Origin of the sequence: Streptomyces sp. ML-6, from assembly GCF_030116705.1 — a bacterium.
Lineage (GTDB): Bacteria > Actinomycetota > Actinomycetes > Streptomycetales > Streptomycetaceae > Streptomyces.
This window is the reverse complement of record NZ_JAOTIK010000001.1, coordinates 4795230-4852900: the sequence shown is the minus strand read 5'-3', so window position 1 is coordinate 4852900 and position 57671 is coordinate 4795230. Positions and strand designations below refer to the sequence as shown.

The window sequence follows — 57671 nt, the reverse complement described above, 5'->3', positions numbered from 1 at the left end:
TTCCCCGAACCGGCCGGGCGCCAGCGCCTCGTGCAGCCGCACGGGCACCCAGGACGGCAGCGGTCCGGCCGGGCGTCCGGCCACCGTCCGGACCCCCGCCGCCGCGGCGCCCATCACTACGACGGCCGACGGGAGGAGCAGTGACATCGGGCGCACGGACAGCTCGCCGCCGCCCCGCGCGTAGACCGCGACGGCCGCCCCCACCAGCAGGTACCCGCCGACGGTCATGAGGAAGGTGACCCTCGTCGAGGACGCCGGGCGCTCCTCGTCGGCCAGCGCGTCCCGGACCGCCCGGTGCACGAGCCGCACCGGCACCACGGTGAGCAGCAGCGGAACGAGGCCGATCGGAGCGGGAACCCCGCTGAGCGTGTCGGTCCTGATCAGCTCGGCGCCGTGGGCGAGCAGCCAGAGTCCGGCCGCCGTGTGGAGGGCGCCGCCGGAGCTGCTCTCCGGGTCCGGGGAGCAGATCCACAGCACCAGGACGAGCACGGTCAACGAGCCCAGCCCCAGCCCGGCCGCGACCGCCCCGCGCAGGAGGGCGAAGAGCGGCGCGGTGGACCGGTGGGACTCCGCCGGCGGCGACGGACTGCGTTCGGTCATTCGGGTCACACCGCAATGTTCCCAACGACACGCGCTTATTCCGCGTAACAGGCGAACAGCCGTTGTGTCGCTCAATATACGTTTATGTTCTTTTTCACCCGGTGCCGCTCCAACGGGGGTTCTACATGACGCGGAGTCCGGCCGATCCGGCCGCTGTCCACCCACTCCCCTCCCCCAAGGAGCGCCGCAGACTGCGCGAGGCGAAGTCACTGAGTGAGGAGCAGGTGGCGACGGCCGTGGGCGTCACCCGGGCCACGGTCCGGGCCTGGGAGACGGGACGCAGTTCTCCCCGGGGGCGGAAGCGCGAGGCATACGCCAGGCTGATCGGCGGAGGCAGGACGGGCCCGCAGGCCCCGCCTCCGAACACACGGACCAAGACGGCCCCCGCGAAAACCCGGCCGAAGGCCGCCGCCAAGCGGGCCGCCCGACCGACGTCGCCGACGACGGTCGGGCGGCTGCCCAAACCGGTGGTGTCCACGAAACCGGGACCGTCCGCGCAGCCGTCGTCCGGTCCGCCGAACCCCGTCGAAGCCACCGGGAGCACCGCCATGGCCCCGACCGAACCCGGCACCACCCCGGATCTGCCCGGCACGCCCACCACCCGCCGCGCACCGGCGATCAAACGCGTGTCGGTCACCAAACGCACGTCCACCACCGGGCGCGCGTCACTCACCAAGCGCGCGTCAGGCACCAAAGGCGCGTCCGCAGCACCACCTGCGGCGCCCAGGACACCCGCGGCGCCCCCCTCGGCACCCGTGATGCCCGTCGCGTCCCCCGCGCCCGCAGCGGCCCCGGAGGACGGGACCGACAGGGACGGGACCGTCGGACACCGAACCGACGGGGACCGGCCCGACGGGCTCTCCCCCACCGAGGCGTTCGACGCCCTGTACCGGCACTGCGCCGAGGCCCTCTTCCGGCAGGCCTTCCTGCTGACCGGGCGCCGGGCCCTCGCCCGGGAGTCCGTGGCGCAGGCCTTCGCCCTGGCCTGGGACCGCTGGCCCGAGGTCGCGGTGGACCGGGACCCGGTGGGCTGGGTACGGGCCGCGACGTACGAGTACGCCGTGTCGCCGTGGCACCGGCTGCGCCGCGCCCACCGCCGCCCCGACCCGCCGCAGGCCGAGCCCGGTGCGCGGGCCCTGCTCGACGCGCTGCTCGCGCTGCCGCCCTCGTACCGGCGCACCCTGCTGCTCCATGACGGTGTCGGCCTGGACCTGCCGGACACGGCGGCGGAGACGGAGGCGAGCACCCCGGCGGCGGCGAGCCGGCTGATGAACGCCCGTGCCGCGATCGCCGAGCGGCTCTCCGCGCCGACGGAGGACCCCACCACCGATGCCGCGTCCGACGCCGGTTCCGGGCAGTTCGGGGCCGAGGCGTTCGCCGACCGGCCGGCGCTCCTGCACGAACAGCTCGGCGCGCTCGCCCTGGCCCAGCCCTGCGGCTCGCTCCTTCCGCCCGCCGTGGTCCGCGAGGGCAGCGAGCGCAAGGCCCAGCTGTGGACCAGGGCGGCCGTCTCCTTCACGGTGCTGATCATCGGCCTGACGCTGTTCACCCTGGCGACGGCCACGGCACGGTACGAGGCCCCGGCGTCACCCGCCCGGCAGGTCGACGGAGTGCCGCCGCGCAGCGGTCCGGAGAAGCTGACGCCGCAGGACCTGAAGCTGCGGAAGAAGCTGCACGGCGAACTCGTGCGGGGCCCGGCCCGGCTGGTCCCCGGCGCCGGCTGAACCACCGGCCCGGACAAGGACAGGAGGGCCGACAGGACAGGAGAGAACCGACAGGAACGACGGACCGAGACGGACGGCGGACCGACACGGACGGCGCGGGCCCGTACCCCTTGACCGGGGTACGGGCCCGCGCCGTCCGTGCGGTGCCGCGATGCGATCGGGCGATCAGGCGCCGAGGATCTCGCGCGCCAGCTTGGCCGTCTCGGTCGGCGTCTTGCCGACCTTGACGCCGGCGGCCTCGAGGGCCTCCTTCTTCGCCTGGGCGGTGCCGGAGGAGCCGGAGACGATGGCGCCCGCGTGGCCCATGGTCTTGCCCTCGGGGGCGGTGAAGCCCGCGACGTAACCGACGACCGGCTTGGTGACGTTGGCCTTGATGAAGTCGGCCGCACGCTCCTCGGCGTCGCCGCCGATCTCACCGATCATCACGATCAGGTCGGTCTCCGGGTCGGCCTCGAACGCCGCGAGGGCGTCGATGTGCGTCGTGCCGATGACCGGGTCGCCACCGATGCCGACGGCGGAGGAGAAGCCGATGTCGCGCAGCTCGTACATCATCTGGTAGGTCAGCGTGCCGGACTTGGACACGAGACCGATGCGGCCGGGCTTGGTGATGTCGCCCGGGATGATGCCGGCGTTGGACTGGCCGGGGGTGATCAGACCGGGGCAGTTCGGGCCGATGATCCGGGTCTTGTTGCCCTTCGACGTCGCGTACGCCCAGAAGGCGGCCGAGTCGTGGACGGCGATGCCCTCGGTGATCACGACGGCGAGCGGGATCTCGGCGTCGATCGCCTCGACGACGGCGGCCTTGGCGAAGGCCGGCGGCACGAAGAGGACGGACACGTTCGCGCCGGTCTTCTCCATCGCCTCCGCGACCGAGCCGAAGACGGGTACCTCGGTGCCGTCGAAGTCGACGGACGTACCGGCCTTGCGCGGGTTCACGCCGCCGACGATGTTGGTGCCGTCACCGAGCATGAGCTTGGTGTGCTTCATGCCGGTGGCGCCGGTCATCCCCTGGACGATGACCTTGCTGTCCTTGGTGAGGAAGATAGCCATGGTGTTGGAGTCCCTCGTCCCTTACTTCGCAGCCGCGGCGAGCTCGGCGGCCTTGTCGGCCGCGCCGTCCATGGTGTCCACGCGCTGAACGAGCGGGTGGTTCGCGTCGGAGAGGATCTTGCGACCCAGCTCCGCGTTGTTGCCGTCGAGGCGCACGACCAGCGGCTTGGTGACGTCCTCGCCCTTGGACTTGAGCAGCTCGAGGGCCTGGACGATGCCGTTGGCGACCTCGTCGCACGCGGTGATGCCGCCGAAGACGTTGACGAAGACGGACTTGACGTCCGGGTCGCCGAGGATGATCTCCAGGCCGTTCGCCATGACCTCGGCGGACGCGCCGCCACCGATGTCGAGGAAGTTGGCGGGCTTCACGTTGCCGTGGTTCTCACCGGCGTACGCGACGACGTCCAGCGTCGACATGACCAGACCGGCGCCGTTGCCGATGATGCCGACCTGGCCGTCGAGCTTGACGTAGTTGAGGTTCTTGGCCTTGGCGGCGGCCTCCAGCGGGTTGGCCGCGGCCTTGTCCTCCAGCGCCTCGTGCTCGGGCTGACGGAAGTCGGCGTTCTCGTCGAGGGAGACCTTGCCGTCCAGCGCGAGGATGTCGCCGGAGGCGACCTTCGCGAGCGGGTTGACCTCGACGAGGAGCGCGTCCTCGGCGACGAAGGTGTCCCACAGCGTCACCAGGACCTCGGCGACCTTCTCGGCGACCTCGGCCGGGAACTTCGCCTGGGCGACGATCTCGCGGGCCTTCTCGATCGTGACGCCGGTGTTGGAGTCGACCGGGACCTTCGCAAGGGCCTCGGGGGTCTTCTCCGCGACCTCCTCGATGTCCATGCCGCCCTGCACCGAGGCCATGGCCAGGAAGGTGCGGTTGGTGCGGTCGAGGAGGTACGAGACGTAGTACTCCTCGACGATCTCCGGCGCGGTCTCGGCGATCATCACCTTGTGGACCGTGTGGCCCTTGATGTCCATGCCGAGGATGTCGGTCGCGCGGGCGACCGCCTCGTCGGGGGTGGCGGCCAGCTTGACGCCGCCGGCCTTGCCGCGACCGCCGACCTTCACCTGCGCCTTGACGACCGACTTGCCGCCCAGCCGCTCGGTCGCCTCGCGGGCCGCCTCAGGCGTGTCGATGACTTCACCGGCCAGCACCGGTACACCGTGCTTGGCGAAGAGGTCCCTCGCCTGGTACTCGAACAGGTCCACGCGCGTCCGTCCCTTAATCAATGGTCTCGCGGTTCGTTTTCTGCGTGGGCGTGCCGCGAGGGGCAACGTGACTGCTGTGTCACCAGGAGGGCGCACACGGTGACCCCGGTACGCGGCATGTCCATCTCGCAGGTTATCCCCGCGTCCCGCAGGACCCTAAATCACAGATACCGACGGAGCGGTGATTACGGTCACAGATCACGCCGGTGGCCGGGTCGCGGTGGACGGAACACGGAACAAGGCACGCTCCGAACCGTTCCTAATCAGTGAGCAGGAGTGAGTCTTGGACCCATACCTGGTCACTGCGGACACCCCGAACGGTTTTGGATGTCCTGGTTGCCCGCGTACTCGCCGCGTCCGGCGGCACGGATCGTGTCCGTGGTCCGGGGATGCGGGGGCGGGGTCCCTCACGCCCAGGGGCACACCGGTCGGCCTGGATGGTCCGATGCCCGTGCACATCGCTCTGGTGTGCACGGGGCGGTGTCGTCCGTCGCCGGATCGGGTGTCCCTGGGCGCGTCGTCCGATCGCGATGCTCGCTGCATCGTGCCGGGTGGTCTTACGGGTGGGGCCGGCCATCGGCTTTTGCCAGTGCTGGGCGCCCCACTTGCTGGTGTAGGCCGGGTCCACGGCGATGATCGCGATGCCTGTGGCGTCGGCCATGGAGGTCAGCCGGGCGCGGAGCTTGCCCGTCGGCATGCCGGAGATGAGTTGCCGGAATCGGCGCTTGCGCCCGTGCTTCTCTCTGGTCTTCCCGGTCTGGAAGTCGAGGTCTTCGACCGCGATGGCCTTGACGCCGCAGGCTTTGGCCCAGTTCAGCAGCCGTGTGAGGGCGTGCCGTACCTGGGCGTCGCGGTGCTGGGCGCCTTGAGACAGGTCGTAGAAGAACCGGCGCGGCCGGCCGATCGGGTTGCCGTGGGTGTCCAGGCGCCATGCGGCGAGGTGGTCGGCGTTGGTGTCCACGCCGATCACGCCGCCCGCGAGGGCGGCTTGGAGTGGGATGGTCGCGGTGGGTGGGATCTGCCAGGAGGCGTCCACGTACCAGCGGCCGCGCCCGGTGTCGTAGTGGATGCGGTAGGCCACGGCCCGGTTGGCCTCCACGCGGTCGGCCCACTCCTGCTCCCGGTAAGGGAACCGCAGCTTGGCAGCGAGTACGTACCGGCCGTGCCGGGCGTTCGCCAGGTCGGCGAGCGGGGCCGGGAGCTTGATCGACACTTCGCCCTCGGGCGTGATGCGGATCGTCTCGTTGCCGAACCTTTTCCCCGACTCGCCGTCCGCCTTGAGGAACCAGCGCCCCGCTTCCCACCGCTCACGCCACTGGGACGCGGTGAGCTGCGCCCTGTCGAGGTTGTGACGGGTGCCCAGCAGACGGTTACCGCCACGCACGACGTGCACCCGACCCGCTTCCCGGTCGGCCCGAACCTTCTCGAGCCGGTCCTCCAGCACGTGCAGGCGGCGCGCTTTGTTAAACCACTCGTGCGTGGAGCGGTAGCCGCCCGGAGTCTGCTTGGTGCCCTTCCGGCCGACCGGCAGCGACAGCCGGTGCCGGATCGTCGCGATACCGGCTTCGAGGCCCTGCACGTGCGCGGCCTGGCCGCGCCGGGCGAGCGCCCACTGGTCATGCGTGGCCTTCGTGATCGCCCCGGCCCACCTGGACGACGACTGGGCCGTCAGGTCCCGCTTACGGACCGCCCATGACTCGGCGGAGTGCTCCAAGCCGTCGGTGCAACGCGCTTTGAGGTCCTTCGAGGCGAGCGAGCCCAGGTGCGCCCCCACCAGGCGCAGAACCTTCTCATCCGCGGGCGTGAGGTCCCCCAGCCGGGTACGCACCGCCACACCGGACGGGCCGAGAGCGACGAACGGCGCGGCGATCGGGCGGAGGTCAGCCATGTTCGGCCGCTTCCAGTGCCTTGCGGGCACGGTTCCTCGCCGACCTGCGCCCGTACAGACGGGCGCAGAACGACGTCAGTACCTCCACCATGTCCCGCACCAGGTCGTCTGCGACCTCGCCGTCGTCCACCACCAGCAGGCGACGGCCCGTCGCCGACAAGGCGGCCTCGACAAGCTCGACGTTCATCCGGCCGAGCCGGTCCTTATGCTCCACCACCACGGTGGTCACGTTCGGGTCGGCCAGCAGACGCCGGGCCTTCGAACGGCAGCCGTTCATCCCCGAAGCGATCTCCGCCTCGACACGAACGACCCGGTGACCGGCGTTCACCGCCCACGCCGACAGCCGCGCGACCTGGCGTTCCAGATCGGTCTTCTGATCGTGCGAGGACACACGGGCATACAGGCCCAGACCACCGATGGCCTCAGGCGTAGTGTTCGCGTCGATGTTCACCAGGATCGTGCGCGGTCCGACCCGCTGAGCCGGTACCGGCAACACCCCCTCACGGAACCAGCGATACGCGGTCTGCGGATGCACACCCTGCGTCTTCGCCCATTCCGTCAGATTCACACCCCGACAACGACACTCACTCACACATGGTTACGCTCACTTACCCGACTTCGCGGACCAGCAGGTGCAGACCCCTGGGCCGCCACCCCTGCTGCCGGCCTCCCGCCGGTCTCCCGCCTGTCCCCGGCCCGTCTCCCGCGCCGGTCTCCCATCCGTCCCCGGTCCGCCTCCCGTCCGCCGCTGTCCGCCCCGTCACCGCCCCGCCGCTGCCCCGCCACCGGTTCGGCTACCGGTCCGGCTCCCTGTCCGGCACGGGGAGCGGCTGCTTCCCGATGGCCGCCGCCATCACTTCGGGGAACAGGTCCGGGGTGCACGCGAAGGCCGGTGCGCCCAGGGCACCGAGTGCCGCCGCGTGCTCGCGGTCGTAGGCGGGCGCACCCTCGTCGGACAGCGCGAGCAGGGTCACGAACTGCACACCGGACGCCTTCATCGCGGCGACCCGTTTCAGCATCTCGTCGCGTATGCCGCCCTCGTAGAGGTCGCTGATGAGAACGACGACGGTGTCCGCCGGACGGGTGATCTGCGACTGGCAGTACGCGAGCGCCCGGTTGATGTCGGTGCCGCCGCCGAGCTGGGTGCCGAAGAGGACGTCGACGGGGTCGTCGAGCTGGTCGGTGAGGTCGACCACCGCCGTGTCGAAGACGACGAGCCTGGTCCGCAGGGTTCGCATGGAGGCGAGCACCGCACCGAAGACGGAGGCATAGACCACGGAGGCGGCCATCGACCCCGACTGGTCGATGCAGAGGATCACGTCCTTCTTCACGGACCGGTCGGCCCGTCCGTAACCGATGAGCCGTTCGGGGACGACGGTGCCGTACTCGGGGAGGTAGTTCTTGAGGTTGGCCCGGATGGTGCGGTCCCAGTCGATGTCGTGGTGACGGGGCCGGCTGATCCGCGCCGAACGGTCCAGCGCGCCGGTGAGGGTCGCCCGGGTGCGGGTGGCGAGCCGCTTCTCCAGGTCCTCGACGACCTTGCGCACGACCGCTCTCGCGGTCTCCTTCGTCGTCTCGGGCATGGCCTTGTTGAGCGAGAGGAGCGTCCCGACGAGGTGGACGTCCGCCTCGACGGCCTCCAGCATCTCCGGTTCGAGGAGCAGCGCGGAGAGGCCGAGCCGGTCGATCGCGTCGCGCTGCATGACCTGGACGACGGAGCTGGGGAAGTACGTGCGGATGTCGCCGAGCCAGCGGGCCACGGAGGGCGCGGAGGCCCCGAGCCCGGCCGAGCGGCCGCTCCTGCCCCGGTCGCCGGACCTGCCCCCGCCGTACAGCGCGGTCAGCGCGCCGTCCATCGCGGCGTCGCGCCCGGTGAGGGCGTGGCCGGTGCTCTCGGCGCCGTCCCCGCCCAGCACCAGCCGCCACCGCCGCAGCCGTTCCCCGTCCACCGGCCCGGCCGTGCCTGCCGCCCCGGCCACCGTGCCCGTGGTGCGGGCCGTGTGCGTGGTCATCCCGTTGCCCCCAGCGGTTCCTCGGCGTTTTCGGTGCTTTCGGTGTTCTCCGCCGTTCTTGCGTCCCCCGTGCTCCCGGGCGGGGCGGCGCCCCCGGCAGCCGGGGCGGTGGGCAGGTCGAGCAGGAGGCGCAGCACCGGCTCCACCGCGTCGGCCCTGGCCCCGTCCAGCGCGGGGCCGAAACCGGGTGCCGTCGCACCGGCCCCGGAGACGGCCGCCGGGCCGCCCACGGCCGGGCCGCGCCGCACCAGCTCGCCCAGCGTGCGCCGTACGCCCGCCTCGTACGCCGAGAACGTCCGGCGCAGCAGGGGCAGCACGTCGACGAAGGTGTCGGCGGGGACTCCGGTGAGCCATGCGTCGACCAGGCCCAGCAGCCGCTCGTCGTGGACGAGCAGCATCCCTCCCCCGGCGGCTCCCCCGACGAACCCCTCGATCCACGCGGCGGCGTCGGGCGGGGGCGTGCCGGGCGAGAGGGCCAGGCCCATCAGCCGGGCCGCCTCGTCCTCCCCGAGCCGCCCCTCGTCGAGCAGCAGCCGGGCGGCGCGGCCCCGGATGACCCCCGCGACCGTGTCCCGGGCGGCGAGTCCGTGCAGCACGGCCGCCCATCGCTCGCGCAGCCCGTCCGTGTCCGCCTCCGCCCGCGCGGTCCCGGAGAGCAGCCCGATCGCGGTGTGCACGCCGTCCACCCGGCGGCGCATCTCCTCGGCACCGTCGGCGTCGAGCCCGGTGCAGGCGGGCGGCAACCCCACCCGGATCCGTTCGGCGAGCCCGGCCGCGACCTCGCCGAGCGCCGTCGTGTCCGTGGACCGCACGTCGCCGTAGCGCAGGGTGCGGGCCAGGGCGGGCAGGGCGTCGGCGAGGTGGCCGACGTCGGAGTCGAGCGCGGCCCGGTCGGCGAGGGCCCGCATCACGACGGGCAGGGCCTCGGGCAGCTCCGCGAGGAGGCACTGCTCGGCGAGCGTGGTGACCTCGGCAAGCGTGGTGGCGGCCTCGGCCAGCGCCCCGGCCCTGGCCGTCGCGGCGGAGAGCACGGTGGTGCCCCAGGTCCCGGCCTCGGCGACCTGTACGTACAGCTCGGGTTCCCAGCGCAACAGCCAGCTCTCCCGGAAGGTGCCGGTGCTCGCCCGGCCGGCCACGGGCTCGCCCCAGCCGACGGCGAGGAGGCGCAGCCGGTGGAGCAGCCGGCTGCGGGCCGCGTCGTTGTCCTTGCGCAGGTCGAGCTCCAGTTCCCGCTCCTGCGCCTCCGGTTTGAGCCGGAGCGTGCGCTGTTGGCGGGCGAGGTCACGCTGCAGGGGGACGGCGGGGGCGGTGTCCGGGACCTCGCCGAGGGTCTCGCCGACGACGAGCCGGTCCCGGACGAGGGCCAGCGGCACGTCGGAGCCCTCGCACATCACGGCCCTGATCGCGTCGGTCGTCTCGCTCAGGCCGGCGAGCGGACGGCCGCGCAGGGCGGCGAGGCTCCCGGCGAGCCGGACGGCCTCGATGACGTGGGCGGACGACACGAACCGGTCCTCGTCGCGCAGCAGTCCGGCGACCTTGGTCATCCACCGCTCGACCGGGCGGTCGGCGGCCTCGAAGAGGTGCCCGTACCAGCCGGGCGAGTCGATGCCCGCCCCGTATCCGCTGTGCCGGGCGAGCCTGCGGTGCGACCAGGGCACCCAGGTCATCCCGGTCCTGACCTTGGGCAGCCCCTTGAGCAGGGCGCGGTCGGCGGTGAGCGTGGTCCTCGCGCCGAGGGCGGGGACGTGCCAGGCGCCGCAGACGACCGCGACGCCGTCGCTGAACTCCTTGACCGCCTTGCGCAGTTGGATGCGCATGTACGCCTCGCGGACGGCGTCGCGCGGGTGGCCGCCGTCCCCGTACACCTCGCGCAGGGCGGTCATCGCCTCGGCGAGCGCGGCGAAGGGGGCCAGCGGGTCGGCGGGTCCGCCGTCCTGGGCGCGGTGTTCGACGACGTCCTCCCACCAGCGCTCCGGGTCGTCGTAGCCCGCCGCCCCGGCGAGCACGGCGACGGGATCGACCGGCGCCTGCGCGGCCGGGTCGGACGTCGGGTCGGTGGACGGATCGGCGGACGGGTCGGCCGCACCGGACGGCCCGCCCGCGCAGTCGGCCGCCGCGGTCCCGTGCCCCGCCCTGCCGCCGCCGTCACCGTCCCCACCCGCCGCTTGTTCCGCTTGTTCCTCGGCGCGGGTCATGGCCAGGGAGTGCGCCGCGGGCAGGTCGATGAAGCGGACCGGGACGTCGTGTGCGAGGGCCCAGCGGATCGCGACCCATTCGGGCGAGAACGCGGCCAGCGGCCAGAACGCCGCCTGCCCCGGGTCGTCCACGGCGTGCGCGAGGAGCGCGACCGGTGGCCGCATCCCCTCGTCGGCGGCCAGGGGCAGCAGCGCGTCGCCCTCCGGCGGCCCCTCGACGAGCACGGCCCCCGGACTTGCGGCGTCCAGAGCGGCGCGGACGGCGCGGGCCGAGCCGGGGCCGTGGTGCCGCACCCCCAGCAGCAGCGGCCCCGCGGGGCGCTCGGCCGAGGTCATGCGGACACCTCGCGGCAGGCGCGGTAGAAGTCCTTCCACCCGTCCCGCTCCCGGACCACCGTCTCCAGGTACTCCTGCCAGACCACCCGGTCGGCCGCGGGGTCGCGGACGACCGCGCCGAGGATGCCGGCCGCCACGTCGCCGGGGCGCAGCACTCCGTCGCCGAAGTGCGCGGCCAGGGCCAGGCCGTTGGTGACGACGGAGATCGCCTCGGCCGTCGACAGCGTGCCCGAGGGGGACTTGAGCTTGGTGCGGCCGTCGGTGGTGACGCCGTCGCGCAGCTCGCGGAAGACCGTGACGACGCGTCGGATCTCGGCCATTCCGTCGGGAGCGGCCGGGAGGTCGAGGGAACGCCCTATCTGGTCGACGCGCCGGGACACGATGTCCACCTCGGCCTCGGGGGTGGCCGGCAGCGGGAGCACGACGGTGTTGAACCGGCGGCGCAGCGCGCTGGACAGTTCGTTGACCCCGCGGTCGCGGTCGTTGGCGGTGGCGATGACGTTGAACCCGCGGACCGCCTGGACCTCCTGGCCCAGCTCGGGGACGGGGAGCGTCTTCTCCGACAGGATCGTGATGAGCGAGTCCTGGACGTCGGCGGGAATCCGGGTCAGTTCCTCGATGCGGGCGGTCATGCCGCCGGACATGGCGCGCATGAGCGGGCTGGGCACCAGGGCGTCGCGGCTGGGGCCGTGCGCGAGCAGCTGCGCGTAGTTCCAGCCGTAGCGGACGGCTTCCTCGGGGGTGCCCGCCGTGCCCTGGACGAGCAGGGTCGAATCGCCGCTGACGGCGGCCGCGAGGTGCTCCGAGACCCAGGTCTTGGCGGTGCCGGGAACCCCGAGGAGCAGGAGGGCCCGGTCGGTGGCGAGCGTGGTCACCGCGACCTCGACGAGGCGGCGCGGGCCCACGTACTTGGGTGTGATCACCGTGCCGTCGGGCAGGGTGCCGCCGAGCAGGTAGGTGGCGACGGCCCAGGGCGAGAGCTGCCAACGGGCGGGCCGCGGGCGGTCGTCGGCCGCGGCGAGGGCCTTCAGCTCGTGGGCGAAGGCGTCCTCGGCGTGCGGGCGCAGTGCCTGCACGCCGGTGGCGGCGGTGGTTTCGGGCACGGTCATGGATCCCCCTCCAGATCGGTCGACCTGATGTGGTTCCACCGTGCACCACGGCACTGACAATCGGCCCCGGCCGCGAACCGGGGGCCGATCCACCCGTCGCGGAGCGGACGGTGCGAACGGCGTGGCCGCTCATCGGTTGATCCCCGGATCCATGGGCCCGCCGCTCGCGGCAGAATCGCCCGGGGCGAGCGGGGCCAAGAGGTGCGGCAACCGCTGAAACAGCAGGTCAGGGCGATTGTCAGTGGTGCGCTTTACCGTCGTTCCCATGCTGCTATCTCACGGGGGAGAACCTTCGCGCACCGCCGTTCCGGTGGCGCGCTGGACGGTGGAGCAGGTGCTGGCCCTCGCTCCTGACGACGCGTCGCGCAAGGCGGGGAGCAAGCTCGGTTCGGCGGGTCCGTGGTCGGACGGCGGGTGCGACGGCTCGGGTGCGGTGTGGGGGCTGTGCAAGGGCAGCGGGAGCAAGCCGTACAGCACGGTCGTGGACATCACGGGCCCCGCGTACAAGTGCAGTTGTCCGAGCCGGAAGTTCCCGTGCAAGCACGCCCTGGGGCTGTTGCTGGTCTGGGCGTCGGACGAGTCGGCGCTGCCGGGCGGCGAGACGCCGGACTGGGCCGGGGAGTGGCTGGCGGGCCGGCGCGCGCGGGCGGCCGGGAAGGCGGGGAGCGCGGAGCGTGACGCACCGGCGGGTGGGGCGGCGTCCGGTCCGGCCGATCCGGAGGCCGCCCGGCGGCGGGCGGAGCGCCGGGCCGAGCGGATCACCGGCGGTGCGCAGGAGCTGGAGGAGCGGCTCGCGGACCTGCTGCGCGGGGGGCTCGCGGCGGCCGGTCAGGCGGGGTACGGGCTCTGGGAGGAGACGGCGGCCCGCATGGTCGATGCTCAGGCGCCCGGACTGGCGTCCAGGGTGCGGGAGTTGGGGTCCGTCCCGGGGTCCGGGCAGGGGTGGCCGGTGCGGCTGCTGGAGGAGTGCGCGCTGCTCCATCTGCTGAACAGCGCCTGGCTGGGCATCGACCGGCTGCCGGAGCCGCTGGCGGCCACGGTCCGCACCCGGGTGGGGCTGACGTCCCACGCCGAGGGCCCGCCGGTCCGCGACCACTGGCTGGTCCTCGCCCAGTACGACATCCCGGACGGCCGGATCGTCGCCCGCCGCATCTGGCTGCACGGCAGGAGGACGGGCCGCACGGCGCTGCTGCTGTCCTTCGGGGCGGCCGGGCGCTCCCCCGCCCTGGCGCTGCCGGTGGGCGTCACGATCGACGCCGAGATCACGCCCCATCCGGGCGCCGGTCAGCTGCGGGCGGAGCTGGGAGAGCTGTTCGGGACGCCGTCACCGCTCGGCACCCCGCCGCCCGGCGGCACCGCGGCCGACGCGATCGGGGCGTACGGGCGGGCCCTGCGGGACGACCCCTGGCTGGACTCCTGGCCGGTGACGCTGGACGAGGTCATACCCGTGCCGTCCGGGGACGGCTGGCAGTTGGTGGACGCGGCGGGCGGGGCGGCCCTGCCCGTCGCCCCGGCCGCGCTGTCCCGGCCCGGCCTGTGGAAGCTCGTCGCGCTCTCCGGTGGCGCCCCGGTCACCGTCTTCGGCGAATGCGGCCACCGCGGCTTCGACCCGCTCGCGGCCTGGTCCACCGAAGCCGAAGCCGGACCCGGAGCCGAACCCGGGACGGGCACAGGGGCAGGAACGGGCACGGGGACAGGAGCGGAGACGGGGAACGGGGCGGGGACCGGTACCGGTACGGATACGGGTCCGGGCACGGCCTGGGCGGACGGCGCCGAGGGCCTCGTGGCCGGTCCCGCCGACGCGACGTCCGGGACCGTACCGCTCATCTGACGTCGGATTCGAAGTTCGAAGGGGGAGCAATGCCTCGCACGACCACACCCGCGGCCTGGGAAGAGCTCGTCACCACGGCGCTCCTGGGCACCGACCGACGCCCGGCGGGGGCCGACGGACCGACCGGCCTGCTGGACACGGCGGCGCTGCACACCGTGCGCCGCCGAGCGGGACTGCTGCCCGCTGCCCCGGCGGCCCGGCCCGCCCCGGCGCCCTCCGACCCCGGCCGCCGCTGCCGCCGGTCGCGCGGCGCAGACTCGCCCAGCTGCTCGCGGACCGGTCGGCGTCGGGCGGCTCCGGCGGCCGGCGCGGCACGGCCCCCGACCTCACCGAGCTGATCCCGCAGTGGCTGGCCGTCGCCAACCGCTACGGCTACCGGGCCCCGGCCCCGCTGCTCCCGCCCCTGCTGGACGCGGCCAGGGCCCGCACCGACCTGCGCCCGCAGGCCCTGGCCTTCGCCGGGCCGCGCGGGCTGTGGCTGGCCGGGCTGAACCCCGAGTGGAAGTTCGCCCTGCGCGGCTCGTCGGGCAGTTCGTCGCTGCCCGACGTGACGGACCCGGAGGCGGTCACGCAGCTGTGGGAGGAGGGGCTGTTCGCGGAACGGGTCGCCCTGCTCGGGGCCGTCCGGGAGCACGACCCCGCCGAGGCGCTCGCGCTGCTCGCGTCCACGTGGTCCACCGAGCGCGCCGAGGACCGGCTGATGTTCCTCGACTCGCTGCGCTCCGGACTCTCCGTCGCCGACGAGCCCTTCCTGGAGCAGGCCCTCTCCGACCGCAGCCGCAACGTCCGCTCCACGGCCGCCGAACTCCTCTCCGCGCTGCCGGAGTCGGCGCTCGCCGGACGGATGGCGGCCCGCGCGCTGTCGTGCGTGGGCCCGGACCTCACCGGGGACGACGCCTCGGTCGCCGTGGAGGCACCGCACGAGTGCGACGCCTCGATGGAGCGCGACGGCGTGGTGGCGGTGCCGCCGTCCGGCCGGGGCGAACGGTCCTGGTGGCTCGGCCAGTTGGTGGAGGCGACCCCGCTCGCGACCTGGGCGGCGCGGTTCGGCGGCCGCGACGCGCGGGAGATCGTCGGCCTTCCGGTGTCCGACGGCTGGGGCGAGGAACTGCACGCGGCGTGGTGCCGGGCGGCGGTGCGGCAGCGGGACCCGGAGTGGGCCCGCGCGCTGCTCGGTGCCCCTTCCGTCCCGCCGTCGAACGGCCCCGGCACGGCCTCGCTCGCCGAGCGTTCGAAGCTCCTCTCGGTGCTCCCCGCCCCCGAACGGGCCGTGTGGGTGGCCGACTTCATCGCCGCGCACGGCCTGTCCGAGGCGTTCCAGCTGCTGGGCGTCTGCCCGACCCCCTGGGCCGAACCCCTCGGCCGCGCGGTCGTGGACGCCCTGGACATCGCCCGGGACGCGGGCAGTTACCCCTGGAGCTTCAGCGGTGTGATGGGCCTCGCCGAACGCTGCCTGAACCCGGCCGAGGCCGACCGCCTGGAGGTCCTCACCACCACCCCGGACGAACCGGAGGACGCCTCGCCGGGCGCGAACGGCTACTGGTCGGAAGCGTTCCAGCGGCTGGTCTCCACGCTCCGGCTGCGCGCGGCGATGGAACGGGAACTGATACCGGCGTCAGCACCGGCACCGGCATCGACACCGGACTGACGGGGCCGGGAAGCGACGCGGGGAGCCCTGGGGGCGGGGCCGGGCGGGCGGGCCGGGGAGCGGCCCGCCGCCACGTGGGCGCCCGTGGATGCCCGAAGGCGCCGGAAGGGCCCGGGAGGGCGAGGAAGGGCGGGGGCGGTCAGGCTTCGGCGGGGTGGCGCACGTTCGCGTGGACCCATTCGACGATCGAGACCGTCGTGGCGCCCGGGGTGAAGATCTCCGCGACGCCCTGCTCCTTCAGCGGGGCGATGTCCGCCTCCGGGATGATGCCGCCGCCGAAGACCTTGATGTCCTCCGCCTCGCGCTCCTTCAGCAGCTCGATCACCTTGGCGAAGAGCGTGTTGTGCGCACCCGAGAGGATCGAGAGGCCGATCGCGTCGGCGTCCTCCTGGATCGCGGTGTCCACGATCTGCTCGGGCGTCTGGTGGAGCCCGGTGTAGATGACCTCCATCCCTGCGTCGCGCAGGGCCCGCGCGATCACCTTGGCGCCGCGATCATGGCCGTCCAGGCCCGGCTTCGCCACCACCACACGGATCGGACCGGTCACACCCATCACTGCCTCCACATGCGTCTCCCGTGCCTGAAGGGCCGGGGATGTGAACGAACGTTATCTACAGCATCCCGCAAGCCGTCGTTTCGCGGTGGACGGGGAGGGGGAAATCACACCTGGGACATGTTCACCGGGCGGCGATCCCTCGGGGCACGGCAGGTCTGTCGTGCGGGACCGGCCGCCGGGGGAGCCGCTACGAGGTCGCCGTCCCACCGCGCCACCAGCCGCGCGGCACGGTGGGACGGCCGTCGGCCCCGCCCGTCCGGCCCGTCGGCCGTTCCTCGGTCACCGCCGGTGAGCAGGGGTGCGCGCGCCGGGGCCGGTCCCCGGGCGGCCGGACCGGCCGTCCGCGGCCTCGCCGGACACCCCACGGGGGCATCCGGGTCACGACGCCCTCCCCGGATGCCGGAGCAAGGAGGTCGGCCATGAAGGTCCCGCCTTTCCTTCCCGCGCTGCTGTTCCGGCCGTACCCGATCGGCACCCGGCCGTCGCCCGCCCTGCTGAAGGCCGAAGCGCTGGAACTGATGGTCCTCGCCGGACACGTACTGCTCTACCCCACCGGCATCACCGGAGAGCGCCACCCCGCGCCGGACCCCCCGGACCCCCCGGACCCCCCGGACCACTCAGACCCCACAGACCCCCTGGGCCCCCCGAGCCCCACAGACCACCCGAACCACCCGGACCCCGCAGACCGCCCCGGCCCCACGGACCGCTCAGGCCGGACGGGCTCCGCGGGCCGGAAGGGCTCCGCCGGGTCGTGCGCCGTCCCCGGCTCGGCCGCCCCCGCCGCGCCCCCGCCCGCCGTTCACGTCGAGCCCAGCGCTCCGGCCGGGACCTCCGCCCTCCCCGCCGAGGGCGACGAACGGCCGCCCGTGGTTCTCCTGCACGGTTTCGTCGACAACCGCTCGGTCTTCGTCCTGCTGCGCCGCTCCCTCGCCCGGCACGGCTGGCATCATCTGGAGTCGCTCAACTACTCGCCGCTGACCTGCGACATCCGCACGGCGGCCGAGCTGCTCGGGCGGCACGTCGAGGAGATCTGCGCCCGCACCGGGCACCACGAGGTCGACATCGTCGGGCACAGCCTCGGCGGCCTGATCGCCCGCTACTACGTGCAGCGACTGGGCGGTGACCAGCGGGTCCGCACCCTGGTCACCCTCGGCACCCCGCACCAGGGCACCGCCGTCGCCCCGTTGGCGAGCGCTCACCCCATCGTGCGGCAGATGCGGACGGGCTCCGCCCCGATCAAGGAGCTGCGCAGGCCCGCGCCCGGCTGCCGCACCCGGTTCGTGAGCTTCTGGAGCGAGCTGGACCGGGTGGTCGTCCCGGCCGAGGCGGGCCGCATCGACCATCCGGACCTCGATGCCTTGAACGTACGGGTCACCGGAATCGGTCATCTCGCACTGCCGGTGCACCCCTCGGTCGTCGCCGCGGTTCGGCAGGCGCTGGAATCCGGTGGGCCGACGACCGGAACAGAAAGGCCCGAAGAATCCGAAGAATCCGACGGCTCGGACGGCTCGGACGGACCCGAGGAGGCCGGTGGGACCGGCGGAACCGTCTCGGCGGCCTGACCCGAGCACCCCGAGGACCCCAGCACCCCGAGGCCCCCGAGCACCCCGAGCACCCCGAGCACCCTGCAAATAGAACAAACTTCGAACATAGAGCCAAGGCTGTGTGCTCAGACCGTCGAAAGGCGGCCGATTGCCCGTTTCCTGAGCCGTCCGGGCCCGCCGAAGATTGTCGGCGTCGCATACCGCCGGGTACAGTCGCGGCCACTGCTCCCCTGGGATCCCCCCACCGGAACCCGGGCCCACAGGTCCTGCTGCCGAGGCGAGAGAGAAGTTGGTGAACGACCAGCACCCCCACGCCGGGTACGCCGGGTACGACAGCGATGCCACCGGCAGCTTCCACAGCGACCCCCTCTTCGGTTCGCTCCCCGGCGGCCACGACGGCGCCTACGGCAACGGTTACGGCGCCGGACAGATGGGGCACAGCGGCCAGTACGACTCCACGCAGTGGGACACGGGCGCGCACCCGACCGCCTCGTACGAGGGGTACGACGCGTACGCGGCACAGTCCCCGCAGCAGTACGAGCCGGCGCCGACGTACTCGACCACGGCCACCTGGACGCCCGTCGCCGACTACGGCACGACCGCGACGGTGCTCACCGACACCTCCGGCTTCATGGGCATCCCGGCCCAGGCCGACTCCCCGGACGCCACGGGCCAGTGGGACACCGGCGGCTGGCAGCCGGGCAACCAGTGGACGGCGACCGGCACGGCCGCGTACGACTCCGGCGCGTACGACGCCACGGCCTGGAACACCGGCGCCACGCCCGAGCACGAACAGCGGACGGCGCGGACCGGGCAGAACGAACAGGTGGTGCACGAGGCGCCGACGGCACACGACGCGTACGGGGTCCAGGAGGCCCACGCGACGCACGAGTCGTACGAGCTCTACACCGGTGAGGGTTCCTACGACCCGTACGAGCCCTACCGCACCGACGGGCACGACGCCGAGCACACAGCCGGTACGGACCACGGCGCCGACGTCGACGCCGACCGGGGCCCCTCGATCCACGACGCCCTGACCCGCGACTTCCCGGTCCTCGACGTGGACCTGCCCGCCCAGGCGAACGACCCGCACCGCCCGCTCGGCCGCACCTCCGCCCGTGGCAACGGCGGCAACAGCCGCAGGCGGCGCTCCCCCGCGAAGCGTTCCGCGCTCCTCACCGTCGCCATTCCCTCCGCCTGCGTGATGAGCGTGGCCGGTATCGCGGCCGCCTCCGTCGGCGGACTGGGCGGCGAGGACAAGAAGGACGACGGCAAGACCACGATGGCGGCTCCCGACGCCGGAACCGTCAAACCGGGCGTGGCCAACAACGCGTTGGACACCCAGCTCGCCAACCTCAGCGCCGACGCCGAGAACTTCGCCGACCGCGCCAGCCGCACCCAGGAACGCATCGACCTGCGGGAACGACAGGCCGCCGAGAAGAAGAAGCGCGAGGAGGAGGCCGCCCGCAAGGAGGCGCTGCGGCCCAAGTTCGTCATGCCGGTCGCCCAGCACACCCTCAGCGCGTACTTCGGCCAGTCGGGCGTCAACTGGATGTCCCGGCACACCGGCATCGACTTCCCCGTCCTTCAGGGCACGCCGGTGATGGCCGCGACGGACGGCACCGTGCGCACCCAGCTGAACAGCGCCTACGGGAACATGGCCATCGTCACCGCGGCCGACGGCACCGAGACCTGGTACTGCCACCTCAGCAGCACCAAGATCCGCTCGGGCCCGGTCAAGGCCGGCGACGTCATCGCGTACTCCGGCGACTCCGGCAACTCGACCGGCCCGCACCTGCACTTCGAGGTGCGTCCCGGCGGTGGCGCGGCGATCGACCCACTGCCCTGGCTCCGCAGCCACGGCGTCGACCCGACCTGAGCCCACGGCTCCGAGCCCCCGCCCCGAAACAGCACGGACCCGCATGGTTCTGCCCGCCACACCGTCGGTGTGGCGGGCAGAACCATGCGGGCGGGGCCGGGGCTACAGCTTCTCGACCGGCGCGTACCGCAGCAGCAGCTTCTTCGGGCGGTCGTCCCCGAAGTCGACCGTGGCCTTCGCCTGGTCGCCGAAGCCCTCGACCGCCGTCACCGTGCCGAGGCCGAACTGGTCGTGCGTGACCCGGTCCCCGACGGCCAGCGTGACCGTCGGTTTGCTGTCCGAGGCCCGCCGCGTGGCGAAGCCCGAGGGGCCGGAGCGCGCGCGGGAGGCGGACAGCGAGGAGGCGATCCCCGTCGTCGGCCCGGCCGGAGCCGCCATCGATCCGGTCCGCTTCCACTCCAGGTGCTGGTCCGGGATCTCCTCCAGGAACCGCGACGGCGGGTTGTACGAGGGCTGCCCCCACGCACTGCGCATCGCCGCCCGGGTCAGGTAGAGCCGCTCGCGGGCCCGGGTGATGCCGACGTAGGCGAGCCGCCGCTCCTCCTCCAGCTCCTTCGTCTGGCCCAGCGCCCGCATGTGCGGGAACACGCCGTCCTCCAGGCCGGTCAGGAAGACCACCGGGAATTCGAGGCCCTTCGCGGTGTGCAGCGTCATGAGCGTGATGACGCCGGAGCCGTCCTCGTCCTCGTCGGGGATCTGGTCGGAGTCGGCGACGAGGGCCACCTTCTCCAGGAACTCGGCGAGCGTGCCCGTCCCGGTGGTGGCCGCGGGCGTGCCCTCCGCCGCGGGCGCCGCGCCCTCCCCGGCCGCCGCCGCGCGCTCCTGCTCGAATTCGAGGGCCACCGAGGCGAGTTCCTGGAGGTTCTCGATCCGGGTCTCATCCTGCGGGTCGGTGGACGCCTGGAGCTCGGCCAGATAGCCCGTGCGTTCCAGGACGGCCTCCAGGACCACCGCGGGGCCCGCGCCGGACTCCACGATCGTGCGCAGTTCCTCCATCAGCGTGTTGAACCGCTTGACCGCGTTGACCGACCGGGCCGCCATGCCGTACGCCTCGTCGACCCGGCGCAGCGCCTGCGGGAAGGTGATCCGCTCCCGCAGGGACAGGGCGTCGATCATTGCCTCGGCGCGTTCGCCGATGCCGCGCTTGGGCACGTTGAGGATGCGGCGCAGCGGGACGGTGTCCTCCGGATTGGCGAGGACACGCAGGTAGGCCAGGATGTCCCGGACCTCCTTGCGCTCGTAGAAGCGCACGCCGCCGACGACCTTGTAGGGCAGGCCGACCCGGATGAAGATCTCCTCGAAGACGCGGGACTGGGCGTTCGTTCGGTAGAAGATCGCGACGTCACCGGCCCTGGCGTCGCCCGCGTCGGTGAGCCGGTCGATCTCGTCCGCGACGAACTGCGCCTCGTCGTGCTCGGTGTCGGCGACGTAGCCGGTGATCCGGGCGCCCGTGCCGGCGTTCGTCCACAGGTTCTTGGGGCGGCGGCTCTCGTTGCGTTCGATGACCGCGTTGGCGGCGGACAGGATCGTCTGCGTGGAACGGTAGTTCTGCTCCAGGAGGATCGTGGTCGCGTCCGGGTAGTCCTCCTCGAACTGGAGGATGTTGCGGATGGTCGCGCCGCGGAAGGCGTAGATCGACTGGTCCGCGTCACCCACGACGCACAGCTCGGCCGGGGCGTCGCCCTCGCCCGCCGGTCCGACCAGCTCCCGCACGAGGGTGTACTGGGCGTGGTTGGTGTCCTGGTACTCGTCGACCAGGACGTGCCGGAAGCGGCGGCGGTAGTGCTCGGCGACGTCCGGGAACGCCTGGAGCAGGTGGACCGTCGTCATGATGATGTCGTCGAAGTCCAGCGCGTTGGCCTCGCGCAGCCGGGACTGGTACATCGTGTACGCCTGGGCGAGCGTCTTCTCGAAGCCGTCGGCGGCCTGGCCGGCGAAGGTCTCCTCGTCGATCAGCTCGTTCTTCAGGTTGGAGACCTTGGCCGTGAACGACTTCGGCGGGAAGCGCTTCGGGTCCAGGTCGAGGTCGCGGCAGACCAGGGCCATCAGCCGCTTGGAGTCGGCCGCGTCGTAGATCGAGAACGACGAGGTGAAGCCGAGCTTCTTCGACTCGCGGCGCAGGATGCGCACGCAGGCGCTGTGGAAGGTCATGACCCACATGGCGTGGGCGCGCGGTCCGACGAGCTGCTCGACGCGCTCCTTCATCTCGCCGGCGGCCTTGTTGGTGAAGGTGATCGCCAGGATCTGACCGGGGTGCACCCCGCGCTCGGCCAGGAGGTGGGCGATCCGGTGGGTCAGCACCCGGGTCTTCCCGGACCCGGCCCCGGCGACGATGAGCAGCGGGGATCCCGCGTGCACGACGGCGGCGCGCTGCTCGGTGTTCAGCCCGTCGAGGAGCGCCGCGGGGTCGATGACGGGGCGGGGGGCGCCGTCGCGGTAGTACGCGTCCCTGGGCGGCGGCGGCCCGTCGAACACGTCCCCGAAGAGCCCCTCCGGCACCTCTTCGGGTGCGGCGTCCTCGGGGGGCGGCGGGGGCTCTTCCTCCGAGTGCTGGAGGCCGGCCAGGAAACTGTCGTCAAAGAGGCTGCTCATCGCTTGTCGAGTCTAAGCCGCCGCGCGGACACCCGGCCCGCCCTTGCCGAACCGCCCCCGGCTCCCCCGCGCCGAACACCTGCGGGGAGCGGACGCGCACACCCCGTGAGGGGTTCCGGTCCCTCGGCCGCCCCCGCCCCCGGGGCACGAAAGGCAGCGGGCCCCTCGCACGTCACCGGCCTTCCCGGCGGCCCACCGGTGGGCCGGCGCCGGCCCGGGCAGGGCCGGGCGGGCTCAGGTCCAGAGCGTGGCGATGAAGATGTTGGCGAGCGTCAGGCCGCCGACCGCCGCGAAGGCGCCCTTGTCGACCGTCTCCTCGTCCCGCTTGACGTAGACGAGCGCGAGGATGACGACCAGGATCAGCGTCTTGACCCCGATCTTGATGTTGTTCACGTGGCCGCCGTCGGCCTCGTTCAGCCCGACCAGCGCGACACCGGTGACCAGCATGGTCAGCGCACCGTGCAGCATCGCCGGTACGAACCGGGCCGTGCCCGCGCCCATCGCCTTCATCTGGGTCAGGAAACCACCCAGCAGCGAGGCGATGCCGATGATGTGCAGGGCGACGAAGACATGAATGAGTACGTCCATGAGGCCGCAGCCTAGCCCCGCCCATATCACCGCCCCGCAGGCAGGTGCGACTTCCCGGCCACTTCACTCGTGTCTGCACCCAATGCCTCACTTTGGTGCAATTTCCTCGATCATTCGACGACAGCGCCGCGCCAAATTCAGGCAATAAGCGTCATTACGACTCCTGCCCGTGCCCCGGGTCTAGCGTCCCTGACCAGGTGGCCGGCTCCCTCGCCGCTCCGTCCCCGGACGGCGCACCGGTCGCCCCGCCGGGCGGTCCGGCGGCGGGCCGCTCCCCCGTGGCGCCCCGTCGCCGGTCCGTCGGTGGGCCCGTCGGTAGTCCCCGCCGGGCAGTCACCAGGAAGGACGCACGCCCTCGTGGCAGCGCATCGAAAACCCAAGCAGCGCCCGTTCTCCGGCTCTGCTGCCCGCACCGCGGCCGGTCTCGCCCTCACCGGGGCCGCCACCGCCGTCGTGCTGCCGGGATCGGCCCACGCCGACCCCGGCCTCACCCCCGCCCAGGTCAAGGCCGAGGTGGACCGGCTGTACCACGACGCGGAGGTCGCCACCGAGAAGTACAACGGCGCGAAGGAGAAGGCGACCGCCGCGACCGAGGAGCTGAACGCCCTGCGCGACGAGGCCGCCCGCCGGACCGAGCGCCTCAACACCGCGCGCGACGAGCTGGGCTCGTACGCCGCCGCGCAGTACCGGGCCGGCGGCATCAGCCCGTCCGTGCAGCTGGCGCTCTCCTCCGACCCCGACCAGTACCTGGAACGCGCGGCGTTCGTGGACCGGGTCGGCGACCGCCGGGCCGCCGCGCTCGACCGGGTCCGCAAGCAGGTTGCCCGGATCGCCGAGGTGCGCTCGCGGGCCGACGAGAAGCTGACCGTGCTGGCCGCCCGCCAGGCCGAGCTGAAGAAGCAGAGGGCCACGATCAGGGCCAAGCTGGCCGACGCGCAGCGGCTCCTCGCCCGGCTGAGCCCGCCCGAACGCGCCGCGTACGAGGAGTCCGGCCACGGCGGGTCCGGCGGTACGGACGCCGCGGCCCGGGCCGGCCGCGCCGCCGCGCGCGGCCCCGTCCGGGCCCCGAACGCCCGCGCCGCCGCGGCCGTCGCGTTCGCCTACGGGGCGATCGGCAAGCCGTACGTCTGGGGCTCGACCGGCCCCTCCTCGTTCGACTGCTCCGGGCTCACCCAGGCCGCCTGGCGCTCCGCCGGAGTCTCCCTCCCCCGGACCACGTACACCCAGATCAACGCCGGACAACGCATCCCGCGCTCCCAACTCGCCCCGGGCGACCTGGTGTTCTTCTACTCCGGGATCAGCCACGTCGGGCTGTACATCGGCAACGGGCAGATGATCCACGCGCCGCGCACGGGCTCGACGGTCCGGATCGCGCCGATCGACCAGATGCCCTTCGCCGGGGCGACACGCGTGGCATAGGCTCCCGATTCCGATCCGGAGCGGGGGCCGCCGCCGGGCGACCGTGCCCGGGTCGGACCGCCACCGGGTCGGCCCCGTCGGGAGCGACCCGCCACCGACCAACCGGCCCGAGGACACCCACACATGCCCATGGACGTCGATGTCCAGACCCATGCCCGTACCCTCGCCCTGCGCTCCCCCGACCATCTCCGGGTCGGGCCGTTCACCGTGCGGTACAACCCCGACTGGTCCATCAAGTACGCCAATTACGCCATACCCGACCAGGACGCCGAACCGACGCCCGGGGAACTCGACGCCCTGGTCGCGGCGTTCCGCGCGCACGACCGGCTGCCGCGGCTGGAGTTCCTGACCGGCTGGGCGCCCGCGGTCGAACCCGCGCTGCTCGCCGCCGGGTTCACCGTCGAGAACCGGGCTCCGGTCCTGGCCTGCGCCCCCGGCGACCTGCGTGCCCCGAAGCCGGTGGAGGCCCTCACGATCACCGAACCGGCCACCGACGCGGAGCTCGCCGCCGCCGCGCTCGTCCAGCACCACGGGTACGGCGGGACGGGCGAGCCCGAGGACGGCACGGAACGGTGGCTGCGCACGGCGGTCGAGGACGGCGGGGTCGCGGCCCTCGCCACCGTCGACGGCACACCGGCGGGCGCGGGCGGCTGCTCGGTCCCCGTCGACGGCCTCACCGAACTGGCCGGACTCGCCGTCGCCGACGCGTTCCGGCGCCGGGGCATCGGCGCCGCGCTCTCCGCCCACCTCACCGCGACCGCCTTCGAGCGCGGCTGCCGGGTGGTCTGGCTGGAGCCGGGCGACGCCGACGTCGAGCGGATCTACGCGGGCATCGGCTACCGCCGGATCGGCGAGAAGCTGAACATCTCGCTCGACCCGGCAGCCTGACCGACGACCGCCCGGCGGCCACCCGACGGCCACCCACGGCCGGTGCCCCGGACGGCCGCCCGGCAGGTTCCGCGATCCGGCGGTCCGGTGGGGTCTGCGGTCCGGTGGGGTCTGCGGTCCGGTGGGGTCTGCGGTCCGGGGGCTCAGACCAGCCGTCGGGCCGTGGCCCACCGGGTCAGCTCGTGCCGGTTCGACAGCTGGAGCTTGCGCAGCACCGCCGAGACGTGCGACTCGACCGTCTTCACCGAGATGAACAGCTGCTTGGCGATCTCCTTGTACGCGTAGCCGCGGGCGATCAGCCGCAGCACCTCGCGCTCGCGCTGGGTCAGCCGGTCCAGGTCCTCGTCGACCGGCGGCGCGTCCGTGGAGGCGAAGGCGTCGAGGACGAAGCCGGCCAGCCGGGGCGAGAACACCGCGTCGCCCTCCTGGACCCGGAAGACCGAGTCGATCAGGTCGGTGCCGGTGATGGTCTTGGTGACATAGCCGCGGGCGCCGCCCCGGATGACGCCGATGACGTCCTCGGCGGCGTCCGAGACGGACAGCGCCAGGAACCGCACCGGGTTCTCCGCCGCGCCCATCAACGGGGCGCAGCGGCGCAGCACCTCGACGCCGCCGCCCCCGGGCAGGTGCACGTCGAGGAGGACGACCTCGGGGCGCGTCGCCGTGATGACGGTGACCGCCTGGTCGACGTCCGCGGCCTCGCCGACGACCTCGACGCCGGTCTCCTCGGTGCGGCCGATCTCGGCCTGGACTCCGGTGCGGAACATCCGGTGGTCGTCGACGAGCACGACCCGTACCCGGCGCTCCGGGCCCCCGCCCGGTTCAGTGGTCCTGGTCATCGCTCGCCCTCTCCATCTCCAGCTCGACCTCCGTGCCCCCGTCGGGCACCGAACGCAGCCGTGCCGTGCCGCCGTTGCGCTGCATCCGGCCGATGATCGATTCTCGTACGCCCATTCTGTCCCCCGGTACGGAGTCCAGGTCGAACCCCGGGCCCCGGTCGCGCACCGACACGAAGACCGTACGGCCCTCGACCTCCGCGTACACCTGCACGGCGCCGCCCTCGCCACCGTACTTGGCGGCGTTGACCATCGCCTCGCGCGCGGCCTGCATCTGTGCGACCAGCTTCTCGTCCAGCGGGCAGTCGCCGACGACGACCACCTCCAGCGGGACGCCGTGCTTGTCCTCGACCTCGGCGGCGGCGCGCTTGACGGCCTCGGCGAGGGTCTCGGGTTCGTCGTCCTCGTCCTTGCCGGTGCCCTCGGGGTTGTACAGCCAGTTGCGCAGTTCGCGTTCCTGGGCGCGGGCCAGCCTGCGGACCTCTCCGGCGTCCTCCGCGTTGCGCTGGATCAGGGTGAGGGTGTGCAGCACCGAGTCGTGCACGTGGGCGGCCACCTCGGCGCGTTCCTGGGCCCTGATGCGCATGGTGCGCTCCTCGGACAGGTCCTGGGTCATGCGCACGAGGTAGGGGCCGGCCAGCAGCGCGATGCCGGTGAGCACGGCTATCGCCGCCGTCAGGACGTTGCCGAGCTGGGCCGCGGAGCCGCGCACCACCATGAAGACGGCCAGTCCGAGGCCGACCAGGGCGACCCCGGCGAAACCTCGGGCCAGGTGCAGCACCCGGCGGCGGCTGCCGACCTCCATCCAGCGGGCGCGCCGGGCGTTGTCGGCCTGCCGCCACACCAGTACGGAACCGGCGCCGATCAGCAGCGTCGGCCAGATGTAGCGGTTGGCCTTGCTGCCCATGTCGACGTTGCCGACGAAGATCATGGCGCCGATGAGCAGCGCGATCAGGGCGAAGACCTGGCCCTTGTCGGGTTTGCGGAGCCGGCGGGTGCCGTCCGGGGCGGTCTCGAAGAGCGGGCGCGGCGGTTCGACGCCGCCGACGCCGAGCGGGACGACGATCCAGAACACGGCGTAGAGCAGGGCGCCGAGGCCGTCCGCGAAGAACAGGCCGAGGAAGACGAACCGCACCCAGGCGACCGGCAGCCCTATGTGCCCGGCGAGGCCGCGCGCGACACCGCCGAGCATCCGTCCGTCCGCGCTGCGGTACAGCCGCCGCTGCGGCGGCTCGTCCGGGTCGGCGGTGCGGGAGCCCGGGGCTCGGGTCGTGGCGGCTGGCATGCATCGATCGTCACATGCCCGCGCGGGTGGTGGCATCAGGGTCGGTCCCCCACTCGACCCTGAGAGCCCCGCACCGGGCACGACGGGGAGCGGCGGGAAGCAGCGGGCAGCGGCAGGAATCCGTGGGCTCCGGTTCCGGTTCCGGGCGGGTCCGGGGCGCCGGGTTGCCGGGGCCGGGCGCCGGGTCCTCGAAGATCCCGGGCCCCGAGTGCCTCGGGGCCAATATCAGGGATCGGCCAGGGTCGGGGCGGGTCCCGGACCGGCGTCCGGCCCGTCACCATGGAGCCATGACCGTTCCCCAGGACGCCGCCCCCGGTGTCGCCCAGCCCCCCGAACCGGCTCCGCAGCTGCGGCGCAGCCCTCGGCACAAGGTCGTGGCCGGGGTGTGCGGCGGACTCGGCCGCTACTGCGACGTCGATCCGGTCATCTTCCGGATCGTGCTCGGCGTGCTGTCGGTGACCGGCGGCATCGGGCTGATCTTCTACGGCTTCGCCTGGCTGCTGATCCCCGCGGACGGCGAGGAGGAGAACGAGGCGCGCCGGCTGCTGTCCGGCCGGGTGGAGGGCGCGTCGCTGATCGCGGTGCTCCTCGCGCTGATCGGCTGCGGGCTGTTCCTCTCCATGCTGAACAACGGCGGGACGCTGGCGTTCTCCGCGATGCTGTCGCTCGCGGTCGTGGGCTTCGCCGTGTGGACGCAGCAGCGCAGGACGGTGGCGCCCGCGGACCCGCTGCACCCGACGGCCGCGCAGGCGGTGGCCGACGCGCCCCCCGAGGTGAAGGCGCCGCCGTCGCCGGGCAGCCCGTCGTGGTGGCGCGACCCGATCGTCAAGGACGGCACGACGGGGCCGGTGAGCCTCGGCTATCTGTGGGGCCCGGCCGACGCGCTGCCCCCGGACGGGCCGGGCGGACCCGGTGGACCGGAGGCGCCGGGCGGACCGGGCAGGCCGTACCGGTCGCCCCAGCCCGCGTGGGGGAGCCCGGACAATCCGTTCCGGGTGCCCCGGCGGGAGCCCGGCACCCGGGGGCCGGTCCCGATCGGCGGTCTCGTGTTCCTGTTCGCGCTGATCGCGGGCGGTCTGGGCACGGGGCTGAGCTGGGACTCGCACCCGCTCGGCACGAGCCTGCAGTTCGGTCTGGCCGCCGCGCTCGCGGTGTTCGGGCTGGGCATCCTGGTCAGCTCGTTCCTCGGCCGGACCGGGTTCGGCACGGTCATGCTGGCGATGATCACGGCCGTTCTGCTGGCGGGCGCCTCCGCGCTGCCCAAGGAGATCTCCACGCAGTGGATGCGCGAGAGCTGGCGCCCGACCTCGGCGTCCGCCGTCCGGCCCGACTACCACCTGGGCACCGGGGTGGCCCGGCTGGACCTCACCGGGGTCACGGTCCCCCGGGGCGACACCGTCACGACGAAGGTGGACGTCGGGGCCGGCCGCGTGGTCGTCGTCGTACCGGAGGAGGTGACGGTGGAGGTGGCCGCGCGGGCGAACCTCGGGGACATCTCGCTGCCGGACAGCCGCCCCGCCGACGCCCCGGCCGAACAGCAGATCGACGTGAACATCAGGCCGTCGCAGAACGAGCACCGGACGCTGCCCCCGGCCCCGGGCAGCAAGCCGGCCGGCACGGTCGAGCTCACTCTCGAAGTCGGCATCGGACAGGTGGAGGTCACCCGTGCTGCGTCATGAGTTCCGTCCGGGACGTGCGGTGACGGGCGTGGTCGTGCTCGCCCTGGCCGCGGGGTACGCGGCGGACGCCGCGGGCTCCTGGAACGCCTCCTGGACCTTCTTCTTCCCGCTGTTCTTCGGCGGCCTCTGGCTGGCCGCCACCGTGACCTGGGTGAACTACATGATCCGCCGTCGCCGCGACGCGAGGAGGGCGTCCGCCGAGAACGTGGGTGCCCCGGCCAGGAGCAGCGGCAGCCAGGCCGCGAGATAGGCCAGGTCGTTGCCCAGGTAGTACGGATCGGCCTGCCAGCTGACGGTCAGCCACAGGCTCAGCGAGATCAGCGCCCCGCCGAGCGCGGCGATCCGGGCCCACAGCCCGAGGAGGGTGCCGAGGCCGACGAGGAGTTCCCCGACGGCGATGGCGTACCCGAAGCCGCCGGGGCTCTTCAGCGCGAGGTCGACCAGGGCCGGGATCGCGGACGAGTCGCGCACCGCGTGCAGGGTCTCGCCGAGGGAGCCCGGCCCGCTCGCGTGGAAGAACGAACTGTCCGTCAGCTTGTCGAGCCCGGCGTAGACGAAGGTGACGCCGAGGAAGATCCGCAACGGCAGCAGGGCGTGCCGCCGCGCCAGTTCCCCGATCCCGTTCGCCCTGCCCGCTCCGTTCAGCCCGTTCCATCCGTTCGGGCCGCCCGTACCGCGTACGTACAAGCCGTGATCCCGCATGTGGTCACCTCACCTCTCGTCGTCCCCGTCACCAGACGATACGTACGCGACGCGCGCGGCGATCACCCGGTGGGGTGGCGAGGAGCAGGGCCGGGGGTGAGGAGCGGGGCCGGGGGTGAGGGGCGGCGGTCAGTCCGTCACGTCGATCTCGACCCGGTTCGTCTCCACCCCGGCGGCGGTCACGACCTGCACCTCCACCACCCCCGGTTCGACCTCGACGGGCACCGGCACGGTGAGGACGCCGTCCGTCGGGTTGGCGAAGCCGCCGGTGACCGGGATCAGCGGTACGTGCACGTGGACCCGCCCTATCCGGACGACCAGCCGGGCCAGCCGGTCCGGCGTCCCGGCCCCGGGCGGCACGAAACCCGCGCCGCGGATCTCGATGTCGTCGCCGGTGCGCACCGACGCGTCCAGGTCCCCGGCCTCGCGGGCCCGCACCACCGAGAGGATCACCGGACGGCCGCCCTCCGTGTACTTCCCGGCGAAGTACGCGAGCGCCGAGACGGTGACCAGCAGCGCCAGCCCCCAGGGCAGGTCGGGCAGTTGCTCGGGCCTGCGGGCCAGCCGGACCGCGGCGAACAGCACGGCGACGGTGCTGACCAGCACGTACTGCACGTCCGTGAAGCTGCCCCGGCCGGAGTCGTCGGTGAGCAGGTCGGCGGCGCGCGGCCGGACGGCCCGCAGCTTCTGGAGCCGGCCGGCCAGGGTCCGTACGGTCACCACCCGGCGCACCACCACGGCGACGGCGCACACCAGCGCCAGCACCGTCACCACCCCGGCGCCCCTCGCCAGGTCGAGTCCCTCGATCAGTTCGTCCCGCTCGGCGGGGTCGGAGGCGCCCGCCAGCTGGAGCGCCAGCACGAGCACGGAGAAGACCGCGAGCAGCACCCAGGAGGCGGCGACCGCGCGGGAGGTGGAGAGCCGGTTGTCCTCGCCGATCACGGGGGCGAGGAGGCCGCCGCGGGCGCGGTGGACGTGGGCGGCGCCGGTGAGCAGCCCGGCGGTGACGAGTCCGGCGATCAGCCCCGCGGTACGGGCGTTGGTCCAGCCCCCGCCGAGGGCGGTGACGGTCTCGCCGAGGACCAGCAGGACGACGCCGCCCCACACCGCGATCAGGGTGCGCCGCCACACCCGGTACAACCAGGCCTCGCCCGCCTCCCGGCCCCGTTCGGCGACGGTCCTGGCGGACTGGGTCAGTTCGTCGGAGACCCACTGGCGGGTCGCGGACGCGGAGTGGGCCACCCCGGACGGCAGCCCCTGGCCCGCGGCGAACTCGTCCCGTTTGGCCAGGAAGGCGGCCACCGCACGCCGATGTCCCTCGCGCGCCCCGTGCGGGCAGCCACCGCACGTGCAGCCGCCCGTGTGCGTGCTGCCCGCACTCGCCTCGTCCAACGCCACGGAGAACGCCGCCCTTTCCCAACTCCGGTCGAACCAACTCGACTGTTATTGCTGCGAATTGTGCCGCACGGAAAGGCTTCGGGCCGCATCGGGGCGGGCCGACGGCGCGTATCGTCAGAATGTGCGACTGATCCGGCGCCACAGGGGCTGGTAGTTGATCCACGCCACCAGGTCGCTGCCCAGCTGTTCCCGGGTGGCGACGGCGTCCCGGTGCCCGATCACCACCGGCTTCCCGGCCGCCCGTGCGGCGAGTTGCACCTGGCACGAGCGGTCCAGCGCGATGAACCACCACGCGGCCGCGTCCACCGAGTCGCCCACGGTCAGCAGCCCGTGGTTGCGCAGCACGATCGCCTTGTGCCCGCCGAGCGCGGCGGCGATCCGGCGTCCCTCGTCCTCGTCGACGACGACGCCGGTGTAGGCGTCGTACAGGACGTGGTCCTCGTAGAAGGCGCAGGACTCCTGGGTGATCGGTTCGACGAGTTCGCCGAGCGCGGCCAGGGCCCGCCCGTGCACGGAGTGGGTGTGGGCGACGGCGACGACGTCCGGACGGGCCCGGTGCACCTGGGCGTGCACGGCGAACGCGGCCTGGTTGACGTGGTGGCGGCCCTCGACGACCTGCCCCTCGCCGTTGACCATGATCAGCTCGTCCGGCCCGAGCCCCTCGAAGGGCATCCCGAAGGGGTTGACCCAGAAGCAGTCGGTGAACTCCGGGTCCCGCGCGGTGATGTGGCCGGACACGCCGTCCTCGTACCCGTACTCCCCGAACAGCCGCAACGCCCCGGCCAGCCGTTCCTTGCGGTGCGCGCGCTCGTCGGCCGCGGACGTGTGGACGGGCGGCATCGCGAAGTGGAGCCGGTCCACGGGTATGGGCGCGGGGGCGGGGACGGACGCGGGTGTGGACGCGGGGGCGGAGGCGGACGCGGGGGCGGGTTCGGACATGGCGGCTCCTCGGGACTCCCAGGACATACGGGATCGGAAGTTACCGCCGGTTGCCGCAAGTGGCCAGGGGTGTGGGGGTGGGGGCTGCACCCCTGGCGCCGTCCATCACCGCCGCCGATCGATCGCGGTGAGGTCGATTTCCAGAGGGAAGGGGACGTCCAACTTCAGCTTGTTGTGGTGAATGCCGGTCGGCGTGTACGCCTTCAGTGCCGGGTCGAGCTCGTACACGTACACGATGGGCAGACCGTCCGCGCCCGCCTCCACCCTCCAGAAGTGCACGACTCCGGCAGCCGCGTACTTCCGGGGCTTGACCTCCCGATCCCTGTCCGCTGATTCCTCAGAGACGACCTCCACCACCAAAATGACGTCCTCCGGCCGGAGCGACGTCTGTTTGGGACCGGTGTCCGCCCCCAGTGGAACCACGAGTACGTCCGGCTCCGGCCGGTTCCGACTGTCCAGCCTGACGCTGAATTCACGAAAGACATCGAGATCGTCCGGCGCCTGTTCAAGGAGAGAATTCTCCAGCAGACGCATGGTCCGCATGTGAAACCTGGTCTGCGGACTCATGAAGACGAGACTCCCATCGATCAGCTCAGTGCGCCGCGGCAGATTCGGAAGCCGGTCGAGATCATCCGCGGTCCAGCCCTCGGGCGGAGGAACGGGGTAGTTGTACTTCTCGTCCAGCTCGTATTCGGGTGCGGCACTCATGATTGCTCCCATGGGGCAGAGTCTCGTCTCCTCAGCCAGCGTACCCAGCACGTACGCCGATGCCGCCGCCCAAACGAATGAGCGACGGCATCGGCGTTGACCTGCGGGGAGGGGTTACTCCCACTCGATGGTGCCCGGCGGCTTGCTCGTCACGTCGAGCACGACGCGGTTGACGTCGGCGACCTCGTTGGTGATGCGGGTCGAGATCTTGGCGAGCGTCTCGTAGGGCAGGCGCGACCAGTCGGCCGTCATGGCGTCCTCGGAGGAGACCGGGCGCAGGACGATCGGGTGGCCGTAGGTGCGGCCGTCGCCCTGGACGCCGACCGAGCGGACGTCGGCGAGCAGGACCACCGGGCACTGCCAGATGTCGCGGTCCAGGCCGGCCGCGGTCAGTTCCTCGCGGGCGATGGCGTCGGCCTCGCGGAGCAGGTCGAGCCGCTCCTCGGTGACCTCGCCGACGATGCGGATGCCCAGGCCGGGGCCGGGGAACGGCTGGCGCTGGACGATCTCCTCGGGCAGACCGAGCTCCTGGCCGACCATCCGGACCTCGTCCTTGAACAGCTGGCGCAGCGGCTCGACGAGCTGGAACTCGATGTCGTCGGGGAGGCCGCCGACGTTGTGGTGCGACTTGATGTTGGCGGTGCCGGTGCCGCCGCCGGACTCGACGATGTCCGGGTAGAGCGTGCCCTGGACGAGGAACGCGACCTCGGGGCCGTCCTCCTGGAGGATCTCCAGCTGGGCCTGCTCGAAGACGCGGATGAACTCGCGGCCGATGATCTTGCGCTTGGTCTCCGGGTCGGAGACCCCGGCGAGGGCCTTCAGGAAGCGCTCGCTGGCGTCGACGACCTTCAGGTTGGCGCCGGTGGCGGCCACGAAGTCCTTCTCGACCTGCTCGGTCTCGCCCTTGCGCATCAGGCCGTGGTCGACGTAGACGCAGGTCAGCTGGGAGCCGATGGCCTTCTGGACCAGGGCGGCGGCCACGGCGGAGTCGACGCCGCCGGACAGGCCGCAGATCGCGCGCTTGTCGCCGACCTGGGCGCGGATCGCCTCGACCTGCTCCTCGATCACGTTGCCCGTGGTCCAGTTCGGCTCGATGCCGGCGCCGCGGTAGAGGAAGTGCTCCAGGACCTGCTGGCCGTGCGTGGAGTGCAGGACCTCGGGGTGGTACTGGACGCCGTAGAGCTTCTTCTCGTCGTTCTCGAAGGCGGCGACCGGTACGACGTCGGTGGACGCGGTGACGGTGAAGCCCTCGGGGGCGGCGGAGCAGGCGTCGCCGTGGGACATCCAGACCGACTGCTCGGCGGGGGTGCCCTCGAAGAGCGTGGAGCCGGCCTTGGTGACCGTGAGCGGCGTGCGGCCGTACTCGCGGGCCCCGTTGTCGTCGACCGTGCCGCCGAGCGTGGTGGCCATCAGCTGGAAGCCGTAGCACATGCCGAAGACCGGCACCCCGGCCTCGAACAGCGCGCGGTCGAGGGAGGGCGCGCCCTCCGCGTACACCGAGGAGGGGCCGCCGGACAGGATGATCGCCCTGGGGTTCTTGGCCAGCATCTCGGCCACCGGCATGGTGGACGGGACGATCTCGCTGTAAACCCGGGCCTCACGGACGCGTCGGGCGATGAGCTGGGCGTACTGCGCGCCGAAGTCGACGACCAGGACCACGTCGGTGGTGCTGTCGGCGGCGGCGGGGGGTGCTGCTGGCACGGGGCGGCCTTCCGGCGGTGGAAAAAGGGGTCGGTTCTGTCGATTCTACCGGGGTTGCCGAGCCATCCGGCGTCATGCTCAGGTCATGCCCGGGGGCCGGCGGGGCGTTCCGGACGCCGGTGGGGAGGCGGCGGAGCCCCGGGGGTGGCGAAGCCTGGCGGGTGGCGGGGCGTCTCAGCATCCGGGCCCCGTGTTGGTCCGCCCGCGCGGGCGGGGCCATACTGAAGCCATGCGTCAGCACACGACCTTCGTCTTTACCTATGGCATCCGGCCCGCCGGCTGCCATGGTCGTGCTGCTTGATCCACTGACGAGCAACGTTCCAGGCGCCCCGGGCCGAAAGGCCCGGGGCGCCTCGGCGTTCACGGACCGGTCGGCTCGGGGACCACATCCACGAGGAGTCACCACCATGACCAGCACCGCTCCCACCAGCACCGCTCCTGCCAGCACCGTTCCCGCCCGGACCGCGGACGGGGCCGGGTCATCGGCCGCCGAGCGGACGGGCGCGCACACCGACGAGGCCGCCGCACTGATCGCCGACGCGCGCGCCCGCATCGACTCCCTCGACGACCGGATCATCGGGCTCGTCCAGGAGCGGATGGCCGTCTCGGCGGTCATCCAGGAGGCCCGGATCACCTCCGGGGGCCGGCGCATCAACCTCTCCCGCGAGATGGAGATCCTCGGCCAGTACCGGGACGCCCTCGGCAAGCCCGGCACCTCCCTCGCCATGACCCTGTTGGAGCTGTGCCGCGGCCGAGCCTGACGCCCGCCCCCTGACGCCCGCCCCCCTGGCGTCCGCCCCCCTGGCGTCCGACCCCCTGACGTCCGGCCCTCGCCGCCCGGGACACCCGCCCGTCCGGCGCTCCTGTCGGGCCCTGCGGCCCCTGCGGGCCCGTCGCGGCAGCCTGCGGGCCGGGGGTACTCCGGCGTATCCCAGTTCGGGCCGACTCTCACCCGTACGGCGCGTGACCGGGTTCGCGGCGGCTTCGTTGGTCCCGGTGTCCGTGCCAGCCAGGGGCGGCTCCGGAAGAAAAGAAACCACGCGTGGCTCCGCTGGAGCGTGTGGCGTGCCGCTGGTACGCCGTGGGACCGCGCACCAGCGTGCGTGACCGGTCGGCAGGGGACAGCAGTCCGGTCACTCCAGGAGCGGTCGGCCCCGGGGACGCCCGGAGCCGACCGCTTCCATCACGAGGTCCGTGATCCGAACGGACCGGGACGAGGCCGGGCCCCGCGCGGAGCCCGGTCCGTCCGTTCCGGCACCGGGACCACGTACCGGCACCGACGCACGAGGGCCCCACGGACCGATTCCCGGCCTCGGGTTCTCACGGCCCTCGCTCGTGCGGCCCCGCCCCTGCGTACCACCCGCCCCGACCGCGGCCCCGCCCCTGCGTACGACCCGCCCCCACCCCCGTCCCGTACCACCTCCGGTTTGTGGCGCCGGGCGGGCCATCGGTGCAATTGAGGGCACTTGAGCGTGATTGGTCTCACATAAGGGTTCTGTGAGTGCCCGGACAACCATTGCGGCGGATCGCAGGTCAACCATGCGAAACCCCGGGCCCGCCCCGTGCCCCGGCACGGCGGGCCCGCCCGAACCCGTACCGCTCACGGCGGTACGCCCCATCTCCGAGGTCACCATGAAGCTTCGCCGCGCCATGGCGTTCGCCGCCGCCACGGCAGTCATCGCCCCCGCCGCGGTCCTGGCCGCCCCGGTCGCGCTCGCCGTGACGACGGACGGGACCACCACCGCCGAGACCACCGCCTCGCCCTCGCCGAGCGGCTCCGACTCCACGGAGACCGAGGTGCAGCCGACCCCCGGGCCCGGGACGTCGAGCTCCGCACCCACCGGGGAGACCGGCGAAGAGACCGGAGAGTCCGGAGAGAAGCCCGGCGGGCCGGCCGGTGAGGGCGGCGAGTCCGGCGAGGAAGAGGGCGAGGGCACCGACCCGGTCCCGGGCGACAAGCCCGGCGCGACCCCGAGCGGCTCGGCGAGCGCCTCGGCCTCCGCCTCCCCGTCCCCCTCGGGCTCCGAGGACCCGACGGAGCCGACGGAGTGCGCCACGTCCCACCTCGACACCTCCATCGACGGCCTGCCCGGGAAGATCGCCCGGGGCAGCGGCTGGCACAAGTTCAAGATGAACGTCTACAACTCCTCGAAGTCCACCGTGAAGAACGTCGACTACTTCGCGGGCGCCTCCTCCGACGAGGCGGGCGACGACCTCTTCCGCTCGAAGCAGGTCCGGCTCCAGGCCCTCGACCCGGAGACCGGCACGTGGGAGGAGCTCAGCGAGGACGGCCGCGCGGTCGGCTACGTCGGCCAGTCCGACGAGATCCCCGCGGGTTACGAGGTGGACATCCCGCTGCGCATCAACGTGCGGTCGAGCGCTCCGGTGGGCTCCGGCTTCACCCTCGGCGCCGGTCTGTACGTGGGCGACAAGGACTGCCAGGGCGTCACCGACGTGGCGTACAAGTTCAAGATCGTGGAGGCGGGCGGAAGCGGTTCCACGCCGCAGACCGGCGGCCGTGCCCCGGTCCCGTCCACGAAGCCGGCGGACAACCGGACGGGCCGGGTGACCAGCAGCCTCGCGGAGACCGGTTCGTCCTCCGCCCTGCCGGTGTTCGCCACCGCGGGCGGGGTGGCCGTGGTGCTCGGCGCGGGCGCGATGTTCGTCGTGCGGCGCCGCAGGAACGGTGACGCCGACGCCTGACGCGTCCGAATCACCGTGAGTTCCGGAGCGCCGTGAGTTCCGGAGCGTCGGTGAGTACGGAGGGGCTGCGCCCGGCGGGAGTGCAGCCCCTCCGGCCGTTACGGCTGCTGCTTCTTCGGCGGGACGGCCGGCATGCCGAGGAACGGCAGTCGCAGCGCGCCGAACGCCTCCTTCGGCACGGCCGGCGCGCACGGCTCGACCGCGGCCAGCCGCTCGTACGCCTCGCCCTGCGCCGGGCGCGGGTCCGGCTCGCCCTTGTTGGGCCAGAAGGACATCGCGCGCTCGGCCTGGGCGGTGATGGTGAGCGACGGGTTGACGCCGAGGTTCGCGGAGACCGCCGAGCCGTCGACCACCGAGATGCCGGGGTGCCCATGGAGCCGGTGGTACGGGTCGATCACCCCGTCCTCGGCGGTGGCGCCGATGGCACAGCCGCCGAGGAAGTGCGCGGTGAGCGGGGTGCCCATCAGTTCGCCCACGTTCGACCCCGCGAAACCGTTGATCTCCCGGGCGAGGAGCGAGGCGCCGCGGGTCGCCGCCTCGATCTGGGTCGGGTTGGGCGCGCCGTGTCCCTGCCGGGCGGTGAGCAGGCCCTTTCCGATGCCGCCGGGCTTGCGGTACGTCGTCAGGGAGTTGTCGAGCGACTGCATGACGAGCCCGATGATGGTCCGCTCCGACCAGCGGCGGTTGGAGAGCGACCGCAGGGCGAGCGCCGGGTGCTTGGCCAGTTCGAGCAGCCACCTGCGCACCCGGTGCGCGCCGTACGGCACCTGGAGGACGGTCAGCGCGCCCATCGAGTTGGAGCCCTTGCCGTACCGGACCGGCTCGATGTGGGTGTTCTCGTCCGGGTGGATCGAGGAGGTGATGGCGACGCCGCGGGTGAAGTCGACCCGCGCGGCCCCGTGCTTCTTGCGGTAGCGGCGGTCGGTGGTCTGCGAGCCGACCAGGCCCTCGGAGTTGGTACGGGTCAGCTCGCCGAGCCGGGACGAGATCCGGGGCAGCAGGCCGGTGTCCTTCATCCGGTGCAGCAGCGTCTGGGTGCCGTACGTGCCCGCGGCGACGACGACCCGGCGGGCGGTGAACGTACGTCCCTTGCCCTTCTTCCGGTTGTCGGTGGGGAGGGTCTTGACCGCGTGGCCGCCCCGGGAGTCCTCGACGACCGCGACGACCGAGGTCATCGGGTGGACGACCGCGCCCGCCCGCTGGGCGAGGTGGAGGTAGTTCTCGTTGAGGGTGTTCTTCGCGCCGTGCCGGCAGCCGGTCATGCACTCGCCGCACTCGGTGCAGGCCCTGCGGGAGGGGCCGGCGCCCCCGAAGAACGGGTCGGGGACCTCACTGCCGGGCTTCGCCCGCGCCGTGCCGTCGCCGTCCTTGCCGTCCCCGAAGAAGACGCCCACCGGGGCCATGTGGAACGTGTCGCCGATGCCCATGGCCTGCGCGGTCGCCTTCAGGTGGACGTCCGACGGGGTCATGGTCGGGTTGAGCCGGACCCCCAGCATCCGCTTGGCCTGGTCGTAGTACGGGGCCAGCTCCTCGCGCCAGTCGGTGATGTCCTTCCACTGCGGGTCGTCGAAGAACGGCGCGAGCGGCTCGTACAGGGTGTTGGCGTAGTTCAGCGAACCGCCGCCGACGCCCGCGCCCGCCAGCACCATGACGTTGCCCAGCAGGTGGATGCGCTGGATGCCGTACAGACCGAGCGCCGGGGCCCACAGGAAGTTCTTCAGGTCCCAGGAGTTCCTGGGCAGTTCGGAGCGGGTGAAGCGGCGGCCCGCCTCCAGCACCCCGACCCGGTACCCCTTCTCGGTCAGCCGCAGGGCCGAGACCGCACCGCCGAAGCCCGAGCCGACGACGAGCACGTCGTAGTCGTACGCGGCATCGTCGCATGCGGCGTCGTCGGCCGTTTCCCGGCCGGCGGGCCGATTCTGGGCAGGGCTGTCCTGGGACATGGCTCTCCTCGGTACGAAACGGGCGGAAGGTGCTGCGGCACCACCGGTGTCGGCGCGGGCAAAACCCCGTCGGTGCGGACGGAACGCTGTCAGCGCAGACGGAACGCCTTCATCGCCCTGAGACTGGCGCTCATGAACGCGGCGTACTTCTCGTCGTCCATGCCGAAGGACGGGGCGAGCGGGATCAGCCGCTGCTGGGCGACGGTCTGCGCCTCGGTGTACTTGAGGATGCCCTCGGAGCCGTGCCGCCGGCCGAGCCCGGAGTCCTTCATGCCGCCCATCGGGGACTGCACGCTGCCATAGGCGGGGGCGTACCCCTCGTTGATGTTGACCGTGCCGGTGCGCAGCCGGGCGGCGACCTGGTGGCCGCGCCGGGAGTCCTTCGTCCAGACGCTGGAGTTCAGGCCGTACGGGGTGGCGTTGGCCAGCGCGACGACCTCGTCCTCGTCGGTGAAGCGGTAGACGGAGACGACCGGGCCGAAGGTCTCCTCGGTGCACACGGCCATCGGCGCCTCGACGCCGTCGAGGATGGTCGGCTCGTAGAACAGCGGGCCGATGTCGGGGCGGGCGACCCCGCCCGCGACGAGCCTGGCGCCCTTCTCGACGGCCTCCGCGACGTGCCGACTGACGGTCTCCAGCTGGCGCTCGCCGACCAGGGAGCCCATGTCGGCGCCGTAGGCGAGGGAGCTGCCGAGCCGCATGGCCTTGGTGCGGGCGGCGAAACGGGCCACGAAGTCGTCGGCGATCGACTCGTGGACGTACAGCCGCTCGATGGAGATGCAGAGCTGTCCGGCGGAGGAGAAGCAGGCGCGGACGGCGCCCGCGGCGGCCTTCTCCACGTCGGCGTCCTTCAGGACCAGCATGGCGTTCTTGCCGCCGAGTTCCAGCGAGACGCCGACCAGCCGGGCCGCCGCGCCCTGCGCGACCTCGCGGCCGGTGCGGGTGGAGCCGGTGAACGAGACGTAGTCGGCGTGCTTGACGACCTCGGGGCCGACGACGGGGCCCTCGCCGAGGACGACCTGGAAGACCTCGGCGGGCAGTCCGGCCTCGATCAGCAGGTCACGGGCCCACAGCGCGGTCAGCGCGGTCTCCGTGTCGGGCTTCATCACGACGGCGTTGCCGGACACGAAGGCGGGCAGCGCATCGCCGACGGACAGTTCCAGCGGGTAGTTCCACGGCGCGATCTGGCCGACGACGCCGCGCGGCTGGCGCAGCTCGGTGACCTTGGTGAGGGTCGGCACGACACCGGTGTGCCGCTTCGGCCTCAGGTACGCGGCGGCCCTGCGCCCGTAGTGGCGGGCCGCGACGGCGACGGCCTGCACCTCCTCGTGGGCGTGCAGCCGGGCCTTGCCGGTCTCCAGCTGGATCAGGTCGAGCACCTCGGCCTGACGGCCGAGCATCAGGTCGTGGAAGCGGAGCAGCACGGCGGCGCGGGCGCGGACGGGGGTCGCGGCCCAGGCGGGCTGGGCGGCGCGGGCCCGCTCGAAGGCGGTCGCCACCTCCTCGGGGGTGGACTCCGGCAGGTCGGCCAGCTTCTCCCCGGTGAAGGGGGTGTGGTTGGCCGTGCGGCCCGAACCGACCACGCCCCGGGTGAGCTGGGCGATCACTTCGGGGGTCACCACATCGGCGGCGGTGCGCGCCCCGGCGGGGGCGGCGGCCACGGGGTTGGTGCCGACCGGCGCTGCGGAGGTGGACGTGGAGGCCTGCGAGTCCGTCATGAGGGCGAGAGTACGTCCAGCCGCACACTTTGGATACCCGTGGGTAATGGGTTTTCACAGTCCTCACAAACAAGCCAGTGGTCACTGGCAACGAAGCCCCTGATCAGCGGCCTTCTGCCCGGGTGACCCGGCGCGAGGTCATCTCCCGAGGACCGGACACTCCCGGTCGGAGGAGTCGCCTGGGCCGATTCGGCCGGAGGGATCGCCCGCGCCCGGTCCGGCTCACTCGGAGGAGTTGCCCGGGCCGGCTCACTCGGAGGAGTCGCCCGGCGCCCGCCAGCTGCGCAGCATCGTGTCGAACTGCGCCCGGGTCGTCTCCCAGTTCTCCTCCGGGCCCGTCATGTACAGCGCGTACTCGGGTCCGCCCGTCTCCCCGAAGTACATCTGGTCGATCGCGTGCCGGGGCCCCGGGTGCTGCTTGGTCTCGGTCCAGGTGAACTCCCAGAGCGATCCCGGCCGGTCCCGGTAGGTGTTGGAGTGCAGGGTCCGGCGCTGGTAGCCGGGAAGCCGCTCGGAGAGCTGCTTCTCCAGGCTCAACATGTGCATGTACGAATTCTCGAAGTCGGGCGCCGGGTCGATGCTGATCCGGATGTAGCGCACACCGCCGTCCGGGGTGTAGTCGATCTGGTTGCCGTCCATCCGGCGCTCCCAGCCGTCGGGCACGATCAGGCTGAAGCCCTCGGGGTCCTCCACCCGGTGCCAGCCGTCGGGCACGTCCTTCACCGGACCGGTGGCCTTCGAGGAGGACGGGGCGTCGGGATCGGTCCCGGGTCTGCCGGGGTCGGTCCCGGACTTGCCGGGGGCGGTCCCGGCCTTGCCGGGGTCGATGGCGTCCCCGGTCGGGTCGGTCCGCCCGATGGACTTCTCCGTGCGGTCCCCGTACTTCATCGCGGCGAGTCCCGCGCCGCCGCCGACCAGTGCCGCGATCGCGACGACCAGGATCGCGGTGCGCCAGCGTCCGCGGCTGCGGCGGGTCACCGGGGCCGTGGCGGGCGGCCCGGCGTCGGAGTGGGGCGACGGGGCGGGGGCCGTCGGGCCGGTGGCGTCGTCCTGGCCCAGGGAGTTCAGCATCTCGCCGGTGACCCGCTGCGTCGGTACGAACGCCTGCGCGGCCACGGGTTCGCGGCCCTCCATGGCGTCCAGCAGCATCCGCTCGGCCTCCGCCGCCGTCGGACGCTCGTCCGGCTCCTTGCGGAGCAGCGCGGTGATCACGGGGGCGAGCGGGCCCGCCCGGCCGGGCGGCGGCGGCTCGTCGGTGACGACGGCCTGCATGGTGGAGATCGGGGACGTGCGACGGAAGGGCGAGCGCCCCTCGACCGCGGTGTAGAGCGTGGCGCCGAGCGACCACAGGTCGGAGGCGGGCCCCGGGTCGGCGCCGCGGACCCGTTCGGGCGCCAGGTAGTCGATGGAGCCGACCAGTTCGCCGGTCCTGGTGATGGTCGAGTCGCCCTCGATGGCGGCGATCCCGAAGTCGGTGAGCAGCACCTGCCCGTCCCCGGCGAGCAGGACGTTGCCGGGCTTCACGTCGCGGTGCAGGACCCCCGCCGCGTGCGCGGCGCGCAGGGCGCCCAGCACGTGGAGGCCGATCCTGGCCGCCTCGCGCGGCTCCACCTCGCCGGACTCCTTGGCGGCGTCGGCGAGTGACGGGCCGTCGACGTACTGCATGACGATCCAGGGCCGGTTGTCGTACTCGAGCACGTCGTGGACGGTGACCACGCCCGGGTGCGTGATCCGGGCGGCGGCCCGGGCCTCCTTCTGCGTCCGGGCGTGCAGGACGGCCCGGTCCGCCTCGGCGACGTACTGCCCGGCGGTCAGCTCCTTGACCGCGACCGTGCGGTGCAGCACCTCGTCGTGGGCCCGCCACACCTTGCCCATGCCGCCGCGCCCCAGGACTTCGCCCAACCGGTACCTTCCGGCCAGCAACAATCCCGTTTCCGTGCCCTGTGATTGCTCCACGCGTCCCCGCCCCGTGTCCCCGCCCCGTACCTCGGATGCCAGATTACGGAGCGGACGCACGGCCACGGAACCTCGCACCGCCCAAGAGACCGCACTGTGATGCTTGTCGCTCCGTCACCTGCCGGCCGGTGCGCGGAGCGGGGTCAGGACGTCACGCGGTAGGAAGCGATGGCTTGTTCGTAGATGTCCGAAACCTTGTCACGCTGGTCCTCCGGGCCGATGACCTGGATGACGTGGTAGCGGCCCTCGACGATCATCACGAGGTTGCGGGCGTACACCTCGCGCCCCGAGGCGTCCTGCCAGGTGAACTGGCCCTCCGCCATGGCCTGTCGGCCCACGTCGATCCGGCGCAGCCCGCTCGATCCCGACCACTCGGAGTCGCGGAACTGCTGCAGCTCCAGCTCCTTGTCGGCCTGGTACGCCAGCGGGTCGCCGCCACTGGACTTGACCGTGTCACGGCCCGGGACGATCAGCAGGCTGAAACCGTCGCCGCCGTAACGGATCTGACGGTCGGCGTTGGCCGGGGTGCGCCGCCAGCTCTTGGGCGCGCCGACCTCGAAGCCCTCGGCGTCCTTGCGCAGGGTGTAGCCGGGGGCGAGCGCGACGGCGGAGCGGCTGGTCTGCGGCTGTTGGGAACCGGACGGATCCTGGCCGCCGGTCTCCCCCGTGCCGGGGTCCGGCGCACCGGACGTCGACGCCCCGGGCCCCGAGGAGCCGTTGCCCGGTCCGGCGTCCGACTTGGGCAGGAACAGCACGGCATACGCGATGGCCGCGGCCATGACCAGCAGGATCAGCAGCAGGAGCATCCGCCCGAGCCTGCGCGGCGCCCGGCCCTCGGCGGACCGGGGCGGGGTGCGGAGCGCCTTGGGCTCGCGCGGCGCCCTGGGAGCCTTGGCGGGTCTGGGAGCCTTGGCGGGCCTGGGGGCGCGTTCGGCCCTGGGCCCGTCCGGTCGCTCGAACCCGTCCTGCCGGTCGGTGTGGTCCCGCCGGTCGAATCCGCCCAGCAGGTCGAGCCCGAGGTCCTGCTCCGGCTGCGCCTGCCGGCCGGGCCTGCCCTTGGTGTGCCGGTGACGGCCGTGGGCCGCGTTGCGACCGCGGCGACGGCGGACCAGCTCGCCCCGGCGGCGCACGATGGGGAGCCGGGCACTGTCGGCGGCCGGCAGGGGCACGACGTCCAGACCGGCCTCGGGCTCGGGCGCCGAACGCACCAGGGAGCGCAGCCAGCCGCTCAGCTCCTCGAAGTCCGGCCGCTCGGTGGGGTCCTGGCGCAGCAGGGACTCCACGACGGGGCGCAGCGGGCCGCACTCCTCGGCGAAGGCGGGCGGCTCGGCGCACACCATCTGCACCAGCTCGGCCGCGTTCTCCTCGGGGTAGGGGGCGTGGCCCTGAACGGCGCGGTAGAGCAGCGCACCCAGCGCCCAGAGGTCGGTGGCGGGGCCGATCGGCGGCGCCAGGCGCCAGTTCTCGTGGACGGGGCCGGCCTGCTCGGGCGCCCAGCGCTCGGTGACCGCGCCCACGACGGCGATCCGGGTCTGCCGGGCGCGCTCGGCGGCGAGGGGGGTGGCGGGGCCCCGGTAGCCGGAGCCCGTACGGCCGTCCTCGTCGCCCTCGTCCCAGCGGCCCGCCGACTGCTGCTCCGGCAGGTGCGCGGGGAGGCCCGGGGCGCCGCCGCGCCGGGCCTCGGCCCGCAGCGCGTCCTGCCCCGATCCTCCGGCGGGCACGGGACGCCCCGCTCCGGGCCCGTCGTTCCACGAGCCGATGAGGTACGCCCGCCGAGGGGGAGACGCGGGGCCCGGGGGCGTGCGGTCGTCCTCGCCCTCGTGATGGCCGGGGTCGGTGTCGTGGACGTTCTCGGCGTCGTGGATGTCCTCGTCGTCCTCGCTCGCGTCGTCCTCGTACGGGTCCTCGGCGTGCGGGGTGTCGTCGCCGTACGGGCCCTTGGACCAGGGAGATCCGGTGTAGGGGGCCGTCGTCCCGGTGGTGTCGTCGCCGGTCCTCCTCGCGTCGGGCCGCCCACTCCGCGACTGCGTGAAATCCCTGGACGGGGACGACGGGAAGGCGTAGTTCACCGGGCGCGGCACGGCCTCCAGATCGCCCGGGAGACCCGGCGCCGCCTCTCTCCGCACGTCACCGGAGCGGTCGCCGCCGAAGGGCTCGCCACCGAAGTGACCGTCCCCGGCGCGGTCGCCGTCCTCGTGCGGAGCATCGGGGTACGGGGCGTCGTCGTCGGCATCCGCACCGGCCTCCGCATGCGGGTCGTCGGTGTACGGGTCACCGTCGGCGTACGCCTCGTCATCACCGTCGCCGTCACCGTACGGACCGTCGTCCTCCCGGCCCGTCCCTATCGCCATCCGGCCGCGCGAGGCCGGGACCTCGGCCATGGGGGCGGGCGCCGGAGGCACTGCGGGCCGGGGCGGCGCGAACACTCCGGCTTCGGCCTCGGATCGGTCGTATCCGTCCTCCTCGTCGTACTCGTCCCCGTGGTCGTACTCATCCCCGTGGTCGTACTCGTCCTCGTGGTCGTCGTCCTCGTCGTCGGGCCGCGGCGTCGTCACGTAGCCGCAGAGCGCCTCCTCCGCCGCCCCGGCCGCCAGGCCGGTCAGCAGGACGCGTCCGTCGTCGCAGACCAGCACCGTGCGGGCGGTGATGTTCCGGTGGGTCCAGCCATGGGCGTGCAGCGCCCGCAGCGCGGCCAGCACGTCGGAGCCGATCTCGGCGGCCCGGAAGGGGTTGAGCGGGCGCTCCGCGAGCAGGCTCGCGAGCGGGCGGGCCGCGACGAACTCGCTCACGATCCAGAGCGAACCCGCCTCGGCGAACACGTCGAAGACCTGGCCGAGCCGGGGGTGGTCGGGAACCTGGGCCGCCGCCTGCGCCGCCTCGACGGCACGCCGCACCACCGGGTCCGCCGGCTGCCGCACCGCCCCTCCGGCGCCCCGGAAACCGGTCGGCACCGAGCCGTCCGCGCCGAGCACCTCGGCGTCCACCACCTCGGGCAACGGCACCTGCCGGACCAGGACTTCCTGCCCGCTGTAGGTGTCGAACGCCCGGGTCTCGACCGGTTCGTACTCGTCCGACCGGGACAACGGAAGGCGGTAGCGGTCGGCAAGCACCCGACCCGCGTAGTCGTCCACGACGCCTCCCCAGAGCGCGTTGTCCCCCGGCCACAAGGGACCGCATCAACCCGTCAATTGCGGTCGCTCACCGTGCAACTGACCCATCGTTCCGGCTGCGTACGGCCTTCAGGCTCTCACGATACGTGGCACGTGACGGCCGCGCGCCGGGGTCGGTGCAACCCGGCCCCTTTCCCCCGAGGAGTCAGACGGACCAGCCGGATCGTCCGGTTCCACCGGAGCCGCTGGTTCCGGTCGGTCCGGTCAGTCGACGGGTTTGAACGTGTCGAACGCGACCTGACGCAGCTTCCGGCACTCCGCGTCGTTCCACTCGTCCGCCTTGCAGCTGATCATGATCGCGTAGCCGTGGCCGGCGTCGACCTTGAAGCCCCGGTTGAGCACATGGACCGGCTGGCCCTGCTGGGTGCGCTCGAACTGCCAGTCGGCGACGGTCGGGTAGCCGTTGTACTCGACCTTCTTGATGCCGAAGTGCTTGTAGCCCCTGCTGGTGGCGGCGACGGCGGCCCGCGCGGCGTTCCAGGCCGCGGCGGCGTCGCCGCCGGGCGAGTCGGTGTAGTCGATCTGGATGCGCGGGAAGCCGCCGTCGACGTTGTAGATCGCCCCGGAGTTGCTGCCGGCCGTCTTGTCGAACCGGAAGTTCTCGGGCATGGCCACCGTGAAGTGGAAGCGCTTGCTCGCGACCTTCCGGAACCCGGCGGGCAGGGCGTCACCGGGCTTGTCGCCCTTCGAGCCGTCCGCCCCCTCGGCCGCGCCGTCGCCCTTGTCCTTGCCCTTGTCCGCGTCCTGGCCCTGGGCGCCGTTCTGGTCCTTGCCCTGGTCCTTGCCGCTGCCTCCGCCGGTGCCGCTGTCGGTGTCCGTGGAGGAGCCCCCGGTGGCCGTCGAGGGCCCGGCCGAGGTGGACTTGTCGTCCTTGCCGTTGCCATTGCCCGCGTTGTTCTTGTCGTCCCCGTCGAGCGTGAGCGCGAGGATCGTGCCGATCAGGACGAGCGCGATCACCGCGGCGATGATCGCCAGGGTGCGGCGCGGCACCACGTCCGTGAGGGACGCGCGCGGCGGGGCGGCCGGCGACGTGGCCGGACGGGGCGGCGGCACGGAGGCGGAGGCCACCCTGGCCGCGCCGGTCGCCGGGGCGGCGGGCCGACCGGGCTTCGACAGGGATGCCGGACCGCTCGCCGCGGCGGCGGACGGGGGCGCGGCGGTGGCCGGCGTGGCGGCAGCGGCCGTACCGGCGGCGGCGACCGGGGCCGCCTTCGCGTTGCGCACGGAACGCAGCGCGCCCCGCAGCCGGTCCCGCGCGCCCTCGCCCTGCTCCGCGGGCTTCGACGCCGCCTCGGGGCGGGCGTCCGGCGTCTTGGGCAGGGCCATGACCTGGGTGGCCTCGGCGGGCGGAACCGCCGCCGGCTCCGGCTTCTCGGGAGCGTGGATCACGTCGTTGAGCAGGGTGCGGGCGCCCGCGTCGTCGAGCCGCTGCTCGGGGTCCTTGGCGAGGAGGCCGTAGATGACGTCCTTCAGCGGACCGGCGTTCTTCGGCGGGTCGAGCGGCTCGGTCATCACCGCGGTCAGGGTGGCGATCGCCGAGCCCTTGTCGTACGGCGGGGTGCCCTCGACGCTGGCGTACAGCAGGCCGCCGAGCGACCACAGGTCGGCGGGCGGGCCCGGCTTGTGCCCGCGGGCGCGCTCCGGGGAGATGTACGAGGGCGCGCCGACGAGCATGCCCGTCGAGGTGACCGACGGGTCGCCCTCGACCTGGGCGATGCCGAAGTCGGTCAGCACGACCCGGCCGTCCTCGGCGATCAGCACGTTGGACGGCTTCACGTCACGGTGCAGGATGCCCTCGCGGTGCGCCGATCTGAGCACGTCGAGTATCGCGAGGCCGACCTCGGCCGCCCGCTTCGGCGTCAGGACCCCGTCCTCGCGGATGGCCTCGGCGAGGGACTTGCCCTCGATGAGCTCCATCACGATCCACGGCCGGTCGTCCTCGTCGACCACGTCGTAGACCGTCACTGCGCCGTTGTTGCGAATCCTGGCGATCGCCTTCGCCTCGCGCAGGGTGCGCGTGATGAGACGGCGCTTCTCGTCCTCGTCGATGGCCGAGGGGAACCTCAGTTCCTTGACCGCGACCGTGCGGCCCAGCGTTTCGTCGGCGGCACGCCAGACCGTGCCCATACCGCCCCGGCCGAGCACTTCCCCGAGCCGGTACCGACCCGCGAGGAGGCGTCCGTCCGTGTCCCGTTGGGGCTCCCGTGCCTGCTCCGCCTCCGACATGCGTCCCCTCTGCGATCAACCCGCCCTGGCAGAGCGTTCATTGTCCCTCACCCCGACACCGGTCGTGGTGCCGGGTCCACGGGCCCGTCATGATGTGCCCGGAGAAAGGGATTCCCCGCCATGCCGATACCCAGGGCACTGTTCGTCACCCCGTTGGTGCTGGTGCTGCTCCTCCTGGGAACAGCGACCCCGCCCAGCGAACCACACCTTGCCCCCGCGGCCACCCACCTTCCGCGGCTCGTCGCCCGGGGAGGCGCCCCCACGGCGGCATTGCTGGCCCGTCGGGTCCCTCCCGCACCGTACGACACCTACCGCTCGACGGGACCGGGTATCCGACAGGCGGACCGGTTCCGGGTCGGCAGCATCACCAAGACCTTCGTCGCCACGGTCGTGCTCCAACTCGCCGGGGAACGGCGGCTGCGCCTGTCCGACACCGTCGACCGGCTGCTGCCCGGACTGATCGGGGGGCACGGCAACGACGGCCGCCGCATCACCCTGCGCGCCCTGCTCAACCACACCAGCGGCCTGTACGACTACACCGCCGACGCGTCCGCCCATCCGGTCTCCCCCGCCGAAGCGATCCGGGTCGCCCTGGCCCACCGCCCGACGGGCGCCCCCGGCCGCTACGCCTACTCCAACACCAATTACGCCGTACTCGGACTCGTCGTTCAACGGGTCACCGGCCACGGCTACGCCACCGAGATCCGCGACCGCATCCTCAACCCCCTCCGTCTCACCGGCACCTCCCTCCCGGGCGCCCGCACCGGCCTGCCCGACCCGCACGGCCGCGGCTACACCCGCGACCCGGCCGACGGCACGCTCCGCGACGTCACCGTCCTCGACCCGCGCACGGCGGGCGCGGCCGGGGAGCTGATCTCCACCCTCGGCGACCTCGACCGTTTCCAGTCGGCCCTGTTGGGCGGCCGTCTCCTCCCGCCGGCCCAGCTGACGGCCATGCTGGACACGGAGGCCACGCACGGCTCCTACGGCCTGGGCATCCAGCCGCGAAAGCTGTCCTGCGGCACCACCGTCTGGGGCCACAGCGGCCGCATAGCGGGCAGTTACGTCCGTACCGCCGCCACCCGCGACGGGCGGCACACCCTGACGTACCGCACCAACACGGACACCCTGACCGACGGGGAGGCCCTCGAACAGGCACTGCTCGACGCGGAGTTCTGCACCCCCGCCCCTTCCTCCTGAGCCGGGTACGCCGTCCCCGGCCCCCGGGGCAATACACCTGGACCGGCTGGATGGGCTGGATCGGTTAGATCGGCACGATGTCCGGGGCCCCGAGCCGCGCCGCGTCCGCCGTGAGGTCGTCCGGCTGCCGCTGCGACTCCCGTTCCGCCTGCACCCGCTTCTCGTAGTGCTCGACCTCCCGGTCGACCTGCCCCTCGTCCCAGCCCAGCACCGGCGCCATCAGCTCCGCGCAGATCCTGGCGCTGCGCGTGCCCCGGTCGAAGGTCTCTATGGAGATCCGGGTACGACGGGTCAGTACGTCGTCGAGATGACGCGCGCCCTCGTGCGAGGCCGCGTAGACGATCTCGGCCTTCAGGTAGTCGTCGGCCGCGGGCAGCGGTTCGCCCAGCGCCGGATCGCCGACGACGAGTTCGAGGATCTCCTCGGTCATGGACCCGTAGCGGTTGAGCAGGTGCTCCACCCGGGCGACGTGGAGGCCGGTCCTGGCCGCGATCCTCGCGCGGGCGTTCCACAGGGCCCGGTACCCCTCGGCCCCCAGCAGCGGGATGTCCTCGGTGACGCAGGCCGCCACCCGCTGGTCGAGGCCGTGCACCGCCTCGTCCACCGCGTCCTTCGCCATCACCCGGTACGTCGTGTACTTGCCGCCCGCCACGACCACGAGGCCCGGCAGCGGATGCGCCACCGTGTGCTCGCGCGAGAGCTTGCTGGTGGCGTCGGACTCCCCGGCCAGCAACGGCCGCAGGCCGGCGTAGACGCCCTCGACGTCGTCCCTGGTCAGGGGCGTGGCCAGGACCGAGTTGACGTGTTCGAGCAGGTAGTCGATATCGGCGCTGGAGGCCGCCGGGTGCGCCTTGTCCAGGTCCCAGTCGGTGTCCGTCGTCCCGACGATCCAGTGCCGGCCCCACGGGATGACGAAGAGGACGGACTTCTCGGTCCGCAGGATCAGCCCGGTCGTGGAGTGGATGCGGTCCTTGGGGACGACCAGGTGGATGCCCTTGGACGCCCGTACGTGGAACTGGCCGCGCTCCCCGATCAGCGCCTGGGTGTCGTCCGTCCACACCCCGGTCGCGTTGACCACCTGTTTGGCCCTGACCTCGTACTCCCGGCCCGTCTCGACGTCCTCGACGCGGGCGCCGACGACCCGCTCGCCCTCCCGCAGGAAACCGATCACCCGCGCCCGGTTGGCCACGTGCGCGCCGTAACCGGAGGCGGTGCGCACCAGTGTCGTCACGTAGCGGGCGTCGTCCATCTGCGCGTCGTAGTACTGCAACGCCCCGACCAGGGCGTCCTTCCGCAGCGCCGGGGCGACGCGCAGGGCGTGGCGGCGGGAGAGGTGCCGGTGCACGGGCAGCCCCCGGCCGTGGCCCGACGACACCGACATCGCGTCGTAGAGCGCGACCCCGGAACCGGCGTAGAACCGCTCCCAGCCCTTGTGCTGCAAGGGGTAGAGGAAGGGCACCGGCCTCACCAGGTGCGGGGCCAGCCGCTGGAGGAGCAGACCGCGCTCCTTCAGCGCCTCCCGCACGAGCGCGAAGTCGAGCATCTCCAGATAGCGCAGACCGCCGTGGATCAGCTTGCTCGACCTGCTCGACGTGCCCGACGCCCAGTCGCGGGCCTCGACCAGGCCGGTCGAGAGCCCTCTCGTCACCGCGTCCAGCGTCGTACCGGCGCCGACCACGCCCGCTCCCACGACCAGCACGTCCAGTTCGCGCTCGGCCATCGCGGCCAGCGCCTCGGCGCGTTCCGCAGGTCCCAGTGTCGCTGTCCTCACCGCTGCCTCCCGGGTAGATCGGGGTGGTCCGGCACTGGGGCGCGACCCGACGCGAAAGCCGGACGGCCCGTGCCCACCTCTCGATTCTGTCCGCCGTCCACGACTTCGGCCACCGCCTGTGGACAACACCAGGACGGCAGGAACCCGGCAATGCGACATATAGGTCATATTTAACCCTAGTGTGACATTGCGCTGTCCCCAGCAGTTGCGCTTTCTGGCTCCATGGTCCTGGACCGATCGGGAAGGACGGCCCTCCACATGCCCGCAGACCTCGCCGTCATCGGCCTCGGCCACCTCGGCCTGCCCCTCGCCCAAGCCGCCGTGTCCGCCGGCATCGAGACCGTCGGCTACGACACCGACCCCCGCGCCTGCACGGAACTCTCCGCGGGCCGCACCCCCGTCGAGGGATCGCTCACCGCCTCGGAGATCCGCCGGATGCTCTCCGGCGGGTTCCGCCCCACCACCGACCCGGCCGAACTGGGCCGCGTCCGCACCGCCGTGATCTGCGCCCCCACCCCGCTCGGCGCCGACCGCCACCCCGACCTCACCGCCGTCGGCGACGCGGCCCGCGCACTCGCCGCCCGGCTGCGCCCGCACACCACCGTCCTCCTGGAGTCGGCCGTACCGCCCGGCACCACCGAGAACCACGTACTACCGCTGCTCGAGGCGGGCTCCGGGCTGCGCGCCGGCCGCGACTTCCACCTCGCCTGCTCCCCCGGCCGCCTCGACCCCGGCAACCGGACCCACAACTACGCCAACACCCCCAAGGTCATCGGCGGCCTCACCCCCGCCTGCACCGAGTCCGCCGCCGCCTTCTACGGTCGGCTCACCGACAAGGTCGTACGGGCCCGCGGCACGCGCGAGGCCGAGATGACGAAGGTCCTGGAGACCAACTTCCGGCACGTCAACATCGCCCTGGTCAATGAGATGGCGGTGCTCTGTCACGACCTCGGCGTCGACTTCTGGGACGTCATCCGGTGCGCCGAGACCAAGCCCTTCGGCTTCCAGCCGTTCCGGCCCGGCCCCGGTGTCGGCGGTCACGGCGCCCCCGTCGACCCGGGCTGCCTCCCGTACCGCCGCCGCGCCCCCGGCCACCCACTGCGCATGGTCTCGCTCGCCCAGGAGATCAACGACCGGATGCCGCAGTACGTGATCCAGCGGTGCGCCACCCTGCTGAACGAGCACGGAAAATCCGTCCGCGGCGCCCGGGTGCTGCTGCTCGGCGTCACCTACAAGCCCGACCTGGCCGACCAGGAGGCGTCCCCCGCCCGGGAGATCGCGGGCCGGCTGATGGACATGGGGGCACAGATCGGCTACCACGACCCGCACGTCCTGGACTGGCGGGTGCGCGAGCTGCCCGTTCCGCGCGCCGACTCGCTGTACGAGGCCGCGTCGAGCGCCGACCTCACGGTGCTGCTCCAGCACCACCGGACCTACGACCTCCAGGGCCTCGCGGTGAAGGCACAGCTCCTCCTGGACACCCGTGGAGCCACCCCGGCAGGGGCCGCACATCGGCTGTGAGGAGGGTTTCGCGGAAGATTCCGGTGGGCGATGTCAGGGGCGGCTGCTAGCCTGCGGCGTCACTTCTCGCACAATCGTGCGCTTCCGTTCCAGGGGGATTCCTTCATGAGCCAGCCCGTGCCGCCGCCGAACCAGCCGCAGCAGCCGCAGCAGCCGTACAACGCCCAGCCCGGCGGCAACCCGTACGGGGGCCAGCAGCCCGGCGGCAACCCGTTCGGGGGCCAGCAGCCCGGCCAGCCCGGCGCGCCGTTCGGCGGCGCCCCGTACGCCCCTCCGGCCCCGGTGCGCGACAAGGTGGGCCTCGGTCTGCTGACGGCGCTGGTCACGGCGCTCGTCGCGGCCTTCCTGTACGGCGTCATCGCCGGCGCGATCGAGCGTGAGATCGGCTACATCGCCATCGGTGTCGGCTTCCTGATCGGCTTCGCGGCGAGCAAAGTGGGCGGGCGCAACCCGATCCTGCCCGTGGTCAGCGCCGTCCTGTCGGTGGGCGCCGTCTACCTCGGCCAGCTCATCGGCGTCTCGATCATCCTGTCCGACCTGGCCCAGCAGTCCGCGGCCACGCTGTTCTTCGAGAACTTCGACGTGCTGACGGAGGCGTGGGGCGAGGCGGCGGACTTCAAGGCCTACATCTTCCTGCTGCTCGGCGCCGTCGCCGCCTTCGGTGGCGCCAAGAAGGCCGCGTAACCCCGGCCCGGTTCCGCAGGGTCCGCGGTACCGCGAAGGATCCGGCCGCACCGGACGGATCCGATGGACGCGTCCATCGGGCACGTTCACCGGGCACGGGCGAGGGCCCCGCACACCGCCGATCGCGGTGCACGGGGCCCTCGCCCGTTCTTCCGTGCGTCTGTACGTCCGTACGTCCTGCACGTGTCCCGTACGTTCCCCTACGGGGAAGTGCTCAGCGGCTGTGCTGCGAGTCCGCCACCGTCACCTCGACGCGCTGGAACTCCTTGAGGTCGCTGTACCCCGTCGTCGCCATCGCCCGGCGCAGCGCGCCGAAGATGTTCATCGAGCCGTCGGGGGTGTGCGAGGGGCCGGTCAGGACCTCCTCGGTGGTGCCGACGGAGCCCAGGTCCACCAGCTTGCCGCGCGGCACGTCCTCGTGGACGGCCTCCATGCCCCAGTGCCGGCCGCGGCCCGGCGCGTCGGTGGCGCGGGCCAGCGGGGAGCCCATCATCACGGCGTCCGCGCCGCAGGCGATGGCCTTCGGCAGGTCGCCGGACCAGCCGACGCCGCCGTCCGCGATCACGTGCACGTACCGGCCGCCGGACTCGTCCATGTAGTCCCGGCGGGCCCCGGCCACGTCGGCGACCGCGGTCGCCATCGGGACCTGGATGCCGAAGACGTTGCGCGTGGTGTGCGCGGCGCCGCCGCCGAAGCCGACGAGGACACCGGCCGCGCCGGTGCGCATCAGGTGCAGGGCGGCGGTGTACGTGGCGCAGCCGCCGACGATCACCGGGACGTCCAGCTCGTAGATGAACTGCTTGAGGTTCAGCGGCTCGGCCGCGCCGGAGACGTGCTCGGCGGAGACCGTCGTGCCGCGGATGACGAAGATGTCCACGCCCGCGTCGACGACGGCCTTGGAGAACTGGGCGGTGCGCTGCGGGGAGAGCGCGGCGGCGGTGACGACGCCGGAGTCGCGCACCTCCTTGATGCGCTGCCCGATCAGCTCCTCCTGGATCGGGGCGGAGTAGATCTCCTGGAGGCGGCGGGTCGCCGACTCGACGGGCATCTCGGCGATCTCGTCGAGCAGCGGCTGCGGGTCGGCGTGCCGGGTCCACAGCCCTTCCAGGTTGAGGACGCCGAGGCCACCGAGCTCGCCGATGCGGATCGCGGTCTGCGGGGAGACCACCGAGTCCATGGGGGCGGCCAGGAACGGCAGCTCGAACCGGTAGGCGTCGATCTGCCAGGCGATCGAGACCTCCTTCGGGTCGCGGGTGCGACGGCTCGGTACGACGGCGATGTCGTCGAATGCGTACGCCCGGCGGCCGCGCTTGCCGCGCCCGATCTCGATCTCAGTCACGATGGTGTGGCCTTTCCCTCTATGTCTGCGCTGTCCAGTATCCCCGACACACGCCTGAGGGGCGGCCCCGGAACCCCGGGGCCGCCCCTCAGGCGTGTGGCCGCGTCACTTCCTGCTGTAGTTCGGCGCCTCGACCGTCATCTGGATGTCGTGCGGGTGGCTCTCCTTGAGACCCGCCGAGGTGATCCGGACGAACCGGCCGTTCTCCTGGAGCTCGGGGACGGTGCGTCCGCCGACGTAGAACATCGACTGGCGCAGACCGCCGGTGAGCTGGTGGACGACCGCGGAGAGCGGGCCGCGGTAGGGGACCTGGCCCTCGATGCCCTCGGGAACCAGCTTCTCGTCGGAGGCGACGCCCTCCTGGAAGTAGCGGTCCTTGGAGAAGGACTTGCGGTCGCCGCGGCTCTGCATCGCGCCGAGCGAGCCCATGCCCCGGTAGGACTTGAACTGCTTGCCGTTGATGAACATCAGCTCGCCCGGGGATTCCTCGCAGCCCGCGAGCAGCGAGCCGAGCATCACGGTGTCCGCGCCGGCCACCAGGGCCTTGGCGATGTCGCCGGAGTACTGCAGGCCGCCGTCACCGATGACCGGGACACCGGCCGCCTTGGCGGCGAGCGACGCCTCGTAGATCGCGGTGACCTGCGGGACGCCGATGCCGGCGACGACGCGGGTGGTGCAGATGGAGCCGGGGCCGACACCGACCTTGATGCCGTCGGCGCCCGCGTCGATCAGCGACTGGGCGCCGTCCCGGGTGGCGATGTTGCCGCCGATGACGTCGACGCCGGACGCGTTCGACTTGATCTTGGCGACCATGTCGCCGACCAGCCGGGAGTGGCCGTGGGCGGTGTCCACGACGATGAAGTCGACACCGGCCTCGACGAGCGCCTGGGCCCGCTCGAAGGCGTCACCGGCGACACCGACGGCGGCGCCGACCAGCAGTCGGCCTTCCTTGTCCTTGGCGGCGTTCGGGTACTTCTCGGCCTTGACGAAGTCCTTGACGGTGATGAGGCCCTTGAGGACCCCGGCCTCGTCGACCAGCGGGAGCTTCTCGATCTTGTGGCGGCGCAGCAGCTCCATGGCGTCCACGCCGGAGATGCCGACCTTGCCGGTGACCAGCGGCATCGGCGTCATGACCTCGCGCACCTGGCGCGTGCGGTCCGACTCGAAGGCCATGTCGCGGTTGGTGACGATGCCGAGCAGCTTGCCCGCGGCGTCGGTGACCGGAACGCCGCTGATGCGGAACTTGGCGCACAGCTCGTCGGCCTCGCGCAGCGTCGCGTCCGGGTGCACCGTGATCGGGTCGGTGACCATGCCGGACTCGGAGCGCTTCACCAGGTCGACCTGGTTGGCCTGGTCGGCGATGGAGAGGTTGCGGTGCAGCACACCGGCGCCGCCCTGCCGGGCCATGGCGATCGCCATGCGGGCCTCGGTGACCTTGTCCATCGCGGCGGAGAGCAGCGGGATGTTCACCCGCACGTTCTTGGAGATGTACGAGGAGGTGTCGATCTGATCGGGCGCCATGTCGGACGCGCCGGGCAGCAGCAGCACGTCGTCGTATGTCAGCCCGAGCGTCGCGAATTTCTCGGGCACTCCGTCGACGTTTGCAGTCATGACACCTTCCCCAAATGGCCTTGATCGGTGCGGATGTCCATGCTAACGGCCTTCGGGGGTGTCTCATTCCACGAACAAGATCACCTGGGGATTCTGTAACTTCCTACGGGCCGTCGGGGGTGGGTACGGAGGCCGCGCGGGGTCCGGAACGAAGGCCCCGTAGGGGCCGGGACGGAGGTACGGAGGCCCCGTAGGGGCCGGGACGGAAGCCTCGTCAAGGCCTGGCAAAGGATCTGCGGGGCCGGCCAGAAGCTTCGCTGGGTCTGTCAGGAGCTTCGCGGATCTGGCAGGAGCTTCGCGGATCTGTCAGGGGCTTCGCTGGATCCGGCAGGAGCTTCGTGCGTTCCGGCAAGGGCTTCGCCGGGCCCGGGCGGGTTCGGCCTCACCCCGGGCGGGCCCGGCCTCATTGTCCCGCGAGGGCTCTCAGCCGGCTCAGCGCCCGGTGCTGGGCGACCCGGACCGCTCCCGGGGACATGCCCAGCATCTGCCCGGTCTCCTCCGCGGTCAGCCCCACGGCGACCCGGAGGACGAGCAGCTCGCGCTGGTTGTCCGGGAGGTTGGCCAGGAGCTTCTTCGCCCAGGCGGCATCGCTGCTGAGCAGGGCCCGCTCCTCGGGGCCGAGCGAGTCGTCGGGCCGCTCGGGCATCTCGTCCGAGGGCACGGCGGTCGATCCCGGGTGCCGCATGGCGGCCCGCTGGAGATCGGCGACCTTGTGTCCCGCGATGGCGAAGACGAACGCCTCGAAGGGCCTGCCGGTGTCCTTGTAGCGCGGCAGCGCCATCAGCACCGCGACGCAGACCTCCTGCGCCAGGTCCTCCACGAAGTGGCGGGCGTCACCGGGCAGCCGGTTCAGCCGGGACCTGCAGTAACGCAGGGCGAGGGGGTGGACATGGGCCAGCAGATCATGGGTGGCCTGCGCATCGCCCTCGACGGCGCGGTGCACCAGGGCACCGATCGCCGTCGTCTCGTCGTCGCGCATCGGACCATGGTGCCTCGGAGCCTCGCCATCCGTGCCACCGCGTCCGCAGTTGTGCACCGAAGCGTTATGAGCGGGTGCGCCGGAAGTCATGTCCTGCGCCCTCCCCTTCCGCTGGACCGAATCGTTCCCGAGGAACTCCACCCCGAGGAACTCCACGTCTCAAGGATGCGGCATCGGCCGGGAAGCGTCACATACCGTCGGCCCGGCGGGCGCCGCGGAGGGCACGGAGCCCGCCGGGCGCACGTCGGCCGCGCCGCCCCGCCCGCCGGTGTGCGGGCGGGGAACCGCTCGGCCGTCGGCCCCGGCCGCCCCTCAGCGGACCAGCCCCCAGCGGAAGCCGAGTGCCACGGCGTGCGCCCGGTCCGAGGCCCCGAGCTTCTTGAACAGACGCCTGGCGTGGGTCTTCACCGTGTCCTCGGAGAGGAAGAGCTCGCGTCCGATCTCGGCGTTCGAACGGCCGTGGCTCATCCCTTCCAGCACCTGGATCTCCCGCGCGGTGAGCGTCGGCGCCGCACCCATCTCGGCCGACCGCAGCCGGCG

The 57671-nt window shown here is 72.8% G+C and carries 41 protein-coding genes and 1 pseudogene (2 of these 42 cut by a window edge); 13 read left to right on the top strand and 29 right to left on the bottom strand.

The annotated features are described in order from the left end of the window. A protein-coding gene (locus OCT49_RS21735; protein WP_283853505.1) for a cell division protein PerM crosses the window boundary here: on the bottom strand, positions 1 to 600 show its start. 1167 nt of this gene lie to the left of the window's left edge; 600 of the gene's 1767 nt are visible here — the first part of the coding sequence; its start codon is at positions 598 to 600; the stop codon falls past the left edge of the window. Between the two features lie 125 nt (positions 601 to 725). Between OCT49_RS21735 and OCT49_RS21730 the strand changes: the two genes are divergently transcribed. After that, a complete protein-coding gene (locus tag OCT49_RS21730) occupies positions 726 to 2324 on the top strand; it encodes a sigma factor-like helix-turn-helix DNA-binding protein (RefSeq protein WP_283853504.1) in 1599 nt (532 codons plus the stop codon). A 165-nt stretch (positions 2325 to 2489) separates the two neighbouring features. On the opposite strand, the gene sucD is transcribed toward OCT49_RS21730, so the two are convergent. The 7 genes from sucD to OCT49_RS21695 all read right to left on the bottom strand — a co-directional run bounded on the left by sucD (position 2490) and on the right by OCT49_RS21695 (position 12117). Beyond that, positions 2490 to 3374 (bottom strand): succinate--CoA ligase subunit alpha, encoded by an 885-nt coding sequence (sucD, locus tag OCT49_RS21725; RefSeq protein WP_148838788.1) that lies wholly within the window; start codon positions 3372 to 3374, stop codon positions 2490 to 2492. Positions 3375 to 3395: 21 nt separating this feature from the next. Further along, positions 3396 to 4577: an ADP-forming succinate--CoA ligase subunit beta gene (sucC, locus tag OCT49_RS21720; RefSeq protein WP_283853503.1), complete on the bottom strand. Its 1182-nt coding sequence runs from the start codon at positions 4575 to 4577 to the stop codon at positions 3396 to 3398. A gap of 259 nt (positions 4578 to 4836) precedes the next feature. After that, entirely contained in the window at positions 4837 to 6465 is a 1629-nt protein-coding gene (locus OCT49_RS21715) for a transposase (RefSeq protein WP_283853502.1), read from the bottom strand. After that, the gene (locus OCT49_RS21710; protein WP_283851640.1) at positions 6458 to 7033 is read right to left on the bottom strand and encodes an IS607 family transposase; all 576 of its coding nucleotides are present in this window, start codon (positions 7031 to 7033) and stop codon (positions 6458 to 6460) included. Before OCT49_RS21710 ends, OCT49_RS21715 begins: the two co-directional genes overlap by 8 nt. Before the next feature lie 226 nt (positions 7034 to 7259). Further along, entirely contained in the window at positions 7260 to 8477 is a 1218-nt protein-coding gene (locus OCT49_RS21705) for a VWA domain-containing protein (RefSeq protein WP_283853501.1), read from the bottom strand. Beyond that, positions 8474 to 11008 (bottom strand): DUF5682 family protein, encoded by a 2535-nt coding sequence (locus OCT49_RS21700; protein WP_283853500.1) that lies wholly within the window; start codon positions 11006 to 11008, stop codon positions 8474 to 8476. Before OCT49_RS21700 ends, OCT49_RS21705 begins: the two co-directional genes overlap by 4 nt. Then, positions 11005 to 12117: an ATP-binding protein gene (locus tag OCT49_RS21695; protein WP_283853499.1), complete on the bottom strand. Its 1113-nt coding sequence runs from the start codon at positions 12115 to 12117 to the stop codon at positions 11005 to 11007. The genes OCT49_RS21700 and OCT49_RS21695 overlap by 4 nt, the downstream gene beginning before the upstream one ends. A 265-nt stretch (positions 12118 to 12382) precedes the next feature. Here OCT49_RS21695 and OCT49_RS21690 point away from each other — a divergent pair, with 265 nt between their 5' ends. Next, positions 12383 to 13948: an SWIM zinc finger family protein gene (locus OCT49_RS21690; RefSeq protein WP_283853498.1), complete on the top strand. Its 1566-nt coding sequence runs from the start codon at positions 12383 to 12385 to the stop codon at positions 13946 to 13948. A 29-nt stretch (positions 13949 to 13977) separates the two neighbouring features. Next, positions 13978 to 15596: pseudogene (locus OCT49_RS21685) on the top strand (DUF5691 domain-containing protein). Positions 15597 to 15735: 139 nt separating this feature from the next. Here OCT49_RS21685 and icmB read toward each other — a convergent pair. Further along, complete coding sequence (icmB, locus tag OCT49_RS21680) at positions 15736 to 16149, bottom strand: coenzyme B12-dependent isobutyryl CoA mutase small subunit (protein WP_283853497.1); 414 nt, start codon at positions 16147 to 16149, stop codon at positions 15736 to 15738. Between the two features lie 422 nt (positions 16150 to 16571). Here icmB and OCT49_RS21675 point away from each other — a divergent pair, with 422 nt between their 5' ends. Both OCT49_RS21675 and OCT49_RS21670 read left to right on the top strand, forming a co-directional pair. Further along, complete coding sequence (locus OCT49_RS21675) at positions 16572 to 17714, top strand: esterase/lipase family protein (protein ID WP_283853496.1); 1143 nt, start codon at positions 16572 to 16574, stop codon at positions 17712 to 17714. A 274-nt stretch (positions 17715 to 17988) separates the two neighbouring features. Beyond that, the gene (locus OCT49_RS21670; RefSeq protein WP_283853495.1) at positions 17989 to 19575 is read left to right on the top strand and encodes a M23 family metallopeptidase; all 1587 of its coding nucleotides are present in this window, start codon (positions 17989 to 17991) and stop codon (positions 19573 to 19575) included. Between the two features lie 102 nt (positions 19576 to 19677). On the opposite strand, the gene pcrA is transcribed toward OCT49_RS21670, so the two are convergent. Together pcrA and OCT49_RS21660 are read right to left on the bottom strand one after the other, a co-directional pair. After that, positions 19678 to 22167 carry a DNA helicase PcrA gene (gene pcrA / locus OCT49_RS21665; protein WP_283853494.1) on the bottom strand — a complete coding sequence of 830 codons (2490 nt, stop codon included), beginning with the start codon at positions 22165 to 22167 and terminating at the stop codon, positions 19678 to 19680. A 234-nt stretch (positions 22168 to 22401) separates the two neighbouring features. Continuing rightward, a complete protein-coding gene (locus OCT49_RS21660; protein ID WP_283853493.1) occupies positions 22402 to 22755 on the bottom strand; it encodes a hypothetical protein in 354 nt (117 codons plus the stop codon). Positions 22756 to 23112: 357 nt separating this feature from the next. On the opposite strand from OCT49_RS21660, the gene OCT49_RS21655 reads away from it, so the two are divergent. Continuing rightward, positions 23113 to 24174: a C40 family peptidase gene (locus tag OCT49_RS21655; RefSeq protein ID WP_283853492.1), complete on the top strand. Its 1062-nt coding sequence runs from the start codon at positions 23113 to 23115 to the stop codon at positions 24172 to 24174. A gap of 123 nt (positions 24175 to 24297) precedes the next feature. Further along, on the top strand, positions 24298 to 25062 hold the full coding sequence (locus OCT49_RS21650) for a GNAT family N-acetyltransferase (RefSeq protein WP_283853491.1): 765 nt from the start codon (positions 24298 to 24300) through the stop codon (positions 25060 to 25062). 143 nt (positions 25063 to 25205) lie between these two features. Here the strand turns inward: OCT49_RS21650 and OCT49_RS21645 are convergent, their stop codons facing one another. Together OCT49_RS21645 and OCT49_RS21640 are read right to left on the bottom strand one after the other, a co-directional pair. Further along, positions 25206 to 25901 carry a LuxR C-terminal-related transcriptional regulator gene (locus tag OCT49_RS21645; protein WP_283853490.1) on the bottom strand — a complete coding sequence of 232 codons (696 nt, stop codon included), beginning with the start codon at positions 25899 to 25901 and terminating at the stop codon, positions 25206 to 25208. Continuing rightward, positions 25885 to 27183: an ATP-binding protein gene (locus OCT49_RS21640; RefSeq protein WP_283853489.1), complete on the bottom strand. Its 1299-nt coding sequence runs from the start codon at positions 27181 to 27183 to the stop codon at positions 25885 to 25887. The genes OCT49_RS21645 and OCT49_RS21640 overlap by 17 nt, the downstream gene beginning before the upstream one ends. A gap of 287 nt (positions 27184 to 27470) precedes the next feature. On the opposite strand from OCT49_RS21640, the gene OCT49_RS21635 reads away from it, so the two are divergent. Continuing rightward, positions 27471 to 28862: a PspC domain-containing protein gene (locus OCT49_RS21635; RefSeq protein WP_283853488.1), complete on the top strand. Its 1392-nt coding sequence runs from the start codon at positions 27471 to 27473 to the stop codon at positions 28860 to 28862. Here the strand turns inward: OCT49_RS21635 and OCT49_RS39840 are convergent. From OCT49_RS39840 to guaA, 6 genes are all read right to left on the bottom strand, one after another. Next, a complete protein-coding gene (locus OCT49_RS39840) occupies positions 28857 to 29003 on the bottom strand; it encodes a hypothetical protein (protein WP_349632797.1) in 147 nt (48 codons plus the stop codon). The genes OCT49_RS21635 and OCT49_RS39840 overlap by 6 nt on opposite strands. Positions 29004 to 29018: 15 nt before the next feature. After that, the gene (locus OCT49_RS21625; RefSeq protein ID WP_283853486.1) at positions 29019 to 29564 is read right to left on the bottom strand and encodes a DoxX family membrane protein; all 546 of its coding nucleotides are present in this window, start codon (positions 29562 to 29564) and stop codon (positions 29019 to 29021) included. Positions 29565 to 29693: 129 nt separating this feature from the next. Beyond that, positions 29694 to 30962 (bottom strand): hypothetical protein, encoded by a 1269-nt coding sequence (locus OCT49_RS21620; protein WP_283853485.1) that lies wholly within the window; start codon positions 30960 to 30962, stop codon positions 29694 to 29696. A 114-nt stretch (positions 30963 to 31076) separates the two neighbouring features. Further along, complete coding sequence (locus tag OCT49_RS21615) at positions 31077 to 31901, bottom strand: class II aldolase/adducin family protein (RefSeq protein WP_283853484.1); 825 nt, start codon at positions 31899 to 31901, stop codon at positions 31077 to 31079. Between the two features lie 105 nt (positions 31902 to 32006). After that, positions 32007 to 32609, bottom strand: coding sequence for a Uma2 family endonuclease (locus OCT49_RS21610; RefSeq protein ID WP_283855891.1), 603 nt, complete (start codon positions 32607 to 32609; stop codon positions 32007 to 32009). Between the two features lie 114 nt (positions 32610 to 32723). Then, positions 32724 to 34310, bottom strand: coding sequence for a glutamine-hydrolyzing GMP synthase (gene guaA / locus OCT49_RS21605; protein ID WP_283853483.1), 1587 nt, complete (start codon positions 34308 to 34310; stop codon positions 32724 to 32726). Positions 34311 to 34717: 407 nt separating this feature from the next. Here guaA and OCT49_RS21600 point away from each other — a divergent pair, with 407 nt between their 5' ends. Both OCT49_RS21600 and OCT49_RS21595 read left to right on the top strand, forming a co-directional pair. Further along, complete coding sequence (locus OCT49_RS21600; protein WP_283853482.1) at positions 34718 to 35071, top strand: chorismate mutase; 354 nt, start codon at positions 34718 to 34720, stop codon at positions 35069 to 35071. 871 nt (positions 35072 to 35942) lie between these two features. Further along, positions 35943 to 37013 carry an LAETG motif-containing sortase-dependent surface protein gene (locus OCT49_RS21595; protein ID WP_283853481.1) on the top strand — a complete coding sequence of 357 codons (1071 nt, stop codon included), beginning with the start codon at positions 35943 to 35945 and terminating at the stop codon, positions 37011 to 37013. Between the two features lie 98 nt (positions 37014 to 37111). Here the strand turns inward: OCT49_RS21595 and OCT49_RS21590 are convergent, their stop codons facing one another. From OCT49_RS21590 to OCT49_RS21570, 5 genes are all read right to left on the bottom strand, one after another. Continuing rightward, complete coding sequence (locus OCT49_RS21590; RefSeq protein WP_283853480.1) at positions 37112 to 38956, bottom strand: GMC family oxidoreductase; 1845 nt, start codon at positions 38954 to 38956, stop codon at positions 37112 to 37114. An 89-nt stretch (positions 38957 to 39045) separates the two neighbouring features. Next, positions 39046 to 40674 (bottom strand): succinic semialdehyde dehydrogenase, encoded by a 1629-nt coding sequence (locus tag OCT49_RS21585; protein ID WP_283853479.1) that lies wholly within the window; start codon positions 40672 to 40674, stop codon positions 39046 to 39048. A 249-nt stretch (positions 40675 to 40923) separates the two neighbouring features. Then, the gene (locus OCT49_RS21580) at positions 40924 to 42630 is read right to left on the bottom strand and encodes a serine/threonine-protein kinase (RefSeq protein WP_283853478.1); all 1707 of its coding nucleotides are present in this window, start codon (positions 42628 to 42630) and stop codon (positions 40924 to 40926) included. Positions 42631 to 42773: 143 nt separating this feature from the next. Beyond that, positions 42774 to 45761 carry a serine/threonine kinase C-terminal domain-containing protein gene (locus OCT49_RS21575; protein WP_283853477.1) on the bottom strand — a complete coding sequence of 996 codons (2988 nt, stop codon included), beginning with the start codon at positions 45759 to 45761 and terminating at the stop codon, positions 42774 to 42776. A 243-nt stretch (positions 45762 to 46004) separates the two neighbouring features. Continuing rightward, the gene (locus tag OCT49_RS21570; RefSeq protein ID WP_283853476.1) at positions 46005 to 48026 is read right to left on the bottom strand and encodes a serine/threonine-protein kinase; all 2022 of its coding nucleotides are present in this window, start codon (positions 48024 to 48026) and stop codon (positions 46005 to 46007) included. 120 nt (positions 48027 to 48146) lie between these two features. Here OCT49_RS21570 and OCT49_RS21565 point away from each other — a divergent pair, with 120 nt between their 5' ends. Next, positions 48147 to 49226 (top strand): serine hydrolase domain-containing protein, encoded by a 1080-nt coding sequence (locus OCT49_RS21565; protein WP_283853475.1) that lies wholly within the window; start codon positions 48147 to 48149, stop codon positions 49224 to 49226. Between the two features lie 64 nt (positions 49227 to 49290). Here the strand turns inward: OCT49_RS21565 and OCT49_RS21560 are convergent, their stop codons facing one another. Next, the gene (locus tag OCT49_RS21560) at positions 49291 to 50997 is read right to left on the bottom strand and encodes a glycerol-3-phosphate dehydrogenase/oxidase (protein ID WP_283853474.1); all 1707 of its coding nucleotides are present in this window, start codon (positions 50995 to 50997) and stop codon (positions 49291 to 49293) included. A gap of 258 nt (positions 50998 to 51255) precedes the next feature. Here OCT49_RS21560 and OCT49_RS21555 point away from each other — a divergent pair, with 258 nt between their 5' ends. Continuing rightward, positions 51256 to 52518, top strand: a complete 1263-nt coding sequence (locus OCT49_RS21555) for a nucleotide sugar dehydrogenase (protein ID WP_283853473.1) — start codon at positions 51256 to 51258, stop codon at positions 52516 to 52518. A 105-nt stretch (positions 52519 to 52623) separates the two neighbouring features. Then, positions 52624 to 53202, top strand: coding sequence for a hypothetical protein (locus OCT49_RS21550; RefSeq protein ID WP_283853472.1), 579 nt, complete (start codon positions 52624 to 52626; stop codon positions 53200 to 53202). Between the two features lie 214 nt (positions 53203 to 53416). Here the strand turns inward: OCT49_RS21550 and OCT49_RS21545 are convergent, their stop codons facing one another. The 4 genes from OCT49_RS21545 to OCT49_RS21530 form a co-directional block, all read right to left on the bottom strand. After that, positions 53417 to 54541: a GuaB3 family IMP dehydrogenase-related protein gene (locus tag OCT49_RS21545; RefSeq protein ID WP_148838755.1), complete on the bottom strand. Its 1125-nt coding sequence runs from the start codon at positions 54539 to 54541 to the stop codon at positions 53417 to 53419. A gap of 105 nt (positions 54542 to 54646) precedes the next feature. Continuing rightward, on the bottom strand, positions 54647 to 56152 hold the full coding sequence (gene guaB, locus OCT49_RS21540) for an IMP dehydrogenase (protein WP_283853471.1): 1506 nt from the start codon (positions 56150 to 56152) through the stop codon (positions 54647 to 54649). A 403-nt stretch (positions 56153 to 56555) separates the two neighbouring features. Next, positions 56556 to 57131: a sigma-70 family RNA polymerase sigma factor gene (locus OCT49_RS21535; protein ID WP_283853470.1), complete on the bottom strand. Its 576-nt coding sequence runs from the start codon at positions 57129 to 57131 to the stop codon at positions 56556 to 56558. 312 nt (positions 57132 to 57443) lie between these two features. After that, positions 57444 to 57671 carry the final stretch of a response regulator transcription factor gene (locus OCT49_RS21530; RefSeq protein ID WP_003948568.1) on the bottom strand. 384 nt of this gene lie beyond the right edge of the window, so the window shows 228 of its 612 coding nt (coding positions 385–612); its start codon lies off the right edge, out of view — the gene reads right to left on this strand; its stop codon occupies positions 57444 to 57446.

Excerpts from the sequence above, each read along its gene's own strand:
- OCT49_RS21715 (WP_283853502.1), bottom strand. The coding sequence starts at position 6,465 with ATGGCTGACCTCCGCCCGATCGCCGCGCCGTTCGTCGCTCTCGGCCCG.
- OCT49_RS21595 (WP_283853481.1), top strand. The coding sequence starts at position 35,943 with ATGAAGCTTCGCCGCGCCATGGCGTTCGCCGCCGCCACGGCAGTCATC.
- OCT49_RS21550 (WP_283853472.1), top strand. The coding sequence starts at position 52,624 with ATGAGCCAGCCCGTGCCGCCGCCGAACCAGCCGCAGCAGCCGCAGCAG.
- OCT49_RS21535 (WP_283853470.1), bottom strand. The coding sequence starts at position 57,131 with ATGCGCGACGACGAGACGACGGCGATCGGTGCCCTGGTGCACCGCGCC.
- guaB (WP_283853471.1), bottom strand. The coding sequence starts at position 56,152 with ATGACTGCAAACGTCGACGGAGTGCCCGAGAAATTCGCGACGCTCGGG.
- OCT49_RS21700 (WP_283853500.1), bottom strand. The coding sequence starts at position 11,008 with ATGACCTCGGCCGAGCGCCCCGCGGGGCCGCTGCTGCTGGGGGTGCGG.
- icmB (WP_283853497.1), bottom strand. The coding sequence starts at position 16,149 with ATGGGTGTGACCGGTCCGATCCGTGTGGTGGTGGCGAAGCCGGGCCTG.
- OCT49_RS21695 (WP_283853499.1), bottom strand. The coding sequence starts at position 12,117 with ATGACCGTGCCCGAAACCACCGCCGCCACCGGCGTGCAGGCACTGCGC.
- OCT49_RS21585 (WP_283853479.1), bottom strand. The coding sequence starts at position 40,674 with ATGACGGACTCGCAGGCCTCCACGTCCACCTCCGCAGCGCCGGTCGGC.
- pcrA (WP_283853494.1), bottom strand. The coding sequence starts at position 22,167 with ATGAGCAGCCTCTTTGACGACAGTTTCCTGGCCGGCCTCCAGCACTCG.
- OCT49_RS21565 (WP_283853475.1), top strand. The coding sequence starts at position 48,147 with ATGCCGATACCCAGGGCACTGTTCGTCACCCCGTTGGTGCTGGTGCTG.
- OCT49_RS21610 (WP_283855891.1), bottom strand. The coding sequence starts at position 32,609 with ATGAGTGCCGCACCCGAATACGAGCTGGACGAGAAGTACAACTACCCC.
- OCT49_RS21650 (WP_283853491.1), top strand. The coding sequence starts at position 24,298 with ATGCCCATGGACGTCGATGTCCAGACCCATGCCCGTACCCTCGCCCTG.
- OCT49_RS21555 (WP_283853473.1), top strand. The coding sequence starts at position 51,256 with ATGCCCGCAGACCTCGCCGTCATCGGCCTCGGCCACCTCGGCCTGCCC.
- OCT49_RS21690 (WP_283853498.1), top strand. The coding sequence starts at position 12,383 with ATGCTGCTATCTCACGGGGGAGAACCTTCGCGCACCGCCGTTCCGGTG.
- OCT49_RS21675 (WP_283853496.1), top strand. The coding sequence starts at position 16,572 with ATGAAGGTCCCGCCTTTCCTTCCCGCGCTGCTGTTCCGGCCGTACCCG.
- OCT49_RS21660 (WP_283853493.1), bottom strand. The coding sequence starts at position 22,755 with ATGGACGTACTCATTCATGTCTTCGTCGCCCTGCACATCATCGGCATC.
- OCT49_RS21590 (WP_283853480.1), bottom strand. The coding sequence starts at position 38,956 with ATGTCCCAGGACAGCCCTGCCCAGAATCGGCCCGCCGGCCGGGAAACG.
- OCT49_RS21570 (WP_283853476.1), bottom strand. The coding sequence starts at position 48,026 with ATGTCGGAGGCGGAGCAGGCACGGGAGCCCCAACGGGACACGGACGGA.
- OCT49_RS21640 (WP_283853489.1), bottom strand. The coding sequence starts at position 27,183 with ATGCCAGCCGCCACGACCCGAGCCCCGGGCTCCCGCACCGCCGACCCG.
- OCT49_RS21625 (WP_283853486.1), bottom strand. The coding sequence starts at position 29,564 with ATGCGGGATCACGGCTTGTACGTACGCGGTACGGGCGGCCCGAACGGA.
- OCT49_RS21645 (WP_283853490.1), bottom strand. The coding sequence starts at position 25,901 with ATGACCAGGACCACTGAACCGGGCGGGGGCCCGGAGCGCCGGGTACGG.
- OCT49_RS21705 (WP_283853501.1), bottom strand. The coding sequence starts at position 8,477 with ATGACCACGCACACGGCCCGCACCACGGGCACGGTGGCCGGGGCGGCA.
- OCT49_RS21600 (WP_283853482.1), top strand. The coding sequence starts at position 34,718 with ATGACCAGCACCGCTCCCACCAGCACCGCTCCTGCCAGCACCGTTCCC.
- OCT49_RS21730 (WP_283853504.1), top strand. The coding sequence starts at position 726 with ATGACGCGGAGTCCGGCCGATCCGGCCGCTGTCCACCCACTCCCCTCC.
- OCT49_RS21615 (WP_283853484.1), bottom strand. The coding sequence starts at position 31,901 with ATGTCCGAACCCGCCCCCGCGTCCGCCTCCGCCCCCGCGTCCACACCC.
- sucD (WP_148838788.1), bottom strand. The coding sequence starts at position 3,374 with ATGGCTATCTTCCTCACCAAGGACAGCAAGGTCATCGTCCAGGGGATG.
- OCT49_RS21635 (WP_283853488.1), top strand. The coding sequence starts at position 27,471 with ATGACCGTTCCCCAGGACGCCGCCCCCGGTGTCGCCCAGCCCCCCGAA.